The 56,229-nt window shown below is 73.6% G+C and carries 52 protein-coding genes, 2 pseudogenes and 1 riboswitch (1 of these 55 only partly in view); of the genes and pseudogenes, 32 read left to right on the top strand and 22 right to left on the bottom strand.

Features of this window, described 5'->3' with window-relative positions:
- Positions 1-169: 169 nt before the first annotated feature.
- The 3 genes from ACIRNI_RS12470 to tyrS all read left to right on the top strand — a co-directional run bounded on the left by ACIRNI_RS12470 (position 170) and on the right by tyrS (position 4,416).
- A complete protein-coding gene (locus tag ACIRNI_RS12470) occupies positions 170-1,693 on the top strand; it encodes a TldD/PmbA family protein (protein WP_355365398.1) in 1,524 nt (507 codons plus the stop codon).
- Positions 1,690-3,081 (top strand): metallopeptidase TldD-related protein, encoded by a 1,392-nt coding sequence (locus tag ACIRNI_RS12465; protein WP_403550777.1) that lies wholly within the window; start codon positions 1,690-1,692, stop codon positions 3,079-3,081. Before ACIRNI_RS12470 ends, ACIRNI_RS12465 begins: the two co-directional genes overlap by 4 nt.
- Positions 3,082-3,147: 66 nt before the next feature.
- Positions 3,148-4,416, top strand: coding sequence for a tyrosine--tRNA ligase (gene tyrS / locus ACIRNI_RS12460; protein ID WP_403550775.1), 1,269 nt, complete (start codon positions 3,148-3,150; stop codon positions 4,414-4,416).
- 93 nt (positions 4,417-4,509) lie between these two features.
- Here tyrS and ACIRNI_RS12455 read toward each other — a convergent pair whose 3' ends face one another.
- A complete protein-coding gene (locus tag ACIRNI_RS12455; RefSeq protein WP_355365407.1) occupies positions 4,510-4,785 on the bottom strand; it encodes a GlsB/YeaQ/YmgE family stress response membrane protein in 276 nt (91 codons plus the stop codon).
- 228 nt (positions 4,786-5,013) lie between these two features.
- Between ACIRNI_RS12455 and ACIRNI_RS12450 the strand changes: the two genes are divergently transcribed.
- Together ACIRNI_RS12450 and ACIRNI_RS12445 are read left to right on the top strand one after the other, a co-directional pair.
- On the top strand, positions 5,014-5,421 hold the full coding sequence (locus tag ACIRNI_RS12450; RefSeq protein WP_403550773.1) for a DUF3099 domain-containing protein: 408 nt from the start codon (positions 5,014-5,016) through the stop codon (positions 5,419-5,421).
- 212 nt (positions 5,422-5,633) lie between these two features.
- On the top strand, positions 5,634-5,888 hold the full coding sequence (locus tag ACIRNI_RS12445) for a hypothetical protein (protein WP_403550771.1): 255 nt from the start codon (positions 5,634-5,636) through the stop codon (positions 5,886-5,888).
- A 32-nt stretch (positions 5,889-5,920) separates the two neighbouring features.
- Here ACIRNI_RS12445 and moaA read toward each other — a convergent pair whose 3' ends face one another.
- From moaA to ACIRNI_RS12430, 3 genes are all read right to left on the bottom strand, one after another.
- A complete protein-coding gene (gene moaA, locus ACIRNI_RS12440) occupies positions 5,921-6,910 on the bottom strand; it encodes a GTP 3',8-cyclase MoaA (RefSeq protein WP_403550769.1) in 990 nt (329 codons plus the stop codon).
- Between the two features lie 153 nt (positions 6,911-7,063).
- Positions 7,064-8,698, bottom strand: coding sequence for a cation acetate symporter (locus tag ACIRNI_RS12435; protein WP_403550767.1), 1,635 nt, complete (start codon positions 8,696-8,698; stop codon positions 7,064-7,066).
- A complete protein-coding gene (locus ACIRNI_RS12430) occupies positions 8,695-9,063 on the bottom strand; it encodes a DUF485 domain-containing protein (RefSeq protein WP_403550765.1) in 369 nt (122 codons plus the stop codon). The genes ACIRNI_RS12435 and ACIRNI_RS12430 overlap by 4 nt, the downstream gene beginning before the upstream one ends.
- Before the next feature lie 239 nt (positions 9,064-9,302).
- Between ACIRNI_RS12430 and ACIRNI_RS12425 the strand changes: the two genes are divergently transcribed.
- Both ACIRNI_RS12425 and ACIRNI_RS12420 read left to right on the top strand, forming a co-directional pair.
- On the top strand, positions 9,303-10,886 hold the full coding sequence (locus ACIRNI_RS12425; protein WP_403550764.1) for a S8 family serine peptidase: 1,584 nt from the start codon (positions 9,303-9,305) through the stop codon (positions 10,884-10,886).
- Positions 10,887-10,948: 62 nt separating this feature from the next.
- Complete coding sequence (locus ACIRNI_RS12420; RefSeq protein ID WP_403550762.1) at positions 10,949-12,352, top strand: CoA transferase; 1,404 nt, start codon at positions 10,949-10,951, stop codon at positions 12,350-12,352.
- On the opposite strand, the gene ACIRNI_RS12415 is transcribed toward ACIRNI_RS12420, so the two are convergent.
- Both ACIRNI_RS12415 and ACIRNI_RS12410 read right to left on the bottom strand, forming a co-directional pair.
- Entirely contained in the window at positions 12,342-12,983 is a 642-nt protein-coding gene (locus tag ACIRNI_RS12415; protein ID WP_403550761.1) for a lysoplasmalogenase, read from the bottom strand. The two genes, ACIRNI_RS12420 and ACIRNI_RS12415, sit on opposite strands and share 11 nt — an antisense overlap.
- Entirely contained in the window at positions 12,980-13,858 is an 879-nt protein-coding gene (locus ACIRNI_RS12410; protein ID WP_403550759.1) for a sterol desaturase family protein, read from the bottom strand. The genes ACIRNI_RS12415 and ACIRNI_RS12410 overlap by 4 nt, the downstream gene beginning before the upstream one ends.
- A 159-nt stretch (positions 13,859-14,017) precedes the next feature.
- Between ACIRNI_RS12410 and ACIRNI_RS12405 the strand changes: the two genes are divergently transcribed.
- The gene (locus ACIRNI_RS12405; protein WP_403550757.1) at positions 14,018-17,122 is read left to right on the top strand and encodes an NACHT domain-containing protein; all 3,105 of its coding nucleotides are present in this window, start codon (positions 14,018-14,020) and stop codon (positions 17,120-17,122) included.
- 5 nt (positions 17,123-17,127) lie between these two features.
- Here the strand turns inward: ACIRNI_RS12405 and ACIRNI_RS12400 are convergent, their stop codons facing one another.
- Positions 17,128-17,841 (bottom strand): VIT family protein, encoded by a 714-nt coding sequence (locus ACIRNI_RS12400; RefSeq protein WP_403550755.1) that lies wholly within the window; start codon positions 17,839-17,841, stop codon positions 17,128-17,130.
- A gap of 268 nt (positions 17,842-18,109) precedes the next feature.
- Between ACIRNI_RS12400 and ACIRNI_RS12395 the strand changes: the two genes are divergently transcribed.
- From ACIRNI_RS12395 to ACIRNI_RS12370, 6 genes are all read left to right on the top strand, one after another.
- Positions 18,110-20,692: an MXAN_6230/SCO0854 family RING domain-containing protein gene (locus ACIRNI_RS12395; RefSeq protein ID WP_403550753.1), complete on the top strand. Its 2,583-nt coding sequence runs from the start codon at positions 18,110-18,112 to the stop codon at positions 20,690-20,692.
- A 134-nt stretch (positions 20,693-20,826) separates the two neighbouring features.
- Positions 20,827-21,837, top strand: a complete 1,011-nt coding sequence (locus ACIRNI_RS12390; RefSeq protein ID WP_403550751.1) for a DEDDh family exonuclease — start codon at positions 20,827-20,829, stop codon at positions 21,835-21,837.
- 54 nt (positions 21,838-21,891) lie between these two features.
- Positions 21,892-22,128, top strand: a complete 237-nt coding sequence (locus ACIRNI_RS12385; protein ID WP_078887695.1) for a hypothetical protein — start codon at positions 21,892-21,894, stop codon at positions 22,126-22,128.
- A gap of 61 nt (positions 22,129-22,189) precedes the next feature.
- Entirely contained in the window at positions 22,190-22,993 is an 804-nt protein-coding gene (locus tag ACIRNI_RS12380) for an SURF1 family protein (RefSeq protein ID WP_403550749.1), read from the top strand.
- Positions 22,994-23,072: 79 nt separating this feature from the next.
- Positions 23,073-24,863 carry a glycoside hydrolase family 15 protein gene (locus ACIRNI_RS12375; RefSeq protein ID WP_403550747.1) on the top strand — a complete coding sequence of 597 codons (1,791 nt, stop codon included), beginning with the start codon at positions 23,073-23,075 and terminating at the stop codon, positions 24,861-24,863.
- A gap of 5 nt (positions 24,864-24,868) precedes the next feature.
- Positions 24,869-25,624, top strand: a complete 756-nt coding sequence (locus ACIRNI_RS12370) for an SDR family oxidoreductase (protein ID WP_403550745.1) — start codon at positions 24,869-24,871, stop codon at positions 25,622-25,624.
- A gap of 33 nt (positions 25,625-25,657) precedes the next feature.
- On the opposite strand, the gene amaP is transcribed toward ACIRNI_RS12370, so the two are convergent.
- The 5 genes and pseudogenes from amaP to ACIRNI_RS12345 form a co-directional block, all read right to left on the bottom strand.
- Complete coding sequence (gene amaP, locus ACIRNI_RS12365; protein ID WP_403550877.1) at positions 25,658-26,236, bottom strand: alkaline shock response membrane anchor protein AmaP; 579 nt, start codon at positions 26,234-26,236, stop codon at positions 25,658-25,660.
- 8 nt (positions 26,237-26,244) lie between these two features.
- On the bottom strand, positions 26,245-26,910 hold the full coding sequence (locus ACIRNI_RS12360; protein ID WP_403550743.1) for a DUF6286 domain-containing protein: 666 nt from the start codon (positions 26,908-26,910) through the stop codon (positions 26,245-26,247).
- Positions 26,799-27,167 (bottom strand): annotated as a pseudogene (locus ACIRNI_RS12355) (hypothetical protein); the annotation flags it as partial. The pseudogene ACIRNI_RS12355 and the gene ACIRNI_RS12360, both read right to left, overlap by 112 nt.
- 4 nt (positions 27,168-27,171) lie before the next feature.
- The gene (locus ACIRNI_RS12350; protein ID WP_403550741.1) at positions 27,172-27,363 is read right to left on the bottom strand and encodes a hypothetical protein; all 192 of its coding nucleotides are present in this window, start codon (positions 27,361-27,363) and stop codon (positions 27,172-27,174) included.
- Between the two features lie 60 nt (positions 27,364-27,423).
- Positions 27,424-27,927, bottom strand: coding sequence for an Asp23/Gls24 family envelope stress response protein (locus tag ACIRNI_RS12345; RefSeq protein WP_403550739.1), 504 nt, complete (start codon positions 27,925-27,927; stop codon positions 27,424-27,426).
- Between the two features lie 93 nt (positions 27,928-28,020).
- Here ACIRNI_RS12345 and ACIRNI_RS12340 point away from each other — a divergent pair, with 93 nt between their 5' ends.
- The gene (locus tag ACIRNI_RS12340) at positions 28,021-28,770 is read left to right on the top strand and encodes a hypothetical protein (RefSeq protein ID WP_403550737.1); all 750 of its coding nucleotides are present in this window, start codon (positions 28,021-28,023) and stop codon (positions 28,768-28,770) included.
- On the opposite strand, the gene ACIRNI_RS12335 is transcribed toward ACIRNI_RS12340, so the two are convergent.
- The 3 genes from ACIRNI_RS12335 to abc-f form a co-directional block, all read right to left on the bottom strand.
- Entirely contained in the window at positions 28,767-29,567 is an 801-nt protein-coding gene (locus ACIRNI_RS12335) for an enoyl-CoA hydratase/isomerase family protein (protein ID WP_403550735.1), read from the bottom strand. The genes ACIRNI_RS12340 and ACIRNI_RS12335 overlap by 4 nt on opposite strands.
- Before the next feature lie 165 nt (positions 29,568-29,732).
- The gene (locus ACIRNI_RS12330) at positions 29,733-29,954 is read right to left on the bottom strand and encodes a helix-turn-helix domain-containing protein (protein WP_254751967.1); all 222 of its coding nucleotides are present in this window, start codon (positions 29,952-29,954) and stop codon (positions 29,733-29,735) included.
- Positions 29,955-30,276: 322 nt separating this feature from the next.
- Positions 30,277-31,875: a ribosomal protection-like ABC-F family protein gene (gene abc-f, locus ACIRNI_RS12325; protein WP_403550733.1), complete on the bottom strand. Its 1,599-nt coding sequence runs from the start codon at positions 31,873-31,875 to the stop codon at positions 30,277-30,279.
- A gap of 298 nt (positions 31,876-32,173) precedes the next feature.
- Between abc-f and ACIRNI_RS12320 the strand changes: the two genes are divergently transcribed.
- Positions 32,174-32,575 carry a VOC family protein gene (locus ACIRNI_RS12320; protein WP_355365471.1) on the top strand — a complete coding sequence of 134 codons (402 nt, stop codon included), beginning with the start codon at positions 32,174-32,176 and terminating at the stop codon, positions 32,573-32,575.
- 34 nt (positions 32,576-32,609) lie between these two features.
- Here the strand turns inward: ACIRNI_RS12320 and ACIRNI_RS12315 are convergent, their stop codons facing one another.
- The 3 genes from ACIRNI_RS12315 to ACIRNI_RS12305 all read right to left on the bottom strand — a co-directional run bounded on the left by ACIRNI_RS12315 (position 32,610) and on the right by ACIRNI_RS12305 (position 35,981).
- A complete protein-coding gene (locus tag ACIRNI_RS12315; protein ID WP_403550731.1) occupies positions 32,610-34,019 on the bottom strand; it encodes a hypothetical protein in 1,410 nt (469 codons plus the stop codon).
- A 65-nt stretch (positions 34,020-34,084) separates the two neighbouring features.
- Positions 34,085-35,212, bottom strand: coding sequence for an alpha/beta hydrolase (locus ACIRNI_RS12310; protein WP_403550729.1), 1,128 nt, complete (start codon positions 35,210-35,212; stop codon positions 34,085-34,087).
- Between the two features lie 82 nt (positions 35,213-35,294).
- Positions 35,295-35,981, bottom strand: coding sequence for a class II aldolase/adducin family protein (locus ACIRNI_RS12305; protein ID WP_403550727.1), 687 nt, complete (start codon positions 35,979-35,981; stop codon positions 35,295-35,297).
- Positions 35,982-36,273: 292 nt separating this feature from the next.
- Between ACIRNI_RS12305 and ACIRNI_RS12300 the strand changes: the two genes are divergently transcribed.
- The 9 genes from ACIRNI_RS12300 (at position 36,274) to cobC (ending at position 46,313) form a co-directional block, all read left to right on the top strand.
- Positions 36,274-37,572, top strand: a complete 1,299-nt coding sequence (locus ACIRNI_RS12300) for an anion permease (RefSeq protein ID WP_403550725.1) — start codon at positions 36,274-36,276, stop codon at positions 37,570-37,572.
- Between the two features lie 12 nt (positions 37,573-37,584).
- Positions 37,585-37,806, top strand: coding sequence for a hypothetical protein (locus ACIRNI_RS12295; protein ID WP_356643189.1), 222 nt, complete (start codon positions 37,585-37,587; stop codon positions 37,804-37,806).
- Between the two features lie 139 nt (positions 37,807-37,945).
- Positions 37,946-38,090, top strand: a riboswitch (cobalamin riboswitch).
- A gap of 111 nt (positions 38,091-38,201) precedes the next feature.
- Positions 38,202-39,152 carry a cobalamin biosynthesis protein gene (locus tag ACIRNI_RS12290; protein ID WP_403550724.1) on the top strand — a complete coding sequence of 317 codons (951 nt, stop codon included), beginning with the start codon at positions 38,202-38,204 and terminating at the stop codon, positions 39,150-39,152.
- Complete coding sequence (locus ACIRNI_RS12285; protein WP_403550722.1) at positions 39,149-40,663, top strand: cobyric acid synthase; 1,515 nt, start codon at positions 39,149-39,151, stop codon at positions 40,661-40,663. The genes ACIRNI_RS12290 and ACIRNI_RS12285 overlap by 4 nt, the downstream gene beginning before the upstream one ends.
- Positions 40,660-42,684, top strand: a complete 2,025-nt coding sequence (locus tag ACIRNI_RS12280; protein WP_403550720.1) for a putative cobaltochelatase — start codon at positions 40,660-40,662, stop codon at positions 42,682-42,684. The genes ACIRNI_RS12285 and ACIRNI_RS12280 overlap by 4 nt, the downstream gene beginning before the upstream one ends.
- Positions 42,684-43,292, top strand: coding sequence for a cob(I)yrinic acid a,c-diamide adenosyltransferase (cobO, locus tag ACIRNI_RS12275; protein WP_355360374.1), 609 nt, complete (start codon positions 42,684-42,686; stop codon positions 43,290-43,292). The genes ACIRNI_RS12280 and cobO overlap by 1 nt, the downstream gene beginning before the upstream one ends.
- Positions 43,286-44,626, top strand: a complete 1,341-nt coding sequence (locus ACIRNI_RS12270; protein ID WP_403550719.1) for a cobyrinate a,c-diamide synthase — start codon at positions 43,286-43,288, stop codon at positions 44,624-44,626. The genes cobO and ACIRNI_RS12270 overlap by 7 nt, the downstream gene beginning before the upstream one ends.
- Entirely contained in the window at positions 44,623-45,111 is a 489-nt protein-coding gene (locus ACIRNI_RS12265; protein WP_403550717.1) for a cobalamin biosynthesis protein, read from the top strand. Before ACIRNI_RS12270 ends, ACIRNI_RS12265 begins: the two co-directional genes overlap by 4 nt.
- A 134-nt stretch (positions 45,112-45,245) precedes the next feature.
- Positions 45,246-46,313 (top strand): Rv2231c family pyridoxal phosphate-dependent protein CobC, encoded by a 1,068-nt coding sequence (gene cobC, locus ACIRNI_RS12260; RefSeq protein WP_403550715.1) that lies wholly within the window; start codon positions 45,246-45,248, stop codon positions 46,311-46,313.
- A gap of 6 nt (positions 46,314-46,319) precedes the next feature.
- Here the strand turns inward: cobC and ACIRNI_RS12255 are convergent, their stop codons facing one another.
- On the bottom strand, positions 46,320-47,168 hold the full coding sequence (locus ACIRNI_RS12255; RefSeq protein ID WP_403550714.1) for an MBL fold metallo-hydrolase: 849 nt from the start codon (positions 47,166-47,168) through the stop codon (positions 46,320-46,322).
- Positions 47,169-47,255: 87 nt separating this feature from the next.
- Here ACIRNI_RS12255 and ACIRNI_RS12250 point away from each other — a divergent pair, with 87 nt between their 5' ends.
- Positions 47,256-47,636: a winged helix-turn-helix transcriptional regulator gene (locus ACIRNI_RS12250; protein ID WP_403550712.1), complete on the top strand. Its 381-nt coding sequence runs from the start codon at positions 47,256-47,258 to the stop codon at positions 47,634-47,636.
- 14 nt (positions 47,637-47,650) lie between these two features.
- Here the strand turns inward: ACIRNI_RS12250 and ACIRNI_RS12245 are convergent, their stop codons facing one another.
- Entirely contained in the window at positions 47,651-48,604 is a 954-nt protein-coding gene (locus ACIRNI_RS12245) for an SCO1860 family LAETG-anchored protein (protein WP_403550710.1), read from the bottom strand.
- A gap of 246 nt (positions 48,605-48,850) precedes the next feature.
- On the opposite strand from ACIRNI_RS12245, the gene ACIRNI_RS12240 reads away from it, so the two are divergent.
- Positions 48,851-50,917: a penicillin acylase family protein gene (locus ACIRNI_RS12240; RefSeq protein WP_403550708.1), complete on the top strand. Its 2,067-nt coding sequence runs from the start codon at positions 48,851-48,853 to the stop codon at positions 50,915-50,917.
- Positions 50,904-51,476 carry a GNAT family N-acetyltransferase gene (locus ACIRNI_RS12235; protein ID WP_403550706.1) on the top strand — a complete coding sequence of 191 codons (573 nt, stop codon included), beginning with the start codon at positions 50,904-50,906 and terminating at the stop codon, positions 51,474-51,476. Before ACIRNI_RS12240 ends, ACIRNI_RS12235 begins: the two co-directional genes overlap by 14 nt.
- A gap of 47 nt (positions 51,477-51,523) precedes the next feature.
- Here the strand turns inward: ACIRNI_RS12235 and ACIRNI_RS12230 are convergent, their stop codons facing one another.
- Positions 51,524-52,621: an amidohydrolase family protein gene (locus ACIRNI_RS12230; protein ID WP_403550704.1), complete on the bottom strand. Its 1,098-nt coding sequence runs from the start codon at positions 52,619-52,621 to the stop codon at positions 51,524-51,526.
- Positions 52,622-52,706: 85 nt separating this feature from the next.
- Between ACIRNI_RS12230 and ACIRNI_RS12225 the strand changes: the two genes are divergently transcribed.
- A complete protein-coding gene (locus ACIRNI_RS12225; RefSeq protein ID WP_403550702.1) occupies positions 52,707-53,807 on the top strand; it encodes a pyridoxal-phosphate-dependent aminotransferase family protein in 1,101 nt (366 codons plus the stop codon).
- A 152-nt stretch (positions 53,808-53,959) separates the two neighbouring features.
- On the opposite strand, the pseudogene ACIRNI_RS12220 reads toward ACIRNI_RS12225, so the two are convergent.
- A pseudogene (locus ACIRNI_RS12220) lies at positions 53,960-54,868 on the bottom strand (LysR family transcriptional regulator); the annotation flags it as partial.
- Between ACIRNI_RS12220 and ACIRNI_RS12215 the strand changes: the two are divergent.
- From ACIRNI_RS12215 to ectB, 3 genes are all read left to right on the top strand, one after another.
- Positions 54,867-55,310 carry a cupin domain-containing protein gene (locus tag ACIRNI_RS12215; RefSeq protein WP_403550700.1) on the top strand — a complete coding sequence of 148 codons (444 nt, stop codon included), beginning with the start codon at positions 54,867-54,869 and terminating at the stop codon, positions 55,308-55,310. The pseudogene ACIRNI_RS12220 and the gene ACIRNI_RS12215 overlap by 2 nt on opposite strands.
- 232 nt (positions 55,311-55,542) lie before the next feature.
- A complete protein-coding gene (gene ectA, locus ACIRNI_RS12210) occupies positions 55,543-56,070 on the top strand; it encodes a diaminobutyrate acetyltransferase (protein WP_355360342.1) in 528 nt (175 codons plus the stop codon).
- A 57-nt stretch (positions 56,071-56,127) separates the two neighbouring features.
- A protein-coding gene (gene ectB / locus ACIRNI_RS12205; protein ID WP_355360339.1) for a diaminobutyrate--2-oxoglutarate transaminase crosses the window boundary here: on the top strand, positions 56,128-56,229 show its 5' portion. Its footprint extends 1,167 nt past the window's final position; the window shows 102 of its 1,269 coding nt (coding positions 1-102); the start codon lies at positions 56,128-56,130; its stop codon lies beyond the right edge, outside the window.

Below are 56,229 nucleotides of genomic sequence, written 5' to 3'. Positions count from 1 at the left end.
CTATCGGTCCGCCGGGGCGTACGCGGAATCGCCCTCCGACAGTGGCGTACGGGCCGCACTGTCGGGTCCCTACAGAAAGCCCCTCCCGCGATCACGGAAAGCACTGGGCAGGGAACCGTGCGGCGCGACATGATCGGGGACGACCGGTCTCATACGACAGGAGACATTCGTGCCTCATTCCATCGACGAAGCCTTCACGGCGCTGCCGCTGCGGGCCCTCGCCGACGCGGCGCTCGCGCGGGCCCGGGCGCTCGGCGCCGAGCATGCCGACTTCCGTTTCGAGCGCGTACGCAGTGCCTCGTGGCGGCTGCGGGACGCCAAGCCCGCCGGGTCGTCGGACACCACGGACCTCGGGTACGCGGTGCGGGTGGTGCACGGCGGGGCGTGGGGGTTCGCGTCGGGCGTGGACCCGACCATGGACGCGGCCGCGAAGGTCGCCTCGCAGGCCGTGGCCATGGCGAAGCTGTCGGCGAAGGTCATCGCGGCGGCGGGCTCCGACGAGAGGGTCGAGCTCGCCGACGAGCCGGTGCACGCGGAGCGCACGTGGGTCTCGGCGTACGAGATCGACCCCTTCACCGTGCCGGACGCGGAGAAGAGCGCGCTGCTGGCGGAGTGGAGCGCGCGGCTGCTGCGCGCGGACGGGGTGGCGCACGTGGACGCGTCGCTGATGACCGTCCACGAGAACAAGTTCTACGCGGACACGGCCGGGACCGTCACCACGCAGCAGCGCGTACGGCTGCACCCGCAGCTCACGGCGGTGGCGGTGGACGCGACGACCGGTGAGTTCGACTCGATGCGGACGCTCGCGCCGCCGGCCGGGCGCGGCTGGGAGTACGTGACCGGCACCGGCTGGGACTGGGACGCGGAACTGGAGCAGATCCCGGAGCTGCTCGCGGAGAAGATGCGGGCGCCGAGCGTGGAGGCGGGCAGGTACGACCTGGTCGTCGACCCGTCGAACCTGTGGCTGACCATTCACGAGTCGATCGGGCACGCCACCGAGCTGGACCGGGCGCTCGGCTACGAGGCGGCGTACGCGGGCACCTCCTTCGCCACCTTCGACCAGCTCGGCAAGCTGGTGTACGGCTCGCCGATCATGAACGTGACGGGCGACCGGACCGCCGAGCACGGCCTGGCGACGATCGGGTACGACGACGAGGGCGTCGAGGCGCAGAGCTGGGACCTGGTCAAGGACGGTGTCCTCGTCGGCTACCAGCTGGACCGGCGGATCGCGAAGCTGACGGGGCTGGGCCGGTCGAACGGCTGCGCCTTCGCGGACTCGCCGTCGCACGTGCCGGTGCAGCGGATGGCGAACGTCTCGCTCCAGCCGGAGCCGGGCGGCCTGTCGACGGAGGACCTGATCGGGGGCGTGGAGCGCGGCATCTACGTGGTCGGCGACCGCTCGTGGTCGATCGACATGCAGCGCTACAACTTCCAGTTCACCGGGCAGCGGTTCTTCCGCATCGAGAACGGGCGGCTGGCCGGTCAGCTGCGCGATGTCGCGTACCAGGCGACGACGACGGACTTCTGGGGCTCGATGGAGAAGGTCGGCGGCCCGCAGACGTACGTCCTGGGCGGCGCCTTCAACTGCGGCAAGGCCCAGCCGGGCCAGATCGCGGCGGTCTCGCACGGCTGCCCGTCGGCCCTGTTCCGGGGCGTCAACATCTTGAACACCACGCAGGAGGCCGGTCGATGAGCCCCGTCAGCAAGCCGTACGAGATCGTCGAGCGGGCCCTGGAGCTGTCCCGCGCGGACGGGTGCGTCGTCATCGCGGACGAGCAGTCGTCCGCGAACCTGCGCTGGGCGGGCAACGCCCTGACGACGAACGGCGTCACCCGGGGGCGGACGCTCACCGTGATCGCCACCGTCGACGGGGCGCAGGGCACCGCCTCCGGTGTCGTGTCCCGGTCCGCGGTCACGGCCGAGGACCTGGAGCCGCTGGTGCGGGCCGCCGAGGAGGCGGCGCGGGCGGCCGGGCCCGCCGAGGACGCGCAGCCGCTGGTCTCCGGGGCCGAGGCGTCGCCGGACTTCACGGACGCGCCCGCCGAGACGTCCTCGGCGGTCTTCGGGGACTTCGCGCCCGCGCTGGGCGAGGCGTTCGGCCGGGCCCGCGCGGGCGGCCGCGAGCTGTACGGGTTCGCGTACCACGAGCTGACGTCCACGTACCTGGGTGCGTCGACGGGCCTGCGGCTGCGGCACGACCAGCCCTCGGGGACGCTGGAGCTCAACGCCAAGTCGCCGGACCGGACGCGCTCGGCGTGGGCGGGGCGTGCGACGCGGGACTTCAAGGACGTGGATCCGCTGGCGCTGGACGCGGAGCTGGCGCGGCGGCTGGGCTGGGCGGAGCGGCGGATCGAGCTGCCCGCCGGGCGGTACGAGACGCTGCTGCCGCCGACGGCCGTGGCGGACCTGCTGATCTACCAGATGTGGTCGTCGGCGGCGCGGGACGCGGCGGAGGGGCGCACCGTCTTCTCCAAGCCGGGCGGCGGCACGCGGCTCGGCGAGACGCTCTCCCCGCTGCCGCTGACGCTGCGCAGCGACCCGCACGAGCCGGGCCTGGAGTCCGCGCCGTTCGTGATCGCGCACGCGTCGGGCGACGACTCGTCGGTGTTCGACAACGGGCTGCCGCTGGAGCCGACCTCGTGGGTACGGGAGGGGCGCCTGGAGCGGCTGATGACCACGCGGCACAGCGCCGGGCTCACGCGCCTGCCGGTGGCTCCGGCGATCGGCAACCTGGTGCTGGACGGCGGGGGCGAGCGGTCGCTGGAGGAGATGGTGTCCTCCACGCGGCGCGGGCTGCTGCTGACCTGCCTGTGGTACATCCGCGAGGTCGATCCGGCGACGCTGCTGCTGACCGGGCTGACCCGGGACGGGGTGTACCTGGTCGAGGACGGTGAGGTCGTCGGCGAGGTGAACAACTTCCGGTTCAACGAGTCGCCGGTCGACCTGCTGTCGCGGGCCACCGAGGCCGGACGGACCGAGAAGACGCTGCCGCGTGAGTGGAGCGACTGGTTCACCAGGGCCGCGATGCCGCCGCTGCGGGTGCCGGACTTCAACATGAGTTCGGTCAGTCTGGGCGTGTGACCCCCATAGACTGGCAGGGAACACCGCACCTGTTCGATCCCACTTCGCTCAAGGAGAGACGTCACCGTGACGGACATCGTCGACGAACTGCAGTGGCGGGGGCTCATCGCCCTCTCCACTGACGAGGACGCACTGCGCAAGGCGTTCGCGGACGGTCCCGTCACGTTCTATTGCGGCTTCGATCCGACGGCACCGAGCCTGCACCTGGGCAATCTGGTGCAGATCCTCACCATGCGCCGGATCCAGCAGGCGGGGAACCGTCCGCTGGGTCTGGTCGGCGGGGCGACGGGTCTGATCGGCGACCCGAAGCCGAACGCGGAGCGCACGCTGAACTCCCCCGAGGTCGTCGCCGGCTGGGTGGAGCGCCTGCGGGCCCAGATCGAGCGGTTCCTCGATTTCGAGGGGCCGTACGCCGCGACCATGGTGAACAACCTGGACTGGACGGCGGGGCTGTCGGCGATCGACTTCCTGCGGGACGTCGGCAAGTACTTCCGGGTCAACAAGATGATCACCAAGGAGGCGGTCGCGCGGCGGCTGAACTCCGACGCCGGCATCAGCTACACCGAGTTCAGCTACCAGATCCTCCAGGGCATGGACTTCCTGGAGCTGTACCGGCGCCACGGCTGCACGCTGCAGACCGGCGGCAGCGACCAGTGGGGCAACCTCACCGCGGGCACCGACCTGATCCACCGGGTCGAGCCCCACGCCGCCGTGCACGCCCTGGCGACGCCGCTGATCACCAAGGCCGACGGCACCAAGTTCGGCAAGACCGAGTCCGGCACCGTCTGGCTGGACCCGGAGCGGACCACGCCGTACGCGTTCTACCAGTTCTGGCTGAACGCGGACGACCGGGACGTCTCCAAGTTCCTGCGGATCTTCAGCTTCAAGTCCCGCGAGGAGATCGAGGAGCTGGAGAAGCTCACCGAGGAGCGGCCGCAGGCCCGTGCCGCCCAGCGCGCGCTGGCGGAGGAGCTGACGACGCTGGTGCACGGCGCGGAGCAGTGCGCCGCGGTCATCGCCGCGTCGAAGGCGCTCTTCGGGCAGGGTGAGCTGGCGGAGCTGGACGAGGCGACGCTGGCGGCGGCGCTGGCCGAGCTGCCGCACGCCCGGGTCGCCGAGCTCGGCGCGGTGGTGGACCTGTTCGTCGAGGTCGGTCTGGCGCCGAGCAAGTCGGGGGCCCGCCGCACGGTGAAGGAGGGCGGTGCCTACGTGAACAACGCCAAGGTGACCGCCGAGGACGCCGTGGTCGCGGCCGACGAGCTGCTGCACGGACGCTGGCTGGTGCTGCGCCGGGGCAAGAAGAACCTGGCGGCGATCGAGGTCGCGGCCGTCTGACGCCCTTCAGGCGAAGACGAAGAGGGTGAGGCGGCCCGGGCGCGGAGAGCGCGTCCGGGCCGCCTCACCCGTTCCCGGGGTTGCCCCGGGCGGTCAGGCCCGCTGTCTCTTGCCGCGCATCGACATGTAGAGCATGTCGCCGACTCCGACGATGACCACCGCCGCCACGACCTGCAGGGCGTGCCGGCCCCAGTCGATGCCGGGTGTGGCCTCGATGCCGAACGCCCGGGCGAGGGCATTGCCGACGATTCCGCCGATGATGCCGAAGATGGTGGCCAGCCACAGGGGGCTGTGCTGCTTGCCCGGCAGGATCGCCTTGGCCAGCAAGCCCAGCACGAACCCCACGATAATCGCCCACAACCAGCCCATGGCTGCCTCCTCGGTACGGATCGGTACAGATCGACATGAGCAGTCATCGACAGTTTGAGGTGCTGCGCCGTACGGCGCATGTCGGAGCGAGCCGTACGCGCTACGCAGGGGGCGTATGCACTGGTGAAGGGGTGCCCCGCTCTCGAACGGGGCGCAGGGCGGGCGTACCGTGGAAACAGGTCCGGTCCGGGGAGAGTGTCCGGCACAGACGTCGGGTGGTGGAACGCGATGCGGAAGCGCGGTCATGACGAGGTCTTCCGGATCACCGGCGCCCGCCAGGGCTTGGCGGACGACGTACGGGGCCGGCAGCGCCGCTATGTGATCTCGATGTCGGTGCGGACGCTCGCGGTGATCGCGGCGGCGTCCCTGTGGAACGTGCAACGGCATGTGGCGATCGTGGCGTTGGTGCTCGGTGCGGTGCTGCCGTACATCGCCGTGGTGATCGCGAACGCGGGCCGGGAGACCGCGCCCCCGGCGCCGTCGAGCTTCGTGGTCACGCCGACGCCCACGCACCCGATGCTGGAGGCGTCGGAGCACGCGGAGGACGGCGACCGTGAGCCGGCACAGCCGCCCGTACGGGAACAAGCGGAACGTCAGGCGGAAGGCGGACAGGAACGGCAGTACGAGCAGAGCTGACACGCCGCCGCCCGGGAGGCCCCGGTCGGCGGGCATACAAGCTCAAGAAAAGCTCAGATCAATCATGACGTTCCGGTGCACCACGGTGGGGTGCGCGTGACATACTGCGTAGGCGCTCCGCATCCCCCGTCGGAGCGACGGACCGACGCCGGGCAGCTCCCCCCGTGGCTGCTCGGCGTCGCCTTTGTTCGGGCCGTTTGTTTGGACGTGTGGTGAGCGACGAAACCCAGCCGGAGACTCAGCGGGACGCTGAGCGGGAGACCCGGCCCATCTGTTCCGCCAAGGGCTGCCGGACGGCCGCCGTGTGGGTGCTGGCCTGGAACAACCCGAAGCTGCACACGCCCGAGCGCCGCAAGACCTGGCTGGCCTGTGACGAGCACCGCGAGCACCTGTCCCAGTTCCTCGGGGTGCGCGGGTTCCTCAAGGACGTGGTGACGCTCGCCGAGTGGGAGGCGCGCGGCGCTTAGGTCCTGTCCGGTCGATCAGGCCGGGGCGGGGCCTAGCCCCCGATCGCGGACATCGGGCGGTCCGGCTGCAGGAAGCTCGGGTCGTCCAGGCCGGAGCCGGCCTTCTTGCCCCACATGGCGAGCTTCCATATCCGGGCGATCTCCTCGTCCGGCGCGTCCGAGCGCAGGGCGGCCCTGAGGTCGGTCTCCTCCCGGGCGAACAGGCAGGTGCGCACCTGGCCGTCCGCGGTCAGGCGGGTGCGGTCGCAGGCCCGGCAGAAGGGCCGCGTCACGGAGGCTATGACGCCCACGCGGTGCGGGCCGCCGTCGACGATCCAGCGCTCGGCGGGCGCCGACCCGCGTGCCTCGTCGGGCTCGGGCGTCAGCGTGAAGCGCGTCCGCAGGGACTCCAGGATGTCGCCGGCGGTGATCATGCCGTCGCGCTTCCAGCCGTGCTGGGCGTCGAGCGGCATCTGCTCGATGAAGCGCAGCTCGTAGTCGTTCTCCACGGCCCAGGCCAGCAGGTCGGGGGCCTCGTCCTCGTTGAGCCCCGGCATGAGGACGGCGTTGACCTTCACCGGGGTGAGGCCGGCGTCGCGGGCGGCGGTGAGCCCGTCCAGCACGTCGTGGTGGCGGTCGCGGCGGGTGAGGGTCTTGAAGACGTCGGGCCGCAGGGTGTCCAGCGAGACGTTGACCCGGTCCAGGCCGACCGCCTTGAGGGCGGTGGCGGTGCGCTTGAGCCCGATGCCGTTGGTGGTCAGGGACATCTTGGGGCGGGGCTCCAAGGCGGCGCAGCGCTCGACGATGCCCACGAGTCCCGGGCGCAGCAGCGGCTCGCCGCCGGTGAAGCGGACCTCGGTGATGCCCAGGTCGGTGACCGCGATGGTGATCAGCCGGACGATCTCGTCGTCGGTGAGCAGGTCGGGCTTGGCGAGCCACTGCAGCCCCTCTTCGGGCATGCAGTACGTACACCGCAGATTGCAGCGGTCCGTGAGCGAGACCCGCAGGTCAGTGGCCACACGGCCATAGGTGTCGATGAGCACTGGGCCCCCTCCCCCGCGTTACCGGGATCCGTATACCAGCGAGACTACGCGACACCACCGACAACGACACGGGCCATTGTCCACAGGAGCGGCGGGGCCGCGTCGTAGGGATCTACGACGCGGCCCGCCTGCCCGTTTCGTACGGTGTCCGCCTCAGTGCGCTCCGACACCGGTGAGGGACTTGACCTCGAGTTCCGCGAACTTGCCCTTGTTCGGCTCCTCCTTGGAGAGCAGGGAGCCCAGCCAGCCGAGGAGGAAGCCCAGCGGGATGGAGATCAGGCCGGGGTTCTCCAGCGGGAACCAGGCGAAGTCGGCGTCCGGGAACATCGAGCTGGGCTTGCCCGACACGACCGGCGAGAAGAGCACCAGCGCGACGGAGGCGATCAGGCCGCCGTAGATGGACCACAGGGCGCCCTGGGTGGTGAACCGCTTCCAGAAGAGGCTGTAGAGGATCGTCGGCAGGTTGGCGGAGGCCGCGACGGCGAAGGCGAGCGCGACGAGGCCGGCGACGTTCAGGTCGCGGGCGAGGGCGCCGAGCGCGATGGAGACGATGCCGATGAAGACGGTCGCCCAGCGGGCCGCACGGACCTCCTCCTTCTCGGTGGCCTGGCCCTTGCGGATCACGTTGGCGTAGATGTCGTGCGCGAAGGACGAGGACGAGGCGAGGGTCAGCCCGGCGACGACGGCGAGGATGGTGGCGAAGGCGACCGCGGAGATAACGGCCAGCAGGATCGCGCCGCCCGCGGAGTCGACGCCGCCGATGTGCAGGGCGAGCAGCGGTGCCGCGGTGTTCCCCGCCTTGTTGGAGGCGGTGATCTCGGCGGGGCCGACGATGGCGGCGGCGCCGAAGCCGAGGGCGATGGTCATCAGGTAGAAGGCGCCGATGATGCCGATGGCCCAGTTGACGGACTTGCGGGCCGCCTTGGCGGTGGGCACGGTGTAGAAGCGGATGAGGATGTGCGGCAGTCCGGCGGTGCCGAGGACGAGCGCGATGCCGAGCGAGATGAAGTCCAGCTTGGACGTCTCCGTGGCGCCGTACTTGAGGCCGGGCTCCAGGAAGGCGGCGCCCTTGCCGCTGTTCTCGGCGGCCTTGCCGAGCAGGTCGGAGATGTTGAAGTCGAACTTCCACAGCACCAGCAGGGTGATGAGCAGGGTGCCCGCGATGAGCAGGACGGCCTTGACCATCTGCACCCAGGTGGTGCCCTTCATACCGCCGATGGTGACGTAGACGATCATCAGGAGGCCGACGAGGGCGACGATCGCGACCTTGCCGCCGTCCGAGGTGATGCCGAGCAGCAGCGAGACGAGCACGCCCGCGCCCGCCATCTGGGCCAGCAGGTAGAAGATCGAGACGACGATCGTCGACGTGCCGGCGGCGGTGCGGACGGGGCGCTGGCGCATCCGGTACGCCAGCACGTCGCCCATGGTGAAGCGGCCGGAGTTGCGCAGCGGCTCGGCCACCAGGAGCAGGGCGACGAGCCAGGCGACCAGGAAGCCGATGGAGTAGAGGAAGCCGTCGTAGCCGAAGAGGGCGATGGCTCCGGCGATGCCGAGGAAGGACGCGGCGGACATGTAGTCGCCGGAGATGGCCAGGCCGTTCTGGAAGCCGGTGAACTGCCGCCCGCCCGCGTAGAAGTCGGCGGCGCTCTTGGTCTGGCGGCCGGCCCAGACGGTGATGAAGAGGGTGGCGACGACGAAGCACGCGAAGAGCGTGATGATCAGCGGCCGGTGCTCCGAGGCGTCGCCGGCTCCGGCCGCGAGCAGCACGGTGGTGTGAGCGGCGCTCATACGTCGGCCTCCATACGGGTCTTGATGGCTTCCGCCTTCGGGTCGAGCTTTTCGGCCGCGTGCCGGGAGTAGAACCAGGCGATGAGGAACGTGGTGACGAACTGGGCGAGGCCCAGGACGAGCGCCACGTTGATGTTGCCGAAGAGCTTGGTGCCCATGAAGCCGCCCGCGTAGTTGGACAGCAGGACGTACAGCAGGTACCAGGCGATGAAGGCGATGGTCAGGGGGAAGGCGAAGGAGCGGTACGTGCGGCGCAGTTCGCCGAATTCAGCACTCCCCTGCACCTCGACGAACGACTCGGTCGTGGGCTGGACAGGGCTGGTGTCCGTACCGCCCCGAGGGGGCGGCGGTGCATCGGTAGCCACGAAATACTCCTCGCGACGCGGATGGGCTGGGCAGGGACGGGAGAACCTCGCGGTTCTCCCCTGTCAACGGCACGGGGAGCCGGGCGAAGCGGTTCACCTCCGGCCGTTTTTTCCTCGTGCCGTCTCCGGATCGGCCAACTCGTTGATGCGCCGGGATGATCGGCGATAGCTTCGCTGGTCATGTACCCGCCCATCCCTCACCGGGTCCGGGCGGCCGTCACGGATGATGTGGAGAACCCATGGCTCATCTGGCATCCCGGCGCGGGCGCCGCCACCCCGCCCTGCCCGCCGGTCTGGCGCTCACGGCGTCGCTCGGCCTGCTGCTTCCGGCGGGCGCGGCATCGGCGGCACCGGCACCGCTCGCCCCCGCACAGGCCGCAGCGGCGTCCGGGACGGTGGCCGGAACGGCCGACGGCCCCGCGATGTCGTACGTCGTCAATGTGACGGGCGGCCAGGCCACCGCCGCCTCGGTGAAGCGTGCGATAGCCGCGGCCGGCGGCACGGTGGTCATCGCGTACGACCAGATCGGCGTCATCGTCGTCCACGCGAGCGACCCGGGCTTCGCGGCGCGGATCCGCACGGTGCCGGGCGTGGAGTCGGCCGGGGCGACGCGGACCGCTCCGCTGGCGGCCCAGACCAGTGACGCCATCGCGGCCGACCAGCCGCTGACCGCCGCGGAGGCGCGGGCGGCGACAGCACGCGCGGCCACCTCCACCGCCGACGACGACCCGCTGCAGCCGCTGCAGTGGGACCTGCCCGCCATCAAGGCGGACAAGGCGCACCAGAGGACGCTGGGCAGCCGGAGCGTGACGGTCGCCGTGCTCGACTCGGGGGTCGACGACACGCACCCGGACATCGCCCCGAACTTCGACCGCGCGGCGTCGGCGAGCTGCCTCGGCGGCGTACCGGTGCAGAAGGACAACGCCTGGCGGCCGACCGCCGAGGAGAGCGACCACGGCATGCATGTGGCGGGCACCATCGCCGCCGCCAAGAACGGGGTCGGCGTCACCGGCGTCGCCCCGGGGGTGAAGGTCTCCAGCCTCAAGGTGGCGGAGCCCGCCACCGGCCTGTACTACACGGAGGCGGTGGTCTGCGGCTTCGTGTGGGCGGCGGAACACGGCGCCGACGTGACCAACAACAGCTATTACACGGACCCCTGGCTGTTCAACTGCACGACGGACGCCGACCAGAAGGCGCTCGTCGAGGCCGTCACCCGCGCCTCCCGGTACGCGGAGCGCAAGGGCGTGGTGAACGTGGCCGCGGCCGGCAACGCGCGTACGGACCTGGCGTCGGAGACCGTGACCGACAAGACCAGCCCGAACGACACCACCCCGGTGGAACGGACGATCGACACGCGCGACTGCTTCGACATCCCGTCGCAGCTCCCGGGTGTGGTGACCGTGTCGGGGACGGGCGCGCAGGGGCTTAAGGCGTCGTACTCCAACTACGGGCTGGGAGTCGTGGACATCGCGGCGCCGGGCGGTGACTCGACGGCGTACCAGCCGCCCCAGGCACCGGCCACGAAGGGCGGGATCCTGTCCACCACGTTCCGCGGCGGCCACACCTACGCCTACAAGTCGGGTACGTCCATGGCGTCGCCGCATGTGGCGGGCGTCGCGGCGCTCATCAAGTCCGTACGTCCGCACGCCACGCCGGCGCAGGTGAAGGCGCTGCTGTACGCGCGGGCCGACGCCATGCCGTGCACCGATCCGTACGACATCGACAAGAACGGCACGGTGGACGCGGTGTGCGAGGGGGTCACGCAGCGGAACGGGTTCTACGGCGTCGGCATGGTCGACGCGCTGGACGCGGTGCGCCGCTGAGCCGGTCGGCAGGCCGGGCGTAGGACCTTCCCCACTATGGCACTCAGTGCCATAGTGGGGGCATGGATCCGACCCTTCCGACCGGTACGGAGTCCGCTTGGGCGGCACTGGGTGCCGATGCCGCCCTCCTGGACCGCGTCGCGTTCGGTGGCCCGTCCGGCGGGCTGCCGTCGCGGCTGCCGGTCATGGAGCTGGCCCGTACGACGGTGGCGGTCTGCGCGCTGGCGGCGGCCGAGCTCGGCGCGGTCCGCACCGGCCGGCCCGTAGCGCGCGTACGGGTGGACGACGGGGCGGTCGCGACGGCGTTCCGCAGCGACCGGCTCGTACGGCTGGACGGGCGCCCCTGGGACGGGTTCGCGCCGCTGTCGCGGTTCTGGCGGGCGGCGGACGGATGGGTGCGGACGCACGCCAACTATCCGCACCACCGGGCCCGGCTGCTCACGGCGCTCGGCCTGCCGGACAGTGCCGGGCCGGACGCCGTCGCGGCGGTGCTCGCCGAGCGCCCGGCCGCGGCGGTGGAGGACGCCGTGTACGCGGCGGGCGGGCTGGCCGTCGCGGTACGCGGCCCCGCCGAGTGGGCGGCCCACGAGCAGGGCGCCCTGGTGGCGCGGCAGCCGCTGCTGACGCTGGAGCGCCTCGGTGACGCGCCGGGGCGCGTGCTCCCGGCGCGCGTGCCCGGGACCGCGCCGCTGCCGTGTTCCGGGCTGCGGGTGCTGGACCTGACGCGGGTCCTCGCGGGCCCGGTGGCCACGCGCACGCTGGCGCTGCTGGGCGCGGACGTGCTGCGGATGGACGCGCCGCAGTTGCCGGAGGCCCAGGAGGCGCACAACGACACGGGGATGGGCAAGCGGTCGACGGCCCTGGACCTCGGGCGGAGCGCGGACCGGCGGGCGTTCGAGGAGCTGCTGGCGGCGGCCGATGTGGTGGTCACCGGCTACCGGCCGGGCGCGCTGGACCGGTTCGGGCTCTCCCCCGAGGCGTTGGAGGAGCGCCGTCCGGGCCTGGTGGTCGCGCAGCTCTCCGCGTGGGGCCGGTACGGGCCTTGGGGCGGGCGGCGCGGCTTCGACAGCCTGGTGCAGGCGGCGACGGGCATCGCTCTGTTGGAGGGCTCCCCCGAGCAGCCGGGCGCCCTGCCCACGCAGGCCCTGGACCATGGCACGGGCTACCTGCTGGCCGCCGCCGTCCTGCGCGCGCTGACCGAGCAGCACCGGGCCGGCGGGACGCGCCTCGCGCGGCTCGCGCGGCTCGCGCTGACGCAGACCGCGCACTGGCTGACGCACGGCCTCGCCAAGGGCCCGGAGGGCGGCGGCCCGTACGACCCGGAACGGTGGCTGGCGGAACGGGACAGCCCCATGGGGCGGTTGCGGTACGCGCTGTCGCCCGTGTCGTACGAAGGGGGCCCGGTGGACTGGGCCCGGCCGCCCGGCCCGCTGGGAGCGGACCGCGCGGAGTGGCTCAGTTCCTGACCGACTGCCGCAGCACCCCCTGCACCAGCAGGTACTGGGCGGCCGTGTAGGTGAGCATGATCCAGAAGTCGGGGACCGGCGGCTGCGGCCAGTCGGCGACCCCGGCGGCGATGAGCGTGTCCGACAGCAGGAACAGCGCGCCGCCCACCCCCGCGGCGAGGCCGAGCCCACTCGCGCGGTACGCCATGGCCGTGAGCAGCGCCGCGTACCCGGCGACCGGGATCCTCAGGTCGGCCGGGAGGCCGGGCCAGAGGAGGACGACCGTGACGACGAGAGCGGCACCGTAGACGGCAGCCAGCGCCGGCGACGTACGGGCACGGCGGAACAGGAACAGGTAGCACACGTGTCCCGCGGCGAAGGAGCCCATCCCGACGAGGAAGGCCCACTCCGCGTCGGACAGCAGGAACACGTCGCCGCCCCAGCCGAAGAGCAGGGCGGCGAGCAGCGGCCGGGGCAGCGGCCGGGGCGCGCCGCTCGCCACCGCGTACGCCGCGAGCAGCGGCATGAGCAGGGGCTTGGCGATCCGGTGCCCGGTCTCGGACCCGGCGAGGAGGACGGCCAGGTCCACGGCGACGGCCCCCACGAAGGCGAGGAGCAGCCAGCGGGCCGGGCCCCTGGGGGTCAGGTTCACGCGGTGCGCTCCGGAACCTGCGGCGGGACCTCGGCGTCCCGTACCGCCGGCTGCCAGCCGGGTCCCCCGAAGACCCGTCCCGCCCGTTCGCGCCAACCCCGGGCCGCACGCAGGTCCCGGGCTATGGCCGCGTACTCGTGGGTGGCGACGCGCAGCGGGTTGTACGTGTGGATGTTCTTGGTGAGTCCGTAGACGGGCCGCTCGGTCTCCGCCACGAAGGACCCGAACACCCGGTCCCACAGGATGAGGATGCCGCCGAAGTTCCGGTCCAGGTAACCGCCCTGGGAGGCGTGGTGGACGCGGTGGTGGGAGGGGGTGTTGAAGACGTACTCGATGGGGCGGGGCAGCTTCCCGATCCGCTCGGTGTGCACCCAGAACTGGTAGACGAGGTTGGCGGAGTAGCAGAAGAAGACCGCAGCCGGGTGCACCCCGAGGGCCACCATCGGCAGGAAGAAGGGCCACACGGTGAGCGAGGTCCACGGCTGGCGCAGCGCGGTGGTGAGGTTGAACTTCCGGCTGGAGTGGTGGACGACGTGGCAGGCCCACAGGATCCGGATGACGTGGTGGCCGCGGTGGGACCAGTAGTAGAGGAAGTCCTGCGCGAGCAGCATCAGCGGAACGGTCCACCACAGGACGGGAACGCGGAGGGGCGTGAGCTCGTAGACGGCGGTGAAGAGCGCGAGGGCCGGGATCTTCCACAGCAGGTCGAAGACGATGCTGCCGAGGCCCATGCCGATGCTCGTGGCGGCGTCCTTCACCTCGTACCCGGCGGCGTCCTCGTCGGGATGCAGCCGGTAGCTGACCATTTCGAGGACGGTGAGCAGGACGAACGCGGGTATGGACCACAGCACGACATCGGGCAGGTTCGGCGGCATGCGAGCACCGTAGGGCCGGGGATCGCGGCGCGGCTAGAGGTGGTTACCGACAAGTATGCGAGACGACTTGTCAGCGGGCTTTGGCGACTTCCACCAAGGGCGGCGTCGTACGATCCGGTGGCAGGGGCAGCGTGAGGGGGGCCGATCACCGTGCAGGGCATGGAACTTGCCGTCGTTCGTCTCGCCGGTACGGTGCTGGGCGCGGTCGCGCGCTCGCTGGTCGCCCCCAGGGCGGGCGCGGGGCTGGTGGACCGCCCGCTGCGACCGCTCCCCCGCCCGGCGAAACCGGACCGGCTGGCACGGGTCCTCTCCGAGCGGCTCACCGCGTCGTACGGCTCCCTCCCCGAACACGAACGGCTGGCGGCGGTCGACTCCGTACGGGAGACCTTCACGGCCGTCGGCGAGATCGGCGCGGAACGCCTCTTCCGGCTCGACCTCGATCCGGGGCGGCTGGCCGGTGAACTGCGCGCACCAGCGGAAGGGCTGAGCACACGCGCGCTCGACCTGTACGAGGAGCTGCTCGCGCTGTGCTGCGCGCACCTGGTGGAGCAGCTGACGGCCCACCCTTCGTTCCCCGCCCGTGCGGCGGTCGAGCAGACCCGTGCGGCCGGTCGCACCCGAGCCCTCGTGGAAGACCTGGCCACAGCCCCGTACCGCCGCCAGGACGCGGCGGCCCTGGAGTTCGAGGAGAGGTACGCGGCGTACGTGACGGCGACGTACGGGCGGCTGGAGCTGTTCGGGCTGACGCTGGGGCGGTCGGCGAGCGAGTGGCCGCTGGACACGGCCTACATCAGCCTGACGGTGAGCGACACGGGCGGCGCGGAGCGGCGCGACGCCATGGACCTGCCGCACGCGGGCCGGGGCGCCGTCACGGCCGAGCAGGCGCTCGCCGAGTCGGACCGGGTCCTGCTGCGCGGCCCGGCGGGCTCCGGCAAGTCCACGCTCGTGCAGTGGCTGGCGCTCAACGCGGCCCGGCGCACCTTCCCCGCCGAGCTGGCCGACTGGAACCGGTGCGTGCCGTTCGTGCTGCGGCTGCGCGCCTTCGCCTCGGCGGAGTCCTTGCCGCTGCCGGACGACTTCCTGCGGGCGGCGGGCGTACCCCTGCACGGCGCGGCCCACGCGGGCTGGGTGGTGTCGCTCATGGCCTCGGGGCGGGCCCTGGTACTGGTCGACGGCGTCGACGAAGTGCCGGCCCGGCTGCGCGGCCGGACCGTGGCGTGGCTGAAGTCGCTGATCGCCGCCTTCCCCGACGCGCGATACGTCGTCACCACGCGGCCGTCCGCCGTGCCGGAGGACTGGCTCGCGGCCCAGGGCTTCGTGGCCCGCTCCCTGCTGCCGATGGACCGCGAGGACACCCGGTCGTTCGTGGCGCACTGGCACGCCTCCGCGCGCCTGGAGAGCCCGGCGGAGGCGGAGCTCCTCGACACGTACGAGCAGTCGCTCCTCCAGGCCGTCACGACCCGGCGGGACCTGGGGCGGCTGGCCACCAACCCCCTGATGTGCGCGCTGCTCTGCGCGCTCAACCGCGACCGGCGCATGCACCTCCCGCGCGCCCGCAAGGAGCTGTACGACGCGGCGCTCGACATGCTGCTCGTACGGCGGGACATGGAGCGTGAGATCGGCTGCGTGGAGGGCGTGTCCCTGTCGCGCGAGGAGCAGACCGCGCTGCTCCAGCGCCTGGCGTACTGGCTGGTGCGCAACGGCCAGGCGGAGGCGGCGCGCGAGGAGGCCGTCGAGATGGTGGGCGAGTGGCTCACCGCGATGCCCCAAGTAACCGCCGGTCCGGACGCCGTCTTCGCCCACCTGCTGATCCGCAGCGGCCTGCTGCGCGAGCCGGTGCTGGGCTCCGTCGACTTCGTCCACCGCACCTTCCAGGACTACCTGGGCGCCAAGGCTGCGGTGGAGTCGCGGGACTTCGGCGTGCTGGTGCGCAACGCGAACGACGACCAGTGGGACGACGTCGTCCGCATGGCGGTGGGCCACGCCCGTGTGGAGGAACGCGCCCGCCTGCTGCGCGGCCTCCTCCGCCGCGCCGACCGCGCCCCCCGGCTCCGGCACCGGCTGGTCCTGCTGGCCGCCGCCTGCCTGGAGCACGCGCCGGAGCTGGACCCGGAGGTACGGGGCGAGGTGGAGGCCCGCGCGAAGGAGCTGGTGCCGCCGCGCGCCCAGAGCGAGGCGGAGGAGCTGGCCAAGGTCGGCGAGCTGGTGCTGGAGCTGCTGCCGGGGCCGGAGGAGGCCCTGGAGGAGCACACCGCGGCGGCCGTGGTGCGTACAGCAGGTCTGGTCGGCGGGGACGCGGCGTTCGAGTTGGTGGCGCGGTTCCGCGAGGACACGAGGGTCCCGGTTGCGTATCAGGTCTCCCAGGCGTGGGTCTCGTTCGACGCGGAACGGTACGCACAGGAGGTACTGACAGCCGGACCATGGAACACGTCTTACCTGCATGTGCAGAGCGACGCGCAGCTGCAGGCTTTGCGGCACGTGCCGAAAGCCCGTCGCCTGCACGTCACCGGCAATTATGCCGACCTCAGCCCTCTCCTCGTGGTCGAGGATCCTGAGTGGCTCTTCGTACTGGGCAACGACGCGCTGACCGACCTGTCAGTACTCAGCCGATTCCCTCGGCTCCAAGAGGTCGGATTGAGTCGGTGCGCCCAGCTTCGGGACCTGTCGCCACTCGCCGGGCCGTCGTTGCGGCACTTGTCCTTGTACGAGGTCCATCCCACCATCGCGCTGGAGCCTCTGCGGGATATGCCGGGCCTGAAGAGCGTGATGCTGTCCCAGCCGCTGCTCATCGAGAACCTCACCGAGGTGCCCATCGGGCCTCAGCTGTTGCATCTGGGGCTGCACCAACAGACCCGCTACGTAAGCCTGGAGGGCTTGGACCGCTGGCCTGAGCTGCTCTCCCTCTCCTTCGCCGGGCAAGGCCAGCTCCGGCAGCTGTCCCGGATGCGGCTGCCGGCCTCCCTGGCGAGACTGGCTCTCTACGAGCTGGACCCGCTGGAGCCGAGCCTGCTGACCCGGTTCAGTCACGTGCGGGACCTCTATCTGTGGCGGTGCGAGATCCCTGTCGGCCTCGCGGTCCTCCGTGAGATGCCGGCTCTGACCAGGCTGACTCTGAGTCAATGCGCACCCTCCGGGTCCCCTATCGACGTGAGCCCCTTGGCGGCCATGGAGCAACTCACCCTCGAGGTCACCGACGACACGCCGGTCATCGGCACTCACCTCTTCGCTCCTGAGCGCATCACGGTGCGCCGCGTGAGGACCTGACCTCGTCACACCCCCGCCGCCCCCAGCAGCGACCCCGCCCCGTACGTCACCGCCATCGCCAGCGCGCCCCCGCCCACCACCCGCAGGATCGCCGGGCCGGCCGGGGCCGCGCCGAGGCGGGCGCTGGACCAGCCGGTGAGGGTGAGGGCTGCCAGGACGGAGAGCACCGTGACGGTCAGGCGCAGGGGCGCGGGGGGCAGGACGATGGCGAGGAGCGGGAGGAGGGCGCCGACCGTGAAGGCGAGGAAGCTCGCGGCGGCGGCGTGCCAGGGGTTGGTGAGCTCGTCGGGGTCGATGCCCAGCTCCACGCGCGCGTGGGCGCGCAGGGCGTCGCGTTCCGTGAGTTGCTCGGCGGCCTCGCGGGCGACGTCGCGGCTCAGGCCGCGGGCCTCCAGGAGGTCGGTGAGCTCGTCGAGTTCGGCGTCCGGCTGCTCGCGCAGTTCGCGCTTCTCCTGGGCCAGGGCGGCCTTCTCGGAGTCGCGCTGCGTGGAGACGGAGACGTACTCGCCCGCCGCCATGGACATGGAGCCGGCCAGCAGGCCCGCGAGGCCCGCCGTGAGGAGCGTGGCGCGGTCGTCGGTGGCGCCGGCGACGCCGACGACGAGTCCGGCGGTGGAGACGACGCCGTCGTTGGCGCCGAGGACGGCCGCGCGCAACCAGTTGAGGCGGGTGCCGAGCGCGCCGGCGTGCGCCTCGTCGTGGGGTGGTGCATCGGTCACCCGGTGAGGGTCTCACCCGCGTGGGCCGTACGCCCGCCGGCGACCGCCGCAAAGGGGTAACCGCCCTGAATAGGCAACCGCCGTAAAGAGGCGAGCCGCCGTAAAAGAGGCGAGCCGCCGTAAATTCGGTGGCGGCCCCGTACAGGCGTTCCCTAGAGTCCGTGCACGCGGGGACGGCTCCGCACGCGTGCTTCCTTCTCATCTGACTCTCACAGAATCCGTAGCGCGCCCACTCTCCGTCCCCGCTTCACACTTCCAGGGGGTCTGTTTGTCCGTGCTGTCGTCCGTACTGCTCCGCCGTCTGCGCACGGTGTACGTCGACGGGGCGGGGCCCCGCCCCGGTGAGGGGCCGACGGCGGCAGGGCTCGTCGCCCTCGAAGCCGAGCTCCTGGACCGCGGGTTCGCCCCGACGGCGCGGCTGCGCGCGGCGCTCGCGTGGCTGGGACCGGCCGGGCTCGCGGAGGCGGGCAAGGAGCTGCTGGGCCGGCTGGACGCCGAGCTGGGCGCCGACCGCACCCATATGCCGCTGTTCCGCGACTTCCCGGTCTCCGTGCCGGACGACACCGACCGGCTCTATGTGGACCGGGTCTTCGCCCTGCTGCTCCAGTCGCCCGCCCAGCCGTGCGTGCTGTGCGGCACGGTCGGCGGCGTCGAGCCCGTCTCGCCCTGCGCGCATCTGGTGTGCCGGGTCTGCTGGGACGGCGCCGACTACGCCGGCTGCCCCCTCTGCCACCGCCGGATCGACCCGGCGGACCCGTTCCTGAAGCCTGCCGCACCGCGCCGCCACACCCACGAGGCGCCCGGCGGGCCGCTGCGCCCCCTCGACCTGGGCACCGACCCGTCCGCCGACGCCGCCAAGGCGCTGGGCGCCCTGCTGACCCGCCGCACGCCCCTGCCGCCGCAGGACCATGACGACCTGAAGGTGCTCCTGGCGTACGCGCCGCCCGCACTGGACTGGCTGCCCGGAGACGTTCCCGTACGGGAGACCAAGGCGCTCGTCCTGGGTTCGCTGCTGCTGGACCCGCGCACGCGGGAGGCCGTACGCCCCCTGCTGGACGAGCGGCTGACCACCGCGACCGACGTGCTGCGGCTGCTCGCCGTCTGGTCGGGCGGCGAGCCGGACCTGCTGGAGCGGCACCGCTTCCGGTCCCTGCCGCGCGGTCTGCGCCGGCAGCTGCTCGCCGTCCTGGACCGGCTGGCGGTCGCGTCGCTGGTCGAGGACGTGCTGCGGTACCCGGGGCCCTGGAAGCGGGCTGCCGAGGTCCTCCACCCGTACGAGCGGCACGGCGACCACCCGAGGGCGGCCCTCGCCTTCGCGGTGCTGCGCGCCACCGACACCTCGGCCGTCTCCCCCTCCCTCGGCGAGGCGCTGCGGCGCACCGCCGCCGAGCACCCGCGTGCGGTGCGCGTCGACGGCACGCGCGTCAGGGCGCACACGTGGTCCGCCCGGGTCGAGGAGGCCCTGTGCGCCCGCGACCGCTCCACGGCCCTCGCCCTGCTGCTCCAGCGGCCCGGAGAGCTGCTGCGCCGCCTGGACCACCTCCTGCGCCTGGACGGCGACGCCGGCGCGGGCCTGTCGGACGCCGAGGCCCGGGCGCTGACCGAGGCGCTGCCCGGCGCGGGTCCCGGCCCGCTGCTGGCCGCGCTCGGGCGGCTGCGGGAGCGTCATCTGCCCGCCGGGCGAAGGGTCTTCTTCCCGCGGGGCCGGGTGACCCACTCGTACACGGTCGACGACACGCGTGCGCCGCTGCCCGTCGCCGTCACCGAGCGGGTGTGCGGGCTGCTGGAGGCGGAGGTGCTGCGCCGGCTGTCCACCGCCTCCCGCTTCCGGCTGGCGGTGCTCGACGCGGGCCTGTCCGGGCTTGCCGTCCCCTCCGCCGAGGGTGCCGCCGCGAAGGCCCTGGTGTCGGTTCCGCGCGGCAGCACGCAGCCGCTGCCGGAGGGCGAGGTGCTGCGGCTGTTCCTGCACTGGACGCAGCCGCCGGGGACGCGGGTCGACCTGGACCTGTCGGTCGCGCTGTACGACGCGGAGTGGACGTACCTCGGCCTGTGCGACTACACGCGCCTGGTGTACGGGCGCAGGGCCGCCGTCCACTCCGGCGATCTGACGTCCGCGCCGGCGCCGGACGGCGCGACGGAGTACGTCGACCTGGACCTGGCCGAGCTCCGGGCGGCGGGCGTGCGGTTCGCCCTGCCCCTCGTCTTCAGCTACAACAACGTCCCCTTCGACCAACTCGTGGACGCCTTCGCCGGGTTCATGGCGCTGCGGTCGAAGGAGGCCAGGAGCTCGCGGTACGACCCGAAGGCGGTGCGCCAGCGCTACGACCTGGTGGGCGACTCCAGGATCCATGTGCCGATGCTGGTCGACCTGGAGCGGGGCTCGTTCCTGTGGACGGATCTGCACCTGCCGCCGTCCGAGGGCTACCACAGCGTCGCGCGGCACAGCCGCGAGTTGGGCCGGATCGGGAAGGACCTGTTCCAGTACTTCTCGGGCGGGCGGACGACCCTGTGGGACCTGGCCGTGTGGCACGCGGCGGCGCGGGCCGAGGAGACCGCCGTCCTGCGCGGCGGGGAACTGCTGTACTTCACGCGGCACGTCGGGGAGACCCTGGGCTCCTACGCCCGACGTATCCGTACGAACCGGGCACCGGACGCGCGGCGGGCCGGGGAGGATCTGGTGGCGATGGCCGCCCGGGCGGCGGCCGGGAGGCGTGTCCTGCTGGCTCTGGTGGACGGCGCGGTGGCACCCGAGGGGGCGTCGGGCACGGTCTACCGGCTACTGCCGGGCGCGGTCGACGGCTGCGGCCTGGAGCAGGCGGCGGCCGGAGACCTGGTCGCGGCGCTCGGCTGACCGCCGCCCGAACCGCCCTCCAACTGCCGGTCCCGGTAAGGGAACAGTGGTCCGGAGCGTCAACACGACGGCACGGCCGGGGCATGCGCGGGGGATGCCGGGGACGGCGTTGTCAGTGGCGGCCTCTATTCTCAGTGACCATGCTCGACGACCGCACGACCGCAGCAGCGTGGCCGACCGCCTACCCCCAGGAGGGGTACGCGGTCGTCGACGTGGAGACCACCGGCCTCGCCCGCGACGACCGGATAGTGTCGGCTGCCGTCTACCGGCTCGACGCGCAGGGCAATGTCGAGGACCACTGGTACACGCTGGTCAACCCCGAACGGGACCCGGGCCCGGTGTGGATCCACGGCCTGACGACCAGCGTGCTGGAGGGGGCACCGCTCTTCGCGGACATCGTCGGCGAGTTCTCGCAGCGACTCGACGGCCGGGTGCTCGTCGCGCACAACGCCATGTTCGACTGGTCGATGATCGCCCGGGAGTACGCCCGCGCCGAGCACACCGCGCCCGTACGCCGGCGGCTGTGCACCATCGCGCTCGCCAAGGAGCTGGCGCTCCCGCTGCCGAACCTCAAGCTGGAGTCGCTCGCCGCGCACTTCGGCGTCGTCCAGCAGCGCGCGCACAACGCGCTGGACGACGCGCGCGTGCTGGCGGAGGCGTTCCGCCCGAGCCTGCACGCGGCGGCCGAGCGGGGCGTACGGCTGCCGCTGCTGGAGTGCCGCCCGCTGACGGAGTGGACGCCCTCGCCGTCCGCGACGACGCCCCGCATCGGGCAGCAGGCGACGTCCTCGTACCGCTCGAACAGCTGGCGGCCGTCGCGGAAGCGGCCGGCGTGCCCGTACCCGAACCCGGGACGCTACGAATCCGACAAACCACTCAAGCAGGGCATGCGTGTGGCCTTTTCGGGCGACACGTCCGTCGAGCGGGAGCTGCTGGAGGACCGTGCCGTCGAGGCGGGCCTGCACGTGGCCACCAGCGTGTCGCGGCTGACCAGCCTGCTCGTCACCAACGACCCGGACGCGGCGACCTCCAAGACCATCAAGGCGAAGTCCTTCGGCACGCCGATCATCGACGAGGCGGCGTTCACCCATCTGCTCCGTGACGTGGCCCCGGCCGAGGGCTCGCAGGACTCAGCAGACGAGTGACGGTCCGGGCGTTGCGCCGCCCCTTCCCCGGACGCACACCGCACCCTGTGGCGCATGGCACGTTGTGAGGTCTGCGGAAACGACTACGGCATGTCCTTCGAGGTGCACGCGCAGGGCGCGGTGCACGTCTTCGACTGCTTCGCCTGCGCCATCCACCGCATGGCGCCCATCTGCGAGCACTGCCGGGTCCAGATCATCGGTCAGGGCGTCGAGGTCGACGGCCAGTGGTTCTGCGGCGGGCACTGCGCCCGCGCGGAGAAGGGCCAGGTGGGCATCGTCGACAAAGTGTGACTCACCCCCCATCCCGCACCCCCCTCGGTGCACCCCACGGGCCCGGTTGTACGGTCGTGGGGTGTACCGCTTCCTGTTGTCCCGGCAGTGGGTGATCCTCACCCTCCTCGCCCTCGTCCTCATCCCCGTGATGATCGAGCTGGGCTTCTGGCAGTTCCACCGGCACGAGCACCGGGTCGCCCAGAACGCCCTGATCGCGGACAACCTCCGGGCGAAGCCCGTCCCCGTGGCGGAGCTCACGTCCCCCGGGCACACCGTCCCGCGCGCCGACTACTGGCGCCAGGCCACCGCCACCGGCACCTTCGACACCGCGCACGAGGTCGTCGTACGCCGCCGGACCAACGCCGACGACAAGGTCGGCTTCTTCGTCCTGACGCCCTTCCTCCTCACCGACGGCCGCGTCGTCCTGGTGAACCGGGGCTGGGTCCCCGCCGCCGCCGACCAGGCCGCCTTCCCCGAGGTGCCGCCCGCGCCCAAGGGTCAGGTGACGGTCACCGGCCGCCTCAAGGCCGACGAGTCGACCGGCGCCAGCGGCATCAAGGACCTCAGCGGTCTGCCGCCCCGCCAGGTGATGCTGATCAACAGCGAGCAGCAGGCCGAGCGCCTCGGGCGCGAGGTCCTCGGGGGCTACCTGGAGCAGACGGAGCCGCGGCCCTCCGGTGACATCCCGGAGCTCATCCCCGAGCCGGACCACGACTCCATCGGGGCCCACATGGCGTACGCCGTGCAGTGGTGGCTCTTCGCGGCGGGCGTCCCGGTCGGCTGGGTGGTGCTGGTGCGCCGCGAGAAGCGCGACCTCGCGGCGGCGGCGGCCGCCGAAGAGCCCGCCGAAGCCTCCACTGTGCCGGAGCCCTCCGCCCCCTGAGACCCGCCTGCCACCCGCCGTTTCCCGGCCCGGCGCTGCGCCCTGCTTAACCGAACGCCGGTGCGGGAACACGCCAGGGGTGACGCAACGCATCGAGGACTACGCCCTCATCGGCGATCTCCAGACCGCGGCGCTGGTGGGCAAGGACGGCTCCATCGACTGGCTGTGCCTGCCCCGCTTCGACTCGTCGGCCTGCTTCGCGGCCCTGCTCGGCGACGAGAACAACGGCCACTGGCGGATCGCCCCCAAAGACGCGACGGTGTGCACCCGCCGGAGCTACCTGACCGACTCGCTGATCCTGGAGACGGTGTGGCAGACCCGCACCGGCACGGTCCGGGTCCTCGACTTCATGCCGCAGCGCGACGAGGCGCCCGACGTCGTACGGATCGTCGAAGGCGTCAGCGGCGTGGTCGAGATGGCGGGCGTGCTGCGGCTGCGCTTCGACCACGGGTCGATCGTGCCGTGGGTGCGCCGCTTGGACGGGCACCGGGTGGCGGTCGCCGGACCCGACTCCGTATGGCTGCGCAGCGAGCCCGAGGTCAAGACGTGGGGGCAGCAGTACAGCACCTGCTCGTCCTTCACGGTCCGGCCGGGCGAGAAGGTGGCGTTCGTGCTGACGTGGCACCCCTCGCACCGGCCGCGCCCGCCGCTGGTCGACCCGTACGAGGCGCTGGAGCACACGCTGGAGGACTGGAAGGCCTGGGCGGCGCAGTGCGTGTACGAGGGGCCGTACCGGGAGGCGGTGCTCCGCTCGCTCATCACGCTGAAGGCGCTGACGTACGCCCCGACGGGCGGGATCGTGGCCGCGCCGACGACCTCGCTGCCGGAGGAGCTCGGCGGCGTACGCAACTGGGACTACCGCTACTGCTGGCTGCGCGACTCGACGCTCACGCTCGGCGCGCTGCTGTCCGCCGGGTACCTGGAGGAGGCGTCGGCGTGGCGGGACTGGCTGCTGCGGGCGGTGGCGGGCGACCCGGCCGACCTCCAGATCATGTACGGGCTGGCGGGCGAGCGGCGGCTGCCGGAGACGGAGCTGCCGTGGCTGCGCGGCTACGCCGGTTCACGCCCGGTGCGGATCGGCAACGCCGCGGTGCACCAGCTCCAGCTCGACGTGTACGGCGAGGTCATGGACTCCCTCTACCTGGCGCGCCAGGCGGGGATGACGGCGCAGCCGTACGCCTGGAACCTCCAGCTCAGTCTGCTGAACTTCCTGGAGTCGGCGTGGCGGCGGCCCGACGAGGGGCTGTGGGAGGTACGCGGACCGCGCCGCCACTTCGTGCACTCGAAGGTGATGGCGTGGGTCGCCGCCGACCGGGCCGTACGGACGCTGGAGGAGCACCCGAAGCTGCGCGGTGACTCGACGCGGTGGCGGGCGATGCGGGACGAGATCCACCGGGAGGTGTGCGAGAAGGGGTACGACGCCGACCGGAACACCTTCACGCAGTCGTACGGTTCGCGGGAGCTGGACGCGGCGACGCTGCTGATCCCGCGGGTCGGCTTCCTGCCGCCGGACGATCCGCGGGTGGTGGGGACGGTGGACGCGGTGCGGCGGGAGCTCAGCCACGACGGTTTCATCCGCCGGTACAGCACCGAGGGGGTGGCGGTCGACGGTCTGCCGGGCGACGAGGGAACGTTCCTGGCGTGCTCCTTCTGGCTGGCGGACGCGCTGCGCATGACGGGCCGGCCCAAGGAGGCGCGGGAGCTGTTCGAACGGCTGCTGGCGCTGCGCAACGACGTGGGTCTGCTGGCGGAGGAGTACGACCCGTCGTCGCGGCGGCAGCTGGGCAACTTCCCGCAGGCGTTCAGCCATGTCGGACTGGTCGGGACCGCTCTGGCGCTGGCGCGGGAGGAGGCGGGCGGAGCAGGATAGGGCGCATGGATCTTGGACTGAAGGACCGTGTGTACGTCGTGACGGGCGCGTCACGGGGCCTGGGCAACGCGTCGGCGCGGGCGCTGGTGGCGGACGGGGCGCGGGTCGTGCTCTCGTCGCGCGACGAGAAGGCGGTCGCTGAGGCGGCGGCCGAGCTGGGGCCCGGCGCCGTGGGCGTCGCGGCGGACAACGCCGATCCGGCGGCCGCGGAGCGCCTGATCGACACCGCGCGGACGCGTTTCGGCCGTTTCGACGGCATCCTGATCAGCGTGGGCGGCCCGCCACCCGGCTCGGTGGCGGACAACACCGACGAGCAGTGGCGGGCGGCGTTCGACGCGGTGTTCCTCGGCGCGGTGCGGATGGCCCGCACCGCGGCGGCGGCGCTGGGCGAGGGCGGAGTCATCGGGTTCGTGCTCTCCGGCTCGGTGCACGAGCCGATCACCGGCCTGACCATCTCCAACGGGCTGCGCCCGGGCCTGGCCGGCTTCGCCAAGTCGCTCGCGAACGAGGTGGGCCCGCGCGGCGTCCGCGTCGTCGGTCTGCTCCCCTCCCGCATCGACACCGACCGCGTCCGCGAACTGGACGCGCTGTCGGGCGACCCGGTGGCGTCGCGCGCGGCCAACGAGGCGAACATCCCGCTGCGCCGGTACGGCACCCCGGAGGAGTTCGGCAACACGGCCGCGTTCCTGCTCTCGCCGGCCGCCTCGTACCTGACGGGCGTCATGCTGCCGGTCGACGGGGGCGCGCGGCACGGATTCTGACGCTCTCCGAGGCTCCCAGGAGGCGGGGGCGGATCAGTTCACCCGGCGCGGGGCCTGCTTGACGGCGCGCAGGCGGGCTTCCGCCGGGAGGTCCGCCAGGCGCGCCGAATTGCGGGCGCGGGCGAGGGTCCCGGAGGACAGCTCCCGGAGCGTGTCGGCCGGGGACGCGTGGGGCTCCAGGAGGAGGGAGACGCGGGCCGTCGGGGCGGTGCGGCGCCCGGTGAGGCGTACCCGGGCGCGGGCCACGCCGTCCAGCGTCTCCGCCTCGGACTCGACGGCGTCCTCCAGCGCCCGGCCGCGCAGCACCGCGCCCTCCCCGTCGCCCGTGTCGACGAGCACCTCGCTCAGCCGGCGCTGCCTCAGCTGCGCCAGCAGCCACACCAGCGCCAGCAGCACCAGGACGGCGAGCACCGCGACGACGACGGCCCACCGCCACTCGCCCCGCCCGCGCCGGGCCTCGCTGAGCAGCACCTCGTCCGGGCCGTGCCAGGGCAACCAGGACGGCACGCCCAGGTCCAGCCCGGCCGCCAGGACGGCGCCGCCCACGCAGAGCAGCAGCAGCCCGGCGAGGGCGACGAGCACGCGGTTGACGGTACGGAGCACTCCGGCCACCTCCTCTGTCACCTCCTCTTCGCAGGGCGCCTGACGCGCACGGACAGCGCCGGCGGCCGCGTGAGGCCGAGTTCGGCGATCCCGTCGTCGAGCGCCGTGCGCACGTCGTCCCGTACGTCGTCGAGGTCGCGGAAGTGCGACACGGCGCGCACCGCGACCGCCCGTCGGCGTGCGCGTACGCGTACGGAGCGCACGCCCGGCACGGCCTGCGCCCGGTCCCGCAGGACGAGCGCCACCGCGTCCCGGTCGAGCCCGGCCCGTACGGGCACGGCGTCGCGCCGCATCGGCAGCAGCCGGCGCAGCCCGGGGGTGAGCGCCAGCACGAGCAGCCACAGCCCCAGCGCCATCGCGACCCCGGCACCCACGAGCACCCACACGTCGTCCAGGGGGCGGCGCTCCAGCTCGTCGAGGAGCACGCGCCGCCAGCGCATGCCGGGCCGCCCCGCCCGTACCGACGCGACGTCGTACAGCAGGATCCCCGCGCCGCCGAGGACCACGAGCGCGACGAGGGCGGCGGGGACGCGCCGTACGGACCAGAAGCGCCCGTTCACGCGAGCCTCCCGCGGGTGTGCTGGGGTGAGTGGAGCCGCTCGACCTGGACCGCCACCTCCGGCACGCTCATGCCGGCGAGGGCCTCGACCCGCCGGGTGACGTGACGGCGCACGGCCCCGCACTGGGCGCCGAGGTCGGAGGGGTAGCCGAGCTCCAGGCTGATCCGGATCCGCGCGCTGTCCCGGTGCACGACGACCGACGCGTGCGGCGGCCTGCCGCCTTCCGGTACGCCGCCCTCGGGGGCGTCGTCCAGGGCTTCGCGCGCCGCCCGCGCGGCGATCTTCGCCACGACGCGGTCGGCGATGACCGTCGCGCCGCGCTCGGCCGCCCGGACGGCCGTGTCCGCCGGGGCCGTCGCGGCCGTGGTGTCCCCCGCCACGGCGTCACCGCCGCCGGTCGTCGCGGTCGCGGCCCCGGAAGAGGTCCCCGGGCTCCAGGTCTCCGTCGACGAACCGGCCCACCACGAAGCCGACCGCGCCCAACGCGGCGACCAGCAAAAACGCGCCGAAGCCGCCGAAGTAACCGGCGAACCCGAGCGCCATACCGGCCAGCAGGCCGATCACCGCCATGCTCATCGTGCGCTCCTTCGCGTCATGGGGCGTTGTGTGTGCAGCGCCGGCGCGTTTGCCCGGCGGCTACTGGATCCGGGTCTCCGGCTCCTCTTCCTCCTCCTCGGGCAGCTTCACATCGCTGACGGCGATGTTGACCTCGACGACTTCGAGGCCGGTCATCCGCTCCACCGCGGAGATGACGTTCTCGCGGACGTCGCCGGCCACGTCGATGATCGAGACGCCGTACTCGACGACGATCTCCAGGTCCAGCGCGGTCTGCACCTCGCCGACCTCGGCCTTGACGCCGCGCGTCACACCGGCCCGGCCGCCGGGGACCCGGTCGCGCACCGAGCCGAAGGTGCGGGAGGCCGCGCTGCCCATGTCGTGGACGCCGTCGACGTCGCGGGCCGCGAGGCCGGCGATCTTCATGACCACGCCGTCGGCGATGGTGGTGCGGCCGCGCGAGGCCTGGTCACCGCCCGCGCCGCGCCGCGTCATCGAGCTCTTCCGGGCGGCCTCGGCCGCTGGTTCCTTGATCTGTGCGGACTTCGCCTGAGCCGCTTGCGCAGTCTGTGAGGTGTCGCTCATCACCGTTCGTCCCTTCCGGGCGGATTTGCGCTCCGTTGACCACACTAAGGGCGGTTGCCGGGTTCCGCGCCGGGGATGCGGCAGGCTGGTGGAATGACGACGGCTGAGGGATGGGCCACGACGGTACGCAGTCGGCTCGGCCTGGGGCGGCTGCTGCCCCTGGGCGACCCGGTGGACGGGGCCTGGCTGGCGGAACGGGCGGCGGACGCGGTGCTGCGCCGGGCGGCCCGGCGGGTGCCGGGCGTGTCACCCGGTCGGCTGCGCATCGGCCTCGCGGAACCGGAAGCGGAACCGGAAGCGGAACCGGAGCCGGAGCCGGAGCCGAACGCGGAAGCAGCGGCGGAAGCGGTGTTCCCGCGGCCGCCGGGCGCCCTGCCGCCGGGACCACTGCGCATCACGGCGGAGTTCGCCGCGACCGGCGGCGCCGGCGTACCGCTCCCGCAACTCGCCGCGGGACTGCGTACGGCCCTGTTCGCGGCGTGCGAGGAGCGGCTGGGGCTGGTGGTGACGGAGGTGGACCTCCGGGTGACGGCGCTCCTGGACGGTCCCGCGCCGGCACCCGAACCGCCGGCACCCGAACCGGCCGCACCCTCCGAGGAACCGGCGGGCGCGGTCGACCTCTCCGACCCGGCGGCCGTGGCGGCCGCGGCCGTACCGGGGGTGCGGCGGCTGACGACGGTGCTGGGCCCGTCCGTGCACCGGGCGGCCGATCACCTGCGTATCGAAGTGGCGACCGCGCCGGACCACCGCGCGCTGGACGTGGCGCGAGCGGTCCGGGCAGCCGTCGGCGCGGCGCCGCCGGTGACCGTGCTGGTCACGGACGTCGCCGTGGCAGCTCCTTAGTCGGCGAGGCCCGCGAGGTCGCGCAGGCGCCGCGCCTGGGCGGCGCGCTCCGCTACGCGCTGGTCCTCGTAGGTACGCTCCTGCGCGCCCCGCAGCAGCGCCTTGGTCTCGACGACGGCGTCCCGCGGGGCCGCCAGCAGCGCGGCCGCCAGGTCGCGTACGGCAGCGTCGAGCTCCTCGGCGGGCACGACCAGGTTGGCGAGGCCGATGCGCTCGGCCTCGACGGCCTGGACGAAGCGGCCCGTGGCGCAGATCTCCAGCGCGCGGGCGTAGCCGACCGCCGCGACGAGCGGGTGCGTACCGGTCAGGTCGGGGACCAGGCCGAGGCTCGTCTCGCGCATGGCGAACTGCACGTCCTGCGCGACGACCCGCAGGTCGCAGGCGAGCGCGAGCTGGAACCCGGCACCGATGGCGTGCCCCTGGACGGCCGCGATCGACACGAGGTCGTTGCGGCGCCACCAGGTGAACGCCTCCTGGTACTCGGCGATGACGGCGTCGAGCTCCTCGTCCGAGCCGCGTGCCAGGTCAAGGAAGGACGGCTCGCCCTCGAAGCCCTCGGGCGTGAACGCCTGCCGGTCGAGCCCCGCGGAGAAGGACTTGCCCTCGCCGCGCAGGACGACGACCCGCACGCTGCCCGGCAGCGACCGCCCGGCCTCCACGAGCGCCCGCCACAGAGCGGGCGACTGCGCGTTGCGCTTGGCCGCGTTGGTGAGGGTCACCGTGGCGACGGCGTCCTCGACGGTGAGCCGTACGCCGTCCTTGTCGAACACTTCGAGGACTGGGTCGAGCGAGGTCATGGGGCGCCTCCGGATCCGGTGCGGCGGCTGTGCAGCAGCCGATGACAGCCGATTAAGTGACTGCACAGTAACCACCCGGCCGACACGCCGGTCGACCGGGTGGCCCTGCCGGATCCCTTGGGCCGGATGAGCCCGCTCGGACGGCGAACGCCAACGCGGGGACCGTCAGGCCGAAGGGGCCTTCTTGCCTCGCGTGGCTCCGCCGCGTCCCCGCAGCGACACTCCGGACTCGCTGAGCATCCGGTGGACGAACCCATAGGACCGGCCGGTCTCTTCGGCCAGTGCCCGGATGCTCGCACCGGAGTCGTACTTCTTCTTCAGGTCTGCCGCGAGCTTTTCGCGCGCGGCGCCGGTCACCCGGCTGCCCTTCTTCAGAGTCTCGGCCACCCGTGCCTCCTCATGGGAAGTGCGCCTCTGGACTCTCATGATCACCCCTCCGCGGCCACATGGCCAGCCATTCGACAAGGTCCGTGCCGCAAGGTTTCGCCAACCCGCGGTCACCGGAGGGTCACCTTCCCGTCCCGGAAACCGCGCGCGGCGCGGACTCGGCGACGAAGTGCCAGGTCAGGGAGGTGGAGGGAACGACAGCGCGGCGTGGGAGCGGAGGATGGGAATCCACCGGTCGCCACGCCGCGGTATGAGACGCACTCACTCAGATGAAGGATCACGCGTAAGCCGAATGATCCATGCGGGGATGATCAGGCGGGGGTCAGGCGAGGGCGACCAGGTCCGCGTAGTCCTGGCCCCACAGGTCCTCGACGCCGTCCGGCAGGAGGATGATGCGCTCCGGCTGGAGGGCCTCGACGGCTCCCTCGTCGTGCGTGACGAGGACGACGGCGCCCTTGTACGTGCGCAGCGCGCCGAGGATCTCCTCGCGGCTGGCCGGGTCGAGGTTGTTGGTCGGCTCGTCGAGGAGCAGCACGTTCGCCGAGGAGACGACCAGGGTGGCCAGCGCCAGCCGGGTCTTCTCGCCGCCGGAGAGCACGCCGGCCGGCTTGTCGACGTCGTCGCCGGAGAAGAGGAACGAGCCGAGCACCTTGCGGACCTCGACGAGGTCCATGTCGGGGGCGGCCGAGCGCATGTTCTCCAGGACCGTGCGGTCCGGGTCGAGGGTCTCGTGCTCCTGGGCGTAGTAGCCGAGCTTGAGGCCGTGCCCCGGGGTGACCTGGCCGGTGTCGGGCTTCTCCACGCCCCCCAGCAGGCGCAGGAGCGTGGTCTTGCCGGCGCCGTTGAGGCCGAGGATGACGACGCGGGAGCCCTTGTCGATGGCGAGGTCCACGTCGGTGAAGATCTCCAGCGAGCCGTACGACTTGGAGAGCCCCTCCGCGGTCAGCGGGGTCTTGCCGCAGGGCGCCGGCTCGGGGAAGCGGAGCTTGGCGACCTTGTCGGAGGCGCGGACCTCCTCGAGGCCGGCGAGCAGGCGCTCGGCGCGGCGGGCCATGTTCTGCGCGGCGACGGTCTTGGTGGCCTTGGCGCGCATCTTGTCGGCCTGCGCGTTGAGCGCGGCGGCCTTCTTCTCGGCGTTGGCGCGCTCGCGCTTGCGGCGCTTCTCGTCGGCCTCGCGCTGCTGCTGGTAGAGCTTCCAGCCCATGTTGTAGACGTCGATCTGCGACCGGTTGGCGTCCAGGTAGAACACCTTGTTGACGACGGTCTCGACGAGGTCGACGTCGTGGGAGATCACGATGAAGCCGCCGCGGTACGTCTTGAGGTAGTCGCGCAGCCAGACGATCGAGTCGGCGTCGAGGTGGTTGGTGGGCTCGTCGAGGAGCAGCGTGTCGGCGTCCGAGAAGAGGATGCGGGCGAGCTCGACGCGGCGGCGCTGACCACCGGAGAGGGTGTGGAGCGGCTGCCCGAGGACGCGGTCCGGGAGCCCGAGGGCGTGCGCGATGGTGGCGGCCTCGGCCTCGGCGGCGTACCCGCCCTTGGTGAGGAACTCGGTCTCCTGGCGCTCGTACTGCCGCAACGCCTTCTCGCGGGTGGCGCCCTGGCCGGAGGCGATCTTCTGCTCGTTCTGCCGCATCTTGCGGATCAGGACGTCGAGGCCGCGGGCGGAGAGGATGCGGTCGCGGGCCAGGACGTCGAGGTCGCCGGTGCGCGGGTCCTGCGGGAGGTAGCCGACCTCACCGGAGCGGGTGATGGTGCCGGCGGCGGGGATGCCCTCGCCGGCGAGGCACTTGGTGAGGGTGGTCTTGCCGGCGCCGTTGCGGCCGACGAGGCCGATGCGGTCGCCCTTGGCGACGCGGAAGGACGCGGATTCGATGAGGACGCGGGCGCCGGCGCGCAGCTCGATGCCGGAAGCGGTGATCACGGACAGACTCCAGGGCGGATGGGACGGCGGGAAGGACGACGGATGCGGTGGCTTCGACGCCGGCTAATGCACAGGGAGAATGGCCATGCAGGCCAGTCTAACGGGCGGGTGCAACTGGTTTTCCGGCCGCGGCGGGCGGCCGCGCGCCCGGAAGGTGAGCGGAATCGCACCTTCCGGTGAGCCGGTGGAACGCCGGGGTGCGTTGTCGGTGGCGGGTGCCAGACTGGGGATCAACTGAGATCCGGATCACATCGCAGTCGGAAGGCCGTATCGAGCACCGAATCGGAGAGTGACCAGCATGGCCGACGTACCGAGCATCTATCCCACGCTCCTGTACGAGGACGCGAAGGCGGCCATCAGGACGCTGAAGGAGGCCTTCGGGTTCACCGAGGTGAGTGTCTACGAGGGCGAGGACGGCCAGATCGTCCACTCCGAGCTGGCCTATGGGAACGGCATGGTGATGCTGGGCACGAAGAGACGCGAGGGAGTCTTCGCCAAGGCGATGGCGGGCGCGGGCCCGGTCGGGGTGTACGTGGTGGTGGACGACGTGGACGCGCACCATGCCCGCGCCGTGGAGCACGGCGTGGAGATCCTGATGCCCCCGACGGACCAGGACTACGGCTCCCGCGACTACATGGCGCGGGACGCCGAGGGCAACGTCTGGAGCTTCGGCACGTACGCGCCGGGCGCGGCGGGGTAGCCCCGCCGCGGAGGCGCGCCGCGCCCCGGGACGGTCAGGCGCCGCCCGTGTGGACCTGGAAGGCGGCCCGGCGGACGGCTTTGGCGAAGGCCGGGTCGGGGTGGGCCGCGGCCAGGGCGACCAGGACCTGGACCGTACGGGGGTGGCCGACGGCGCGGACCTCGTCCAGCAGGGCGGGGACCGTGCCCTGGACCGCGGACTCCAGGTGGCGTACGAGGAGCGTGGCGTCGCCGTGGTCGGCGACGGCCGCGGCGGTGTCCACCCAGAGCCAGGTGGCCTCCTCGCGGGTGAGGACCTCGGTGGCCTCGTCGGGGTCGGCGCCGTCGTGCTCGGCGAGCCAGAGCAGGGCGTAGGGGCGCAGCGTGGCCTCCTCGGCGGCGGCCCGCACCCCGGCCTCGGCGGCGGAGCCGACGACCCGCAGCGCCTCGAAGGCGAGGCCGCGCAGCAGGGCGTCCTGGCCGCGCGCGGCGTCGAGGAGCTCGGTGACGGCGCTGCCCACGGGGCGGGCGGCGAGCCAGGCGCGGTACTCGACGCGGGCCGGGCCGGGGGTGAGGCGGGCGCAGGCGCGCAGCATGTCCTCGGCGGACTGCTCGATGTGGCCGGCGGGGCTCTGCGCGGCGACGCAGATCTGCTCCAGCTTGACCCACACGGCCCAGTTGCCGAGCGGGGTCAGGGTCGCCTGGCCGTCGCCGAGGGTGAGGGCACCGACGGCGGCCAGACCCTCCAGGGCCCAGTCGAGCAGGCGCGCGAGCGAGTCGGGCCCGGGCGGCGGGGCCGGAACGTGCTGCGGGGGTACGGCGCCGGGCGCCGCGCCGGGTTCGTCCCGCGGCGGGGCCGGCACCTCGCAGCGCTCCTCGCGGAGCTCGGCGACGCGCTGCTGGAGCAGGTCGAGGAGCGACGGTACGGGCACGGGGCCCGCGGAGAGCTGGAGCAGGGAGAGGACCTGGGGGACGGCTTCCACGACCTCGGCCACGGCGGCGGGCTCGACGTCGCCCGGGGCGGGGTGGACGAGCGACCAGGCGTCGAAGAGCGCGACCCAGCCGCGCAGGACGGCCGAGTCGTCGCGGTCCCAGGCGCGCAGGCGCCAGCCGGGGCGGGCGGTGCCGCCGTGCAGCTCGACGAGTCCGGCGAGGCGGGCGCGGTCCCAGCCGGCGCGCACCTGGTCCGGTGTCAGGCCGAGGGCGGCCGCGGCCCGTTCCTGGGCGGGGGTGGCGTCGGGCTGGCGGTCGACGGCGGCCCAGCGGGCGATGCGTACGGCGTCGTGGAGGACTGCTCTCGCCTGACGGGCCAGCTCGGCCGGGGGCGGCGTGCCCTCGGGCGGCCGCGACGCCGGCCGCGTACGCCGGGTCGTCACAGCCCGTCGGGCCGTGGTCAGGGGCCGCGGACGGACGAGTCGGAGTCTGGAGTTGCGCGCCAATTGCTCATCAGGCTTTCGAGACGTCACGGGGGCAGTCTTCCCGCTGACGGCCCGAAAGCCCAAACGGAATCGGTTTCGCCGGACGGCGGGGGCTACAGAAGGGGGGTGAGGAAGCGGCGGAGGGCCTCTTCGTAGCGGTCCGGGCCGGCGTTCCACATGGCCGCGTGCGGCGCGTTCGGGACGGTGTGCAGGGTGACCAGGTCGGGGCGGCGGGCGGCGAGCTCGCGGGAGCCCTGCCAGGGGGCGAGGTGGTCGTCCGGCCCGTGGAAGAGGAGGGTCGGCACGCGCAGCCCGTCGGCGTCGGCGGCCTCGGCGATGCGGTCGCCGTGCACGCCGGTCCTGCCCTGGGCGGCGCGGACCGCGAGCGGCAGCAGCGGCGCGGGGGTGCGGCGGGCGGCGGCCAGGGCGCGCAGGGTGGTTTCCCAGTCGAGGACCGGGGAGTCGAGCACCAGGCCCCTGATGCGGTCGCGGACGCCGGAGTTGGCGGCGGCGTGCAGGGCCATGGAGGCGCCGACGGACCAGCCGTACAGGATGACGCGGTCGGCGCCGCGGCGCAGGGCGTGGCGCATCGCGGCGTCCAGGTCCCGCCACTCGGAGTCGCCGAGGTGTCCGAGGCCGTCGGAGGGGCGCGGGGCGCCGTCGTCGCCGCGGTAGGCGAGGTGGAGGACGGGGAGCTGGAGGGAGTGGAGGAACCGCGTCACGTTCAGGGGGTGTTCGCGGGTGGTGCCCAGGCCGTGGACGGCGATCACCCAGGTGGAGCGGGTCGAGTCGACGAACCAGGCGGGCAGATTGCCCAGTTCGCCAGGGATGTCCATGTCCTCGTGGTCGAGGCCGAGCGCGGTGGCGGGGGTGCCGGTGTGGAGCTGCGGGGTGAGCCGGACGCGGCTGCCCACGTCGAGGGTGCCGCGCCGGACGCTCTCAAGCCGGCGTACGACGGTGTCGGCGGAGTGCGGCACGTCGTCCAGGACGGGGCCGACGACCGCGTGGACGTCGGGGCCCGTGAGGCCGTAGGTGCCGGGCCGCAGGGAGGCCAGGTGGCGGGTCAGGGTGACCTGCCCGGCGGCGGTGGCGTGCACCGTGAGCCGGGGGTCTCCGGGCAGGGGCCGGTCAGGCCGGGGCCTGAGCGCGGCGTCGCTGGCGTACCGGCCGGCCGCGATCGTGGCCGCGCCGGCGCCGATCAGGGTGGTGACGGCCGCCGCCGTCGCTGTAGCCGGGCGCACCGCTCCAGTGTGGGCAAGGGCGCGGTGCGGTGCCAGTGGGCGTGGGCCGCCGGGGGCACGGTCGCGCGCCCTCGCCCCGTGCTCACCGTGGCGCTCGGCGCGACTGACCGTACCCGCGGAGCTTGCCGGCCGCCTCGTCGAGCTCCGCGGCGGACAGCAGTGCCGGGGTGCGGCCGGGCACGGAGGTGGCGGTGAGCCAGAGGCGGCACATCCACTCCAGCTGCGCGGTGCGGTCGTACGCCTGGTCGAGGGTGTCGCCGTAGGTGACGGTTCCGTGGTTGCCCAGCAGGCAGCCCGTGCGGCCCTCCAGGGCGCGCAGCATGTTCCGGGCCAGTTCCTCCGTGCCGTAGAGGGCGTACGGGGCGACGCGGACGGGGCCGCCGAGGGCCCCCGCCATGTAGTGGATCGGGGGCAGCTCGGGGACGAGGGTGGAGACCGCCGTGGCGTGGACCGCGTGGGTGTGGACGACCGCGCGGGCCGGGGTGTGGCGGTAGACCGCCAGGTGCATGGGGAGCTCGCTGGTGGGCGTGAGGGTTCCGCGTACCTGTGTGCCGTCGAGGTCGACGGCGGTGAGGTCGGCCGGGGTGAGCCGGTCGTACGGCACGCCGCTGGGGGTGACGAGGACGAGGTCGCCGACCCGGGCGGAGACGTTGCCGGAGGTGCCGACGACCAGGCCGTCGGCGACCGTCCTGCGGGCGGTGGCCACCAGCGCGTCCCAGGCCCGCTCGACCGCCTGCCCGGTCCCCTGCTCGACCGTTTCCTGTGTCATGGCACCGATCCTGTCAGGCCGTACGACGACGGCCTACCGGAAGTCGATCAGATGACAAAAATCTCGTCGTCCGAGCCTCGACCGACATCCCCGGCCACCGGCGCGAACCGGGTGAACGGCGGAAAAAGCCCGTGGATACGGGCATCCCGCCCGCCCGGCGGGGCACCGACGACGAAGCGGTGGCAGCGCTTCCGGATCTTCGGTCACCATGATGCCGGACCCAGTTCACCTTCCGTTCACTCAGGTTGCTTACGTTCGCCGAGCCACTGACGTCGAACGATTGCCTGGGTAAATGGAACACATCACGCTGCTGCTCGCCATTGTGGTCGTGACAGCTCTCGTGTTCGATTTCACGAACGGTTTCCATGACACCGCCAACGCGATGGCCACGACCATCTCGACCGGCGCCCTGAAGCCCAAGACGGCGGTGGCCATGTCCGCCGTGCTCAACCTGGTCGGCGCGTTCCTGTCCGTCGAGGTCGCCAAGACGATCTCCAGCGGCCTGGTCAACGAAGAAGGAATCAGCCCAGAGGTGATCTTCGCGGCGCTCGTCGGCGCCATCCTCTGGAACCTCCTGACCTGGCTGGTGGGCCTGCCCTCCAGCTCCTCGCACGCCCTCATGGGCGGCCTCGTCGGCGCCACCATCGCCTCGGTCGGCCTGAGCGGCGTCAACGGCGGCGTCGTCGTCACCAAGGTCCTCATCCCGGCCGTCGCCGCGCCGCTCGTCGCCGGCCTCGCCGCGATGCTCGCCACCCGGCTGACGTACAAGGCCGGCGCGAACATCGACGAGAAGACCGGCCGCAAGGGCTACCGCGCCGGGCAGATCGCCTCCGCGGGCCTCGTCTCGCTCGCCCACGGCACCAACGACGCCCAGAAGACGATGGGCATCATCACCCTGGCCCTGGTCGCCGGCGGCATCCTCGCCCCCGGCTCCAACCCGCCCCTCTGGGTGATCGTCTCCGCCGGTCTGGCCATCGCGCTCGGCACCTACCTCGGCGGCTGGCGCATCATCCGCACCATGGGCAAGGGCCTCACCGACCTCCAGCCGCAGCAGGGCTTCGCCGCCCAGACCAGCGCGGCCACCGTCATCCTCGCCTCTTCGAACCTGGGCTTCTCGCTCTCGACGACGCACTCCTGCTCCGGCGCCGTGATGGGCGCGGGCCTCGGCCGCAAGGGCGGCGTCGTCCGCTGGTCCACCGCCACCCGGATGTTCGTCGCCTGGGGCCTGACCCTGCCGGCCGCCGGTCTGGTCGCCGCGGGCTCGGAGCTCGTCACCCGCCAGGGTGACTGGGGCGTCGCCGCCGTCGTGGTCTTCCTGATCGCCTCCTGCGCCGCGATCTGGTTCATCTCGCGCCGCCAGGTCGTCGACCACACCAACGTCAACGACGTCGACACCGCCACGGCCGACGGCGACAGCGAGCCCGCGGGCGTCGTGACCACCGCCATCGCGGCCGTCACCCCTCCCCCGGCCGGCACCGTCGCCATGACCGCCGGTGACCTCACCGCCGACCTCCAGGCCACCATCCCGGCGACGGCGCCGGAGACCTCCCCGGCGGCCGCGGCCGCACCCGCACCCGCCGCCACGGTGTAAGGAAAGAACAGCATGAAGATCGACTGGGCAGCTCTCGGCTCCGTGTTCGGCGTGAGCCTCCTGGCCACCGTCGCACTGGTGGGCCTGTTCACCCTCGGCATCCTCGGCCTCTCCAAGCAGGAGCAGGCGGCGGCGAGCGGTGGCTCGGCCGTCCTCGCCCGCACCGGCGCGTACGCGGCCTTCGCGGTCTGCGCGGCGGCGATCACCTTCGGGATCTACCTGATCGTGACCTGACGTGTGAACGTCCGGCTCCGGGCCGGTCGCACCTTCACGGGTGCGGCCGGCCCTGCCGCGTTCCGGCGGCCCTGCCACGTTCTGTGGGGCGCAGCACACTCTCCGACCGCAGGTCAGCGGCGAGTTGACGGGCGTTCGCGGAGCGTGGTGGACTGCCGGGGCCATTTACGGCGGCAGAAGAGGAAGCCGGTGCGAATCCGGCGCGGTCCCGCCACTGTGAGTCCGGCCCCGGGCAGTCCCCAGGGCCGGATGAGTCAGGAACTCTCGTCGCCGGTCACGTCGAGCCAGGGCGCGGACCCTGAGTGAGGACATCGCCATGCCCGGCTGCCTTCGCGCTGCCCCGGAAGCCCTGAAAGCTCAGGAAGCCCCGGAAGCCTCCAGCCCATCGAGCACCCATGCGCGGTGACCGCGTCTTCGCGTACGGCGCGGCCGTCGGGCTCGCCGCCGACCTGCTCCTCGCCGACCCCCGCCGCGGGCACCCCGTGGCCGCCTTCGGGCGCACGGCCGCCCGCGTGGAGCGCGCGCTGTGGCGCGACGACCGCGCCTGGGGTGCGCTGCACGCCGCCGTGTGCGCCGGAGGCGCGGCCGGTGCGGCGGCGCTCGCGGCCCGCGCGGTCCGCGGGCGGCGCGCCGCGTCCGTCGCGCTGACCGCCGCCACCGTGTGGTCCGTCGTCGGCGGTACGACGCTGGGCCGCGAGGCCCGCGCCATCGGCGGCGCGCTGGCCGCCGGGGACCTGGAGGTGGCCCGAGAGCGGCTGCCGCACCTGTGCGGGCGCGACCCGCAGGCCCTGGACGGCCCCGGCATCGCCCGCGCCGTCGTGGAGTCCGTCGCCGAGAACACCTCCGACGCCGTCGTCGGCGCCCTCGTCTGGGGCGCGGTCGGCGGCGTACCCGGGCTCGTCGCCTTCCGGGCGGTGAACACGCTGGACGCGATGGTCGGCCACAAGTCGCCGAAGTACCGCCGCTTCGGCTGGGCCTCGGCGCGCCTCGACGACGTGGCCGGCTGGCCCGGCGCCCGGCTGACGGCCGCCCTGGCGGCGGTCGCGGGCGGGAACCCGCGCGGCGCGGTACGCGCCTGGCGGGCCGACGCCGCCAAGCACCCGAGCCCCAACGCGGGCCCGGTCGAGGCGGCGTTCGCCGGCGCGCTGGGCGTACGGCTCGGCGGCACGCTCTCGTACGGCGGACGGGTCGAGCACCGGCCGGTGCTCAACGGCGGCGGGCGGGACGTCGAGGTGGCGGACATCGAGCACGCGGTGCGGCTGTCGCGCCGGGTGAGCGCCCTCACGCTCGCGGTGTGCGCGGGTGGGCGACTGGCGTACGGGGCGATCAAGCGGAGGCGTACATGAGCAAGGGTGGGGGGCTGCTCGTCGCGGGCACCACGTCCGACGCGGGCAAGAGCGTCGTCACGGCCGGCATCTGCCGCTGGCTGGTGCGGCAGGGCGTGAAGGTCGCGCCGTTCAAGGGGCAGAACATGTCCCTCAACTCCTTCGTCACGCGCGAGGGCGCGGAGATCGGCCGGGCGCAGGCCATGCAGGCGCAGGCCGCCCGCGTGGAGCCGACCGCGCTGATGAACCCGGTGCTGCTCAAGCCGGGCAGCGACCGCTCCAGCCAGGTCGTGCTGATGGGCAAGCCGGTCGGCGAGCTCAGCGCCCGCGGCTACCACGGCGGCAAGCAGCGCGAGCTGCTCGAACCCGTCCTGGACTGCCTCCAGCAGCTGCGCGACACGTACGACGCCGTCATCTGCGAGGGAGCGGGCAGCCCCGCCGAGATCAACCTGCGGCGCACCGACATCGTCAACATGGGCATCGCGCGCGCCGCCCGCTTCCCCGTCGTCGTGGTCGGCGACATCGACCGGGGCGGGGTCTTCGCCCAGTTCTTCGGTACGACGGCGCTGCTGGCGCCCGAGGACCAGAACCTGGTCGCGGGCTACCTCGTGAACAAGTTCCGGGGCGATGTGACGCTGCTGGAGCCGGGCCTGGACATGCTGCTGGGCCTCACCGGCCGCCGCACCTTCGGCGTCCTGCCGTACGCGCACGGCCTCGGCATCGACGAGGAGGACGGGCTGCGCGTGTCGCTGCGGGGCGCGGTGCGCGAGTCGGTCGTCGCGCCGCCGGTCGGCGAGGACGTGCTGCGGGTCGCCGTCTGCGCCGTACCGCTGATGTCGAACTTCACGGACGTGGACGCGCTGGCGGCCGAGCCGGGCGTGGTCGTGCGGTTCGTGGACCGGCCCGAGGAGCTGGCCGACGCGGACCTGGTCGTCGTGCCGGGGACGCGCGGCACGGTGAAGGCGCTGGCGTGGCTGCGCGAGCGGGGCCTGGCGGACGCACTGGTCCGGCGCGCCGCCGAGGGGCGCCCGGTGCTGGGCATCTGCGGCGGCTTCCAGGCCCTCGGCGAGCACATCGACGACGAGGTCGAGTCCCGCGCCGGTGAGGTGCCGGGCCTCGGGCTGCTGCCGGTACGGGTGCGGTTCGCGCCCGGCAAGACCCTCGCGCGGCCGGTCGGCGAGGCGCTCGGCGAGCCGGTCGAGGGGTACGAGATCCACCACGGCGTCGCGGACGTACGGGGCGGGGACCCGTTCCTGGACGGATGCCGGGTCGGGGCCGTGTGGGGCACGCACTGGCACGGCTCCCTGGAGAGCGACGGCTTCCGCCGCGCCTTCCTCCGCGAGGTCGCGAGCGCGGCCGGCAGACGTTTCGTCCCGGCGCCGGACACGTCGTTCGGCGCGCTGCGCGAGGAGCAGCTGGACACGCTCGGCGACCTGATCGAGGAGCACGCGGACACGGACGCGCTCTGGAAGCTGATCGAGCAGGGCCCGCCCACAGGACTTCCCTTCATCGCACCCGGAGCACCTTCATGAGCGCTGCACCCCACTACCCCTTCACCGCCATCGTCGGACAGGACGACCTGCGGCTCGGGCTGCTGCTGAACGCGGTGTCCCCGGCCGTCGGCGGTGTCCTCGTCCGCGGGGAGAAGGGCACCGCCAAGTCGACGGCCGTCCGTGCCCTCGCGGCCCTGATGCCGGACGTGGACGTCGTCCCCGGCTGCCGCTTCTCCTGCGCGCCCGGCTCCCCCGACCCGGGGTGCCCGGACGGGCCGCACACCGCCGCCGAGGCGGCGAGCCGCCCGGCCCGCATGGTCGAGCTGCCCGTGGGCGCCTCGGAGGACCGGCTGGTCGGCGCCCTCGACATCGAGCGGGCGCTCGCGGACGGGGTGAAGGCGTTCGAGCCGGGCCTGCTGGCGGACGCGCACCGGGGCGTGCTGTACGTCGACGAGGTCAACCTCCTCCACGACCACCTGGTGGACCTGCTGCTGGACGCGGCCGCCATGGGCGCCTCGTACGTCGAGCGCGAGGGCGTCTCCGTACGGCACGCCGCCCGCTTCCTGCTCGTCGGGACGATGAACCCCGAGGAGGGCGAGCTGCGGCCGCAGCTGCTGGACCGGTTCGGGCTGACCGTGGAGGTGGCCGCCTCGCGGGAGCCCGAGCAGCGGGTCGAGGTCGTACGGCGCAGGCTGGCGTTCGACGACGACCCGGCCGGTTTCGCGGCGCGGTGGGCCGATGAGGAGGCCGCACTGCGGGAGCGGATCGTGGCCGCGCGGGCGCTGCTGCCGTCCGTGACGCTGGGGGACGCGGCGCTGCGGCAGATCGCGGCGACGTGCGCGGCGTTCGAGGTGGACGGCATGCGCGCCGACATCGTGATGGCGCGGACGGCGACGGCGCTGGCCGCGTGGGCGGGGCGTACGGACGTCACGTCCGACGACGTCCGGCAGGCGGCGCTGCTGGCGCTGCCGCACCGGCGCAGGCGCAATCCCTTCGACGCGCCTGGGCTGGACCAGGACAAGCTGGACGAGACGCTGGAGGAGTTCAAGGGCGACGACGACCCGGATCCGGACCCCGACCCGGGGCCCGACGGGCCCGGCGGCGGTCCCGGTGGTGGCGGCGTGCCTCCGCAGGGCGGCGAGCCGGAGGTCGCCCCCGACGAAGCCTCGGCTCCGGCCGACGCTCCCGCGCCCGCTCCCGCGCCCGGCCCCGGCGGTGCCGAACAGGCGCCCGTAGCGGCCGCCGAGCCCTTCCGTACGAAGGTGCTGAGCGTGCCCGGCCTCGGCGAGGGTGCGGCCGGGCGGCGTTCCCGGGCGCGTACCGCGCACGGCAGGACGACCGGGGCGGTGCGTCCGCGCGGGGCGCTGACCAAGCTGCACCTGGCGGCGACCGTGCAGGCGGCCGCCCCGCACCAGCGGGCGCGCGGCCGGTCCGGGCCCGGGCTCGTCGTACGGCGTGACGACCTGCGCCAGGCGACGCGTGAGGGGCGCGAGGGGAACCTGGTGCTGTTCGCGGTGGACGCGTCCGGGTCGATGGCGGCCCGGCGGCGGATGAGCGCGGTGAAGGGCGCCGTGCTGTCGCTGCTCCTGGACGCGTACCAGCGGCGCGACAAGGTCGGCCTGGTCACCTTCCGCGGCTCGTCCGCCGAGGTCGTGCTGCCGCCCACGTCGTCCGTGGACGCGGCGGCGGCGCGGCTGGAGCAGCTGCCGACGGGCGGGCGCACCCCGCTCGCGGCCGGGCTGCTGAAGGCGCACGACGTGCTGCGCGTGGAGCGGCTGCGCGACCCGTCGCGCCGCCCGCTGCTGGTCGTCGTCACCGACGGCCGGGCGACCGGCGGCCCGGAGCCGCTGGCGCTGGCCGCGCGGGCGGCCGGGCTGCACGCCGCCGAGGGGACCGCGTCGGTGGTCGTGGACTGCGAGGCCGGGCCCGTGCGGCTGGGTCTTGCGGCCGAGCTGGCCGCCCGGCTGGGCGGCGCCGCCGTCACGCTCGACGAGCTGCGCGCGGACTCGATCGCGGGTCTGGTCAGGGACGTACAGGGAACTTCGAGGAGGGCCGCTTAATGCCGCAGGGACAGCCGACCGTCGTACCGGACGACGGGCTCACCACCCGCCAGCGCCGCAACCGCGCGCTGGTGATGGTGCACACGGGCGTGGGCAAGGGGAAGTCGACGGCCGCCTTCGGGATGGCGCTGCGCGCCTGGAACCAGGGCTGGCCGATCGGGGTGTTCCAGTTCGTCAAGTCGGCGAAGTGGAAGGTCGGCGAGGAGAACGCCCTCAAGGCGCTCGGTGAGACCGGCAAGGGCGGGACCGTCACCTGGAACAAGATGGGCGAGGGCTGGTCCTGGATCCAGCGCGAGCCGGCCGAGGGCGAGCAGTCGCACGAGGACAAGGCGCGCGAGGGCTGGGAGCAGGTCAAGCGCGACCTCGCCGAGGAGAGGTACAAGTTCTACGTCCTCGACGAGTTCGCCTACCTGCTGCACTGGGGGTGGATCGACACCGCCGAGGTGGTGGAGGTGCTGAAGAACCGGCCCGGTCAGCAGCACGTGGTGATCACCGGCCGCAACGCGCCGCAGGAGCTGGTGGACTTCGCCGACCTCGTCACCGACATGTCGAAGGTCAAGCACCCGATGGACGCGGGTCAGAAGGGCCAGCGGGGCATCGAGTGGTAGCGCGTCTCGTCATCGCCGCGCCGTCGTCGGGCGCGGGCAAGACCACGGTCGCGACGGGCCTGATGGCCGCGTTCGCGGGCCGTGGCCTCGCGGTGTCGCCGCACAAGGTCGGCCCCGACTACATCGACCCGGGCTACCACGCGCTGGCGACGGGCCGCCCGGGCCGCAACCTCGACGCGTACATGTGCGGTACGGAGCTGATCGCGCCGCTCTTCGCGCACGGCGCGCGCGGCTGCGACCTGGCCGTCGTGGAGGGCGTGATGGGCCTGTACGACGGCGCCGCCGACCAAGGCGAGCTGGCGTCCACGGCACAGGTGGCGAAGTTGCTGCGGGCGCCGGTGGTGCTGGTGGTGGACGCGTCGTCGCAGTCGCGGTCGGTGGCGGCGCTGGTGCACGGCTTCGCGTCCTGGGACCCGGAGGTGCGGATCGGCGGGGTGATCCTGAACAAGGTGGCCACCGACCGGCACGAGCACCTGCTGCGGGAGGCGCTCGGGGAGTCCGGCGTGCCGGTGCTGGGCGTGCTGCGGCGCGCCCCCGCGGTGTCGACGCCCTCGCGGCACCTGGGCCTGGTCCCGGTGGCCGAGCGGCAGGCGGCCGCCGTGGAGGCGGTCGCGGCGCAGGCCGAACAGGTGCGGCGGGGTTGCGACCTGGACGCGCTGCTGGCGCTGGCCCGGTCGGCGCCGCCGCTCGCGGCGGAGGCCTGGCGCCCGGACGTGGAACCGGTCGCGGGTGCCCGGCCCGTGGTCGCGGTCGCGGGCGGGGCGGCGTTCACCTTCTCGTACGCGGAGCACGCCGAGCTGCTGGGCGCGGCCGGCGCGGAGGTCGTGCCGTTCGATCCGCTGCGGGACGAGGAGTTGCCGGCGGGGACCCGCGGTCTCGTCATCGGCGGCGGCTTCCCCGAGGTGTACGGCTCCGAACTGTCGGCCAACGCGCGGCTGCGCGAGGCGGTCGCGGGCCTGGCCGCGTCGGGGGCGCCGGTCGCGGCCGAGTGTGCCGGACTGCTGTATCTGGCGCGGTCGTTGGACGGGCAGCCGATGTGCGGGGTGCTGGACGCGGACGCGCGCATGTCGGAGCGGCTGACGCTGGGGTACCGGGACGCGGTCGCCGTGAGCGACAGCCCGCTGGCGGCGGCCGGGACGCGGATGCGGGGGCACGAGTTCCACCGCACGGTGCTGGAGCCGGCGGCGGGGCCGTCGCCGGCGTGGGGCCTGCGTCAGCCGGAGCGCCGGGTGGAGGGCTTCGTACAGCGGGGCGTGCACGCGAGTTACGTGCACACGCACTGGGCGGCCGTGCCGGAGGCGGCGCGGCGGTTCGTGGAGTACTGCGCGCGGTGACGTGGCTGGTGGTCGTCGGGGTGGGCGCGGGGCGGGGAGTCTCCGCCGACGCGGTGCTCGGGCTGATCGAGGAGACGCTGCGGGAGGCGGGGCTGCCGGTGGGCGAGGTGGCCGAGGTGGCCACGCTCGACACGAAGGCGGACGAACCGGGCGTCGTGGCGGCGGCGGCGCGGCTCGGGGTGCCGCTGCGGGGGTACGCGGCACGGGAGTTGGCGCGCGTCGCCGTACCGCATCCGTCGGACGCCGTGCGCGGCGCGGTCGGGACGTCGTCGGTGGCGGAGGCGGCGGCGCTGGCGGGCGGCGGCGAACTGCTCGTGCCGAAGCGGAAGGCGGCCGGGCGGCCGGCGCGGGTGACGTGCGCGGTGGCGCGCAGGCGGTTGTTGAATGTGGTGCCCGGGTACACGGGTGGGGAAACGGCGTTGACAGCACGGCCGGCGCCGGAGTCTTTAGACAGGGAACGCACAGGAAGTCCGTCCACCCCCTGAGGCGACCTCCGGGTCACCCTCCGGGTCGTCCTTCGAGTCATCCCCCGGGTCACCCCTTGAGCCAACCTTGAGTCACCCCTTGAGCCACCCCGGTGATCCGTCCCCCACTCCCCCACCCACCCCCCATGGCGGCCATGCATACCGACACTGACACCCACGACCTGCGGCACCACGGTGACGCGGAGGTCCGCGACGAGAAGCTGACCGACCTCGCGGTCAATGTCCGCGCCGACACCCCGCCGGACTGGCTGCGGGAGCGCATCGCCCGGTCGCTGACCGGGCTCGCCGCCTATCCGGACGGCCGGGCGGCGCGGGCCGCCGTGGCGGCGCGGCACGGACTGCCGGTCGACCGGGTGCTGTTGACGGCCGGGGCGGCGGAGGCGTTCGTGCTGCTGGCGCGGGCGCTGCCGGTGCGCAGACCGGTGGTGGTGCACCCGCAGTTCACGGAGCCGGAGGCGGCGCTGCGGGACGCGGGGCACGAGGTGCGGCGGGTGCTGCTGCGCGAGGAGGACGGCTTCCGGCTGGACCCGGCGGCGGTGCTCGAGGACGCCGACCTGGTGGTGGTCGGCAACCCGACGAACCCCACGTCCGTGCTGCACCCCGCCTCGGTCCTCGCCCGGCTGGCCCGGCCGGGGCGGACCCTGGTGGTGGACGAGGCGTTCATCGACGCGGTGCCGGGCGAGCGGGAGGCGCTCGCGGGCCGCACCGACGTACCGGGGCTCGTGGTGCTGCGCAGCCTCACCAAGACGTGGGGCCTCGCGGGCCTGCGGATCGGGTACGTACTCGCCGACCGGGACACCGTGGCCGCCCTGGAGCGGGCGCAGCCCCTGTGGCCGGTCTCCACGCCCGCGCTGGCGGCGGCGGAGGCCTGTATGTCCCCGGCGGCCCTGGCCGAGGCGGCGGACGCGGCTCACCGGATCGCGGCGGACCGCGCCCATCTGCTGGCGGGCCTCGCGGAGTTCGAGGAGGTACGGGCCGTGGCGGCCGCGCAGGGCCCCTTCGTCCTGGTCCGCATCACTGGCGCCGACGCCGTCCGCGACCGCCTCCGCTCCCTCGGCTTCGCGGCCCGCCGCGGCGACACCTTCCCGGGCCTGGGCCCCGACTGGCTCCGCCTGGCGGTCCGCGACCGGGTGACGACGAACCGATTCCTCCAGGCTCTGGACCAGGCGTTGGTGATGGCGGGGAGCGCGGCGAAGGGCTGACACCCCCTAGAGGGCGGCGAGGCGGGCGAACTCCCACGGGTCGTGTGCGCTGAAGACGGTGACCTCGTCCGCGCGGTCGCGGCGGAGGCCGCGCAGCCGGTCGCGGACAGCGGCGCGAGCCGCGGCATCCGTCTGCGCTCCCTGCTGGACCGGCTCCAGGACGGGGTGGGCGAGCGGCGGGGTGTGCTCGAGTTCGCCGTGGTACATGTACGCGTCGCCCGCGTGCAGCAGCCACCTGCCGTCGCCGTCGCGCACGGCGACGCCCGCGTGCCCCGCCGAGTGGCCGGGCAGCGATACGAGCAGCAGCTCGTACGCCAACCCCTGCGGGCGCGCCACGCCCGGGAAGCCGAACCACTCCGTAGGCCCGTCCACGAGCGCGGGCGTCAGCAGCGGCCCGTGGGCCCGGTGTGCCGGCATGAAGCGGTCGAGGGTGTGCCGGTGGTGTGCGGCCGCGGGGTCGGTGACGGCGCGGTACTCGTCGGGGTGCACGTGCACCCGTGCGTGGGGGAAGTCCGGAAGTCCTCCCGTGTGGTCGCGGTGCAGGTGGGTGAGCACGATGTGCCGCACGTCCCGGGGCGCGTACCCGAGGCGGACGACCTGCCGCAGAGCGCTCTCCGCGGGGTCCAGCGCGGGCTGGGCGTAGGCGACCCAGTCCGCGCCCAGTGACCGTTCCGGGTGTCGCAGGTCGGCGGTACCGAGGCCGGTGTCGACCAGGACCAGGCCGTCGGCGTCCGTCTCGATGAGCAGGCAGTGGCATACGACGGCCGCTTCCCGGTCGCCGGCACCCGGCGTGGGTGCGTCGCCGGGAGACGGAATGCTGCGGAGCGAACCGCAGTTGAGGTGATGGATGCGCATGAGGCCCCTGGGTTCGAGTGGGCGGGATGTCCTCGACGGACGGTAGGAGGGGCCTTCGTGACTCACCAAACGGTTGGACACGCACCGGTGGCCGATCGGGACGGACCGCTGGCGGACTGCCCGGACAGCGCACTCGTTCCGCCGGGCCCCGAACCGCGCTGCCCCGTCGACATCACCCTCGCGGCGCTGAGCGGCCGCTGGACGCCCCTGGTGCTCCGCGAGTTCCTGCGCCGCGGCCGGGCCACGTACTCCGAGCTGTCCGCCGCCCTGCCCGCCCTCTCGGACAAGGTCCTCTCCGACCGGCTGGCCCAGCTGACCGCCGCGGGGGTCGTCGAACGCCACCGCACCCCCGGTTGGCCTCCCCGGGTCCACTACCTGCTGACCAGCCGGGGCCGGGAGCTGGAGCCGGTGGTGCGGGGCATGTGGGAGTGGGGCGCGGCCCGAGGGGACGCCGGGCCTGGCCGGTAGGCGCCGGGGCGGGGTCAGGCGCGTCGGCGGCGGCGGAGGGTGAGGAGGGCCGTCGTGCCCGCGGCGAGAAGGGTCAGGGCGCCGGCGGCGATGTACGGGGTCGTCGGGCCGGCGCCCGTGGCCGCGAGGTCGGGTTGGGCGGGGGCCGTGGCGGCGGGTTTCGTGGCGGCCGTCTGGGGCTGGACGCCGGCGGCGGGCTTCGCGGGGGGCTTGGGGGCCGTGCAGGAGGCTTCGGCGAGGGTCAGGGTGCCGTTGACGTCGGCGACGTTGAGGCTGAGGGGGTTCACCGTGACCTTGAGGGACAGGGCGGTGGCCGCGGCCGTGCGGGTGGTGGTGTCGGACTTCGAGAGGTGCAGCGTGACCTCGCCGATGCCGGGGGCCTGCACACGCGTGGGGCCGCCGGGGGTGAGCGTCACCCTCTTGCCGAGGACCGTCACCTTGCCGAGGAGGTTCGCCTCGGCGACCGGGCGTTTGCCCGCCTCGCACACCGCGCGGGCGGTGACCTGATCGGCCTCGACCAGGGAGAGCAGCGGCAGGCCGGGGACGTGGAGCCGGACGCGGGCGAGGCGGGTGGAGGCCTCGGCGCGGCGGGAGTCCGCCGTGGCCTTCGCGGTGGCGGTGTCCGCGCGCAGCAGGGTGAAGGGCCTGCCCCGGTCGACGCCGTCCAGCGTGACGGTGAGCGCGGTCTTCTCCGCGCTCGCCGGGGCGCCCGCCGGGGCGGCGCCCGCCGGGGCGGCGCCCGCCGGGGCCTGCACCGCGTTGAGCGTGGCCGTGAGCGGGACGTTCACGGTCTTGTCGAGGAGCGAGACGTCGAGGGCGGTACGCAGGACGGCCGCGTTCGCCCGGCCCTCCGCGGAGCCTGTGCCGGGTGTGGCGTGCGCCGGGCCGGCGGTCAGCGTGCCGAGCGCCACGAGGGCGGTGGCGGCGGGCAGGTGGAGCCGGCGGGAGGCGGTTCTGATCGTGTTCACGGTGGTTCCCCATGGAGACGGTGGGAGGCATGGCGTCGCCGCCGCCTCGAACCACGGGGACACGTGGGGCGCGGCGGCAACGCGGGACACCGGAATCCTGGCGGGACGGGGGTGAAACGTCAGGCGCGTAACGGGAGTTCACACCAAGGGGTGGCATGCGCGCCCATGTTCGAATGTGGCCGGATTGCTTCTCGAACGACCATGTCTTAAGTTAGGCCAGCCTAACCTAAAGAGATCGGGACAAGAGTGAGCATCGAGGTCTACCGGGACGCCTGGGGAATCCCGCACCTCCGCGCCGCCGACGCGCAGGAACTCAGCTACGCCCAGGGCCGTACCACCGCCCTCGACCGCGCCTGGCAGCTGGAGGTAGAGCGGCACCGGGCCCAGGGCACCACGGCCTCCTTCCTCGGTGCCGAGGCCCTCGACTGGGACCTCTTCGCCCGCCGCGCCCGGCTCGCCGACACCGCGCGACGCTGCTACGACGCGCTCGACGACAAGACCCGTACCTGGGTGGACGCGTACGTCGACGGCGTCAACGACGGCCTCGCGCACGGCGAAGCGCAAGGTGTCCGCCTCTCCCCCGAGTTCGCCGCCACCGGGCTGGTCCCCGGGCGCTGGGAGCCGTGGACGCCGCTCGCCGTGTGGCTCTCGACGCACATCCTCTTCGCCGGCTTCCCGACCAAGCTGTGGCGCGACACCGTCGCCCGCCGCCTCGGCGAGGAGCACATCGAGCTCTTCGCCACCGACGGCCCCGCCACCTCCGGCAGCAACGGCTGGCTCGTCACCGGCGAACGCACCGCCACCGGGGCCGCGCTCATCGCGGGCGACCCGCACCGGTTCATCGAGGCGCCCGGCGTGTACCAGCAGATCCGGCTCGCCTGCCCCGCGTTCGACGTCGTGGGCCTCGCCGTCCCCGGCGTACCCGGCATGGCGCATTTCGGCCACACCGGTGCGGTCGCCTGGGCCATCACCAACGCCATGGCCGACTACCAGGACCTGTACCGCGAGCGGCTCCGGCGCACCGGGGACGGCGGCGTCGAGGCCCTCGGGCCGGACGGCTGGGAGCCCGCCCGCGTCCACACCGAGACCATCGAGGTCAAGGACGCCGAGCCGGTCGAGGTGGAGATCGTCGAGACCGGGCGCGGCCCCGTGATCATCCCCGAGGACGCCGAGGGCCCCATCAGCCTGCGCTACCCGCCGCGCGTCACCGGCGAACTCGGCTTCACCGCCCTGCCCGCGCTGCTCGCCGCCCGCACCGTCGCCGACGTCGACCGCGCCTTCGACCGCTGGATCGAGCCGGTCAACGTCGTCCAGGCGGCCGACACCGAGGGCGGCTCCCTCCACCGCGTCGCCGGCTACGTCCCGCTGCGCCACCGCGACAACCGGCTCCGCGTCGTACCCGCCTGGGAGCCCGGCCACGAATGGACCGGGCACCACGCGCCGCTGCCGCGCGAGGCCGTCGACGGCGTCGCCGTGATGGCGAACGCGCGCGGCCTCGCCGCGCCCCTGGGCGTCGAGTTCGCGCCACCGCACCGGGCGCGGCGCATCGCGCGGCTGCTGGACGCCTCCGCCGACTGGACCGCGCCCGCCATGGCCGCCGTGCACACGGACACGCACCTCGCCTCGGCGCGCCCGCTGCTCACCCTCGTCGCCGGAGCCGCCGACCTCGGCCCCGAGGCGGTCGCCCTGCGCGACCGGCTGCTGTGCTGGAACCGCCGCATGGACGCCGACAGCACGGACGCGGCGGCGTTCGCGGCCGTCCGCGCCGAGGTCGTACGCCGCCTCGCCCGGCACCCCGCGCTCGCGGAACTCGCCACGCCGCCCGCGTACCCCGCGCTCTTCCAGCCCTGGCTGGCGTTGGTGCCGCGCGTCGCCTACGCCCTGGAGACCCTGCTGACCGGCGGGCCGGTCCCGGAGGCCGACCGGCTGGCCGTCGTCCGCGAGGCGCTCGTGGCGGTCGCCGACGCCGGCGTGTCCGACGAGCCCTGGGGGGCGACGCACCGGCTCGCGCCGTGGGCCGCGCTGCCGGACTCCACGGCCGACTGGCCCGGGCTCGACGGCGACCACGACTGCGTGTGCTCCACGTCGTCCGTGCCCGGCCTCACCGACCGCGCCGCCCGCGGGCCCGCCGCCCGCTACGTGTGGGACCTGGCCCGGCGCGAGAACAGCCTCTGGGTGGTGCCGTTCGGCGCCTCGGGCGTCCCCGGCGACCCGCACCAGCGCGACCAGCTGCCCCTGTGGCTGCGGGGCGACCTCGCCCCCGTCATCACCGACTGGAACCAGCTCACCGAGGAGCGGCATGACCACCACTGAGACCGACTGCGTGTACGAGCAGACCGTCGACGGCTTCGGGACCGTCCGGCTCGTCCGCATCGACCCCGACCGGGACGCGGAGCTGCTCCACAGCTGGGTCAGCGAGGAGCGGGCGCGGTTCTGGGGCATGCGGGACGCCACCGTCGACGACGTACGCGAGATCTACGCGCACCTCGACTCGCTCACCACGCACCACGGGTTCCTGGCGTACCGGGACGGCGTGCCGGTCGCGCTCTTCCAGACGTACGAGCCCGAGGCCGACCGCGTCAGCGAGTGCTACGACGCGGAGCCCGGCGACATCGGCGTGCACCTGCTGCTCGCGCCCGCCGGTACGCCGGAACGCGGCTTCTCCTCCCGGCTGGTCTCCGTTTTCGTCGCGTACGCGCTGAGCGGGCACCGGCGGATCGTCGCCGAGCCGGACGCGGCGAACGACAAGGCGATCGCGCTGCTCGTGCGCAACGGGTTCGAGCTGGGCCCGGAGGTGGTCCTGCCGGAGGTCGTGCTGCCGGAGGTGCACATCGCGGAGAAGCGCGCGCGGCTGCTGTTCCTGTCGGCCTGAAGGGCCTCAGCCGCTGAGGCGTCGCCTGTTCCCGGGCCGCCGATGCGTCAGCCGACGACGCGGCCGCGCAGCACCACCCGGCGCGGGGCCGCCAGGACGCGGACGTCCGCGCGCGGGTCCTCCTCGTAGACGACCAGGTCGGCCGGGGCGCCCTCCTCCAGGGCCGGGCGCCCCAGCCACGCCCGCGCTCCCCAGGCCGTCGCCGACAGCGCGTCTAGCGGCGGGATGCCCGCCTTGACGAGCTCCGCGACCTCCGCCGCGACCAGGCCGTGCGCCAGCGAGCCGCCCGCGTCGGTGCCGACGAAGACCGGGACGCCCGCGTCGTACGCGGCGCGCACCGTGTCGTACCGCCGCTCGTGCAGCCTGCGCATGTGGTCCGCCCAGCGCGGGAACTTGGCCTCGCCGCCGGCGGCGAGCCTCGGGAACGTCGCGATGTTCACGAGCGTCGGGACGATCGCGACGCCGCGCTCCGCGAAGAGCGGGATGGTCTCCTCGGTGAGGCCCGTGGCGTGCTCCACGCAGTCGATGCCCGCCTCGACGAGGTCGCGCAGCGACTCCTCGGCGAAGCAGTGGGCCGTCACGCGCGCGCCGAGCCGGTGCGCCTCGGCGATCGCCGCCTCCACCTCGGCGCGCGGCCAGCAGGCGCCCAGGTCCCCCTTCTCCCGGTCGAGCCAGTCGCCGACCAGCTTCACCCAGCCGTCGCCTCGCCCGGCCTCGCGGGCCACGTACGCGACGAGGTCGGCGGGCTCGATCTCGTGCGCGTAGTTGCGGATGTAGCGGCGGGTGCGCGCGATGTGCCGGCCCGCGCGGATGATCTTCGGCAGGTCCTCGCGGTCGTCGATCCAGCGGGTGTCGGCCGGGGAGCCGGCGTCGCGGATCAGCAGCGTGCCCGCGTCCCGGTCGGTGAGGGCCTGCTTCTCGCTGGTGGCCTCGTCGACGGCGCCGTGGGCGTCCAGGCCGACGTGGCAGTGCGCGTCGACGAGGCCGGGGAGCGCCCAGCCGGTGACCGTCCGGACGTCCGCCGCGGCCGCGCCCAAGGGGCGGTCGTAGGTGACGCGCCCGCCGACCACCCACAGCTCGTCCCGTACGTCCTCCGGGCCGGCGAGCACCCGTCCCTTCACGTGCAGCACCACGTCGTTGGTCATGTGCAGCACTCTACGAGGGCGTGGGTAGGCTCGGGCGGGCCGGCCGTAAGTGACGTAAGAGATACGAAGAAGAGAGCTGTCCGTCGTGAACCATCCCCTCCTCGACCTGCCCCCGCTGACCGCCGACCGCTTCGCGGCCATCGAGCGGCGCGTGGGCGCACTCCTCGCCACCGAGCAGGACGTGGTCATCACGCAGGGCGAGGCGCTGCTGCCCCTGGAGGGCTGCATCCGCTCGGGCGCCCGGCCCGGTTCCACCGCGCTCAACGTCATCACCGGGCCGTACGGGCAGACCTTCGGCAACTGGCTGCGGGACTGCGGTGCGCACGTCGTCGACCTGGAGGTGCCGTTCCACGCGGCGGTCACCGCCGAGCAGATCGCCGACGCGCTGGAGCGGCAGCCCGAGATCGACTTCGTCTCGCTCGTGCACGCGGAGGCCGCGACCGGAAACACCAACCCGGTCGCCGAGATCGGCGAGGTCGTACGGGCGCACGGCGCGCTGTTCATGCTCGACGCCGTGGCCTCGGTGGGCGCCGAGCCGCTGCTGCCGGACGCGTGGGGCGTGGACCTGTGCGTCATCGGCGCGCAGAAGGCGATGGGCGGGCCGGCCGGGGTCTCGGCGGTGTCGGTGAGCGCGCGCGCCTGGGAGCGGTTCGCGGCCAACCCGCGCGCCCCGCGCCGCTCGTACCTCTCGCTCCTCGACTGGAAGGAGCGCTGGATCGACGGGGGTCGGCGGGCGCTGCTGCACGCGCCCGCGCAGCTGGAGATGCTGGCGCTGGAGGCGTGCCTGGAGCGCATCGAGGCGGACGGGCTCGACGTGGTGACGGCCCGTCACGCCTCGGCGGCCGCGGCCACGCGCGCGGGGGCGCTCGCGCTGGGCGGCGGGCTGGAGCCGTACGTGCGCGAGGCGCGCGACGCGGCGCCGGTGGCGACGACGCTGCGGGTGCCGGACGGCGTGGACGCCTCGGCGGTCGTGGGCGCGGCGCTGGCCCACGACCCGGCGGTGCCGCTGGTCGCGGGCGGTGGCGCGCTCGCGAAGGAGATGATCCGGGTGAACCACTACGGCCCCGACGCCTCGCCGGAGACGGTCGCGTCGTCGCTGGCGGCGCTGGGGGCGGCGCTGCGGGAGGCGGGCGCGGTGGTGGACGTGGAGGCGGCGCGGGGCGCCGTCGCGGAGGTGTGGGGGTAGGGCTCGGCCCCGTCCCCCTGGCGGGTGCGGGGGGTCGGCACGACACCGTCCGTCAGCGGAACCGTCGTCAGTGGCACTGTCGTCAGCGGCACCGCCGTCAGCGCGTCCAGCAGGGCCTGGAGCGCCGGCGGCGGCGGCCCCGGCGGGGTGGCCAGGGAGACGGGGACCGTGAGGGCTGGGAGGGGGCGGAAGACCACGCGGGTGGTCGGGGGGAGGTTCCCCACCGGGTAGAACACCGTCCAGGACGGGTCCTGCCCGGCCGCCAGGTCCGTGAGGGTGTCCTGCAGCGTGGTGAACGGCGGCCCCGGCGTCATCCCGGGAAGCGCGGACGTGATCAGGTCGTGGAAGGCCGGGTTCGCGGCGCGGGGCGCCAGCCGCAGGGGCAGGTGCGCGAGAGAGTCGAGGCTCAGCACGTCGGCCGCCGCGAGCGGATGCCCGGCGGGGAGCGCGGCGATCAGCGGGTCGCACCACAGCGGGTGCAGCGCCACCCCCTCGGCCTCGCGCACGGTGCGTACGAGTGCGGCGTCGAAGGTGCCGGAGCGCACGGCCGCGAGCCGCGCCTCCTGCGGCGCCCGCTCCAGCCGGACGCGGAGCCCCGGTCGGCGCGCTGCCAGCGTGTCGAGCGCCCGGTAGACGCGGTCGGCGAACGCACGGGTGGTGCCGAGCCGGATCAGGCCCTCGGTGCCGGCGGCGATCCCGGCCGCGGTGCGGCGGATCAGGTCGGCCGCGGCGAGCGCGGCGCGCGCCTCGGGCAGCAGCCGCTCACCGGCGGCGGTGAGCCGCACGTGCCGGGTGGAGCGGTCGAAGAGCCGCAGGCCGAGCTCGCGCTCCAGGCGGGCGATCTGCTGGCTGACCGACGCCTGGACGATGTGCAGCCGCTCGGCGGCCCGGCCGAAGCCGAGCTCCTCGGCGACCGCGACGAAATACTCCAGCTGACGCAGCTCCACCTGGTCCCCCCACCCATCACCTTTGATGATCACTGTGCGGGTCAACCGCTTCTTGGTCACGTCTTCTTCCCGCCATGTACTGGAACCCGGACGTACGGACAAGGGAGCGGTCATGACTCAACGGGTGGTGCGGGAGCGTGCGGCGGAGACGGTGGAGCCGCCCTCGGGAGCGGTGTTCCGGCTGCTGGTGGACGGCGGCGCGGCGGGCGTGAACCGGCTGACGCTGCCCGCCGGGGCCGACGGTGCGAAGCCGCACCGGCACCTGCGGTCGACGGAGCTCTTCTACGTGCTGGACGGCGCGCTGGAGGTGCTGCTCGGCACCGAGGTGGTGACCGTCACGGCGGGCGACCTCGCGGTGGTGCCGCCGGGCATGCCGCACGCGTTCCGCGCGGCGCCCGGGCGGGAGGCGGACCTGCTGGCGGTCCTCACGCCCGGAGTGGAGCGGTTCGGGTACTTCCGGGCGCTGGGGCGGATCGCGCGCGGGGAGGACCGCTGGGAGAACCTGCTGCCCAGGCAAAGGGAATTCGACGTCCATTTCACGGCAGGGAATTGGTGAATTACTCGGGGGGTAGCTTCCCGCATTCTTCTGCCCGGTTTCCGGGAGGTTAAACAGGCGGATTTCAGGGACCTGATCAAGGTGTGACGGAGTCCACAAGCTGTCTGATTTATGCAGGTAATAGCAGGTCAAAACGGGCTGGTCCGCACACGCGCGAATAACACATGAGGGGCGCCGGTCCAACCCCGACCGGCGATGCAATTTCAGAATTTGCTGGGTAAGTTCAATCCGCATGACCGCCGCGCAAGCAGACGTTGCACGAGCCCGAAACGAATTCCTCGAAGTCGACGCTCCCCGTGTCGAGGACGGAGCCGCGATATGGCGCATCGCCCGCGACTCCAAGGTCCTCGACCTGAACTCCTCGTACAGCTACCTGCTGTGGTGCCGGGACTTCGCCGGCACCTCGCTGGTGGCGCGCGGGGCCGACGGTGAGCCGATCGCCTTCGTCACCGGCTACATCCGGCCCGAGCGGCCGGGGACCCTCGTCGTCTGGCAGGTCGCCGTCGACCACGCCCACCGCGGGCGCGGCCTCGCCGGTGTCCTGCTGGACGCGCTGACCGTGCGCCTCGCCGGGCGCGGGGTCCACACCGTCGAGACGACGATCACCCCGGACAACACCGCGTCGGATCGGCTCTTCACCTCGTACGCCGAGCGCCGGGGCGCCTCCGTGGAGCGCGAGGTCCTCTTCGACGGGGGGCTGTTCCCGGAGGGGACGCACGAGCCCGAGGTGCTCTACCGCATCAGCCCGATCGCCGCCTGAGACCCTCCGCGCCCGAGACCCCCGCGCCTGAGACCCCACTCTTCCGAGGAGACCGTCGTGACCATCACCCCGCCCGCCCTGAGCGTCTTCGAGACCCTGGAATCCGAGGTACGCAGCTACTGCCGCGGCTGGCCCGCGGTGTTCGACCGCGCCCAGGGC

The organism is Streptomyces sp. NPDC093546 (genome assembly GCF_044765045.1).
GTDB lineage: Bacteria > Actinomycetota > Actinomycetes > Streptomycetales > Streptomycetaceae > Streptomyces.
The sequence above is the reverse complement of the archived record's forward strand: the minus strand, read 5'-3'. Positions and strand labels throughout refer to the sequence as shown.

Coding starts and splice junctions, on each gene's coding strand:
- ACIRNI_RS12465 (WP_403550777.1), top strand. CDS start 1,690: ATGAGCCCCGTCAGCAAGCCGTACGAGATCGTCGAGCGGGCCCTGGAG.
- ACIRNI_RS12455 (WP_355365407.1), bottom strand. CDS start 4,785: ATGGGCTGGTTGTGGGCGATTATCGTGGGGTTCGTGCTGGGCTTGCTG.
- ACIRNI_RS12450 (WP_403550773.1), top strand. CDS start 5,014: ATGCGGAAGCGCGGTCATGACGAGGTCTTCCGGATCACCGGCGCCCGC.
- ACIRNI_RS12435 (WP_403550767.1), bottom strand. CDS start 8,698: ATGAGCGCCGCTCACACCACCGTGCTGCTCGCGGCCGGAGCCGGCGAC.
- ACIRNI_RS12425 (WP_403550764.1), top strand. CDS start 9,303: ATGGCTCATCTGGCATCCCGGCGCGGGCGCCGCCACCCCGCCCTGCCC.
- ACIRNI_RS12420 (WP_403550762.1), top strand. CDS start 10,949: ATGGATCCGACCCTTCCGACCGGTACGGAGTCCGCTTGGGCGGCACTG.
- ACIRNI_RS12410 (WP_403550759.1), bottom strand. CDS start 13,858: ATGCCGCCGAACCTGCCCGATGTCGTGCTGTGGTCCATACCCGCGTTC.
- ACIRNI_RS12405 (WP_403550757.1), top strand. CDS start 14,018: ATGGAACTTGCCGTCGTTCGTCTCGCCGGTACGGTGCTGGGCGCGGTC.
- ACIRNI_RS12385 (WP_078887695.1), top strand. CDS start 21,892: ATGGCACGTTGTGAGGTCTGCGGAAACGACTACGGCATGTCCTTCGAG.
- ACIRNI_RS12370 (WP_403550745.1), top strand. CDS start 24,869: ATGGATCTTGGACTGAAGGACCGTGTGTACGTCGTGACGGGCGCGTCA.
- ACIRNI_RS12350 (WP_403550741.1), bottom strand. CDS start 27,363: ATGAGCATGGCGGTGATCGGCCTGCTGGCCGGTATGGCGCTCGGGTTC.
- ACIRNI_RS12345 (WP_403550739.1), bottom strand. CDS start 27,927: ATGAGCGACACCTCACAGACTGCGCAAGCGGCTCAGGCGAAGTCCGCA.
- ACIRNI_RS12340 (WP_403550737.1), top strand. CDS start 28,021: ATGACGACGGCTGAGGGATGGGCCACGACGGTACGCAGTCGGCTCGGC.
- ACIRNI_RS12335 (WP_403550735.1), bottom strand. CDS start 29,567: ATGACCTCGCTCGACCCAGTCCTCGAAGTGTTCGACAAGGACGGCGTA.
- ACIRNI_RS12320 (WP_355365471.1), top strand. CDS start 32,174: ATGGCCGACGTACCGAGCATCTATCCCACGCTCCTGTACGAGGACGCG.
- ACIRNI_RS12305 (WP_403550727.1), bottom strand. CDS start 35,981: ATGACACAGGAAACGGTCGAGCAGGGGACCGGGCAGGCGGTCGAGCGG.
- ACIRNI_RS12300 (WP_403550725.1), top strand. CDS start 36,274: ATGGAACACATCACGCTGCTGCTCGCCATTGTGGTCGTGACAGCTCTC.
- ACIRNI_RS12295 (WP_356643189.1), top strand. CDS start 37,585: ATGAAGATCGACTGGGCAGCTCTCGGCTCCGTGTTCGGCGTGAGCCTC.
- ACIRNI_RS12290 (WP_403550724.1), top strand. CDS start 38,202: ATGCGCGGTGACCGCGTCTTCGCGTACGGCGCGGCCGTCGGGCTCGCC.
- ACIRNI_RS12285 (WP_403550722.1), top strand. CDS start 39,149: ATGAGCAAGGGTGGGGGGCTGCTCGTCGCGGGCACCACGTCCGACGCG.
- ACIRNI_RS12280 (WP_403550720.1), top strand. CDS start 40,660: ATGAGCGCTGCACCCCACTACCCCTTCACCGCCATCGTCGGACAGGAC.
- cobO (WP_355360374.1), top strand. CDS start 42,684: ATGCCGCAGGGACAGCCGACCGTCGTACCGGACGACGGGCTCACCACC.
- cobC (WP_403550715.1), top strand. CDS start 45,246: ATGCATACCGACACTGACACCCACGACCTGCGGCACCACGGTGACGCG.
- ACIRNI_RS12255 (WP_403550714.1), bottom strand. CDS start 47,168: ATGCGCATCCATCACCTCAACTGCGGTTCGCTCCGCAGCATTCCGTCT.
- ACIRNI_RS12235 (WP_403550706.1), top strand. CDS start 50,904: ATGACCACCACTGAGACCGACTGCGTGTACGAGCAGACCGTCGACGGC.
- ACIRNI_RS12230 (WP_403550704.1), bottom strand. CDS start 52,621: ATGACCAACGACGTGGTGCTGCACGTGAAGGGACGGGTGCTCGCCGGC.
- ACIRNI_RS12215 (WP_403550700.1), top strand. CDS start 54,867: ATGACTCAACGGGTGGTGCGGGAGCGTGCGGCGGAGACGGTGGAGCCG.
- ectA (WP_355360342.1), top strand. CDS start 55,543: ATGACCGCCGCGCAAGCAGACGTTGCACGAGCCCGAAACGAATTCCTC.